This window comes from Loktanella sp. M215, assembly GCF_021735925.1.
GTDB lineage: Bacteria > Pseudomonadota > Alphaproteobacteria > Rhodobacterales > Rhodobacteraceae > Loktanella.
This window is the reverse complement of record NZ_WMEA01000001.1, coordinates 3,418,860-3,475,194: the sequence shown is the minus strand read 5'-3', so window position 1 is coordinate 3,475,194 and position 56,335 is coordinate 3,418,860. Positions and strand designations below refer to the sequence as shown.

At 63.8% G+C, this 56,335-nt stretch carries 53 protein-coding genes and 2 tRNA genes (2 of these 55 only partly in view); 26 read left to right on the top strand and 29 right to left on the bottom strand.

Annotated elements, in window-relative coordinates:
* Together GLR48_RS17065 and GLR48_RS17060 are read left to right on the top strand one after the other, a co-directional pair.
* On the top strand, positions 1-770 hold the 3' portion of the coding sequence (locus tag GLR48_RS17065) for a TrkH family potassium uptake protein (RefSeq protein WP_237063173.1). 679 nt of this gene lie to the left of the window's left edge; the window shows 770 of its 1,449 coding nt (coding positions 680-1,449); the start codon falls outside the window, past its left edge; its stop codon occupies positions 768-770.
* Positions 771-992: 222 nt separating this feature from the next.
* A complete protein-coding gene (locus GLR48_RS17060; protein ID WP_237063171.1) occupies positions 993-1,232 on the top strand; it encodes a hypothetical protein in 240 nt (79 codons plus the stop codon).
* Positions 1,233-1,439: 207 nt separating this feature from the next.
* Here the strand turns inward: GLR48_RS17060 and GLR48_RS17055 are convergent, their stop codons facing one another.
* Positions 1,440-3,200 (bottom strand): trypsin-like peptidase domain-containing protein, encoded by a 1,761-nt coding sequence (locus GLR48_RS17055; protein ID WP_237063170.1) that lies wholly within the window; start codon positions 3,198-3,200, stop codon positions 1,440-1,442.
* A gap of 169 nt (positions 3,201-3,369) precedes the next feature.
* On the opposite strand from GLR48_RS17055, the gene GLR48_RS17050 reads away from it, so the two are divergent.
* The 8 genes from GLR48_RS17050 (at position 3,370) to glmM (ending at position 13,807) form a co-directional block, all read left to right on the top strand.
* Positions 3,370-4,290 (top strand): glycine--tRNA ligase subunit alpha, encoded by a 921-nt coding sequence (locus GLR48_RS17050; RefSeq protein ID WP_237063169.1) that lies wholly within the window; start codon positions 3,370-3,372, stop codon positions 4,288-4,290.
* Entirely contained in the window at positions 4,290-4,814 is a 525-nt protein-coding gene (locus GLR48_RS17045) for a DUF6446 family protein (protein WP_442915846.1), read from the top strand. The genes GLR48_RS17050 and GLR48_RS17045 overlap by 1 nt, the downstream gene beginning before the upstream one ends.
* Positions 4,814-6,916: a glycine--tRNA ligase subunit beta gene (glyS, locus tag GLR48_RS17040; RefSeq protein ID WP_237063168.1), complete on the top strand. Its 2,103-nt coding sequence runs from the start codon at positions 4,814-4,816 to the stop codon at positions 6,914-6,916. The genes GLR48_RS17045 and glyS overlap by 1 nt, the downstream gene beginning before the upstream one ends.
* Before the next feature lie 88 nt (positions 6,917-7,004).
* Positions 7,005-9,587: a putative PEP-binding protein gene (locus tag GLR48_RS17035; protein ID WP_237063167.1), complete on the top strand. Its 2,583-nt coding sequence runs from the start codon at positions 7,005-7,007 to the stop codon at positions 9,585-9,587.
* A 144-nt stretch (positions 9,588-9,731) separates the two neighbouring features.
* On the top strand, positions 9,732-10,406 hold the full coding sequence (locus tag GLR48_RS17030) for a cell wall hydrolase (RefSeq protein WP_237063166.1): 675 nt from the start codon (positions 9,732-9,734) through the stop codon (positions 10,404-10,406).
* A gap of 132 nt (positions 10,407-10,538) precedes the next feature.
* The gene (locus GLR48_RS17025) at positions 10,539-11,459 is read left to right on the top strand and encodes a dihydroneopterin aldolase (protein ID WP_237063165.1); all 921 of its coding nucleotides are present in this window, start codon (positions 10,539-10,541) and stop codon (positions 11,457-11,459) included.
* Positions 11,456-12,460: a dihydropteroate synthase gene (gene folP / locus GLR48_RS17020; protein ID WP_237063164.1), complete on the top strand. Its 1,005-nt coding sequence runs from the start codon at positions 11,456-11,458 to the stop codon at positions 12,458-12,460. Before GLR48_RS17025 ends, folP begins: the two co-directional genes overlap by 4 nt.
* Positions 12,461-12,466: 6 nt before the next feature.
* Positions 12,467-13,807 (top strand): phosphoglucosamine mutase, encoded by a 1,341-nt coding sequence (gene glmM, locus GLR48_RS17015; protein WP_237063163.1) that lies wholly within the window; start codon positions 12,467-12,469, stop codon positions 13,805-13,807.
* Between the two features lie 74 nt (positions 13,808-13,881).
* Here glmM and GLR48_RS17010 read toward each other — a convergent pair whose 3' ends face one another.
* Positions 13,882-14,808 (bottom strand): DMT family transporter, encoded by a 927-nt coding sequence (locus tag GLR48_RS17010; RefSeq protein WP_237063162.1) that lies wholly within the window; start codon positions 14,806-14,808, stop codon positions 13,882-13,884.
* Positions 14,809-14,861: 53 nt separating this feature from the next.
* On the opposite strand from GLR48_RS17010, the gene GLR48_RS17005 reads away from it, so the two are divergent.
* Positions 14,862-15,026, top strand: coding sequence for a hypothetical protein (locus tag GLR48_RS17005; protein WP_237063161.1), 165 nt, complete (start codon positions 14,862-14,864; stop codon positions 15,024-15,026).
* Between the two features lie 48 nt (positions 15,027-15,074).
* Positions 15,075-16,472: an aldehyde dehydrogenase family protein gene (locus tag GLR48_RS17000; RefSeq protein ID WP_237063160.1), complete on the top strand. Its 1,398-nt coding sequence runs from the start codon at positions 15,075-15,077 to the stop codon at positions 16,470-16,472.
* A 40-nt stretch (positions 16,473-16,512) separates the two neighbouring features.
* Here the strand turns inward: GLR48_RS17000 and ilvC are convergent, their stop codons facing one another.
* Positions 16,513-17,535, bottom strand: a complete 1,023-nt coding sequence (gene ilvC, locus GLR48_RS16995) for a ketol-acid reductoisomerase (RefSeq protein WP_237063159.1) — start codon at positions 17,533-17,535, stop codon at positions 16,513-16,515.
* Positions 17,536-17,668: 133 nt separating this feature from the next.
* Here ilvC and GLR48_RS16990 point away from each other — a divergent pair, with 133 nt between their 5' ends.
* The 3 genes from GLR48_RS16990 (at position 17,669) to GLR48_RS16980 (ending at position 19,781) form a co-directional block, all read left to right on the top strand.
* A complete protein-coding gene (locus GLR48_RS16990; RefSeq protein ID WP_237063157.1) occupies positions 17,669-18,124 on the top strand; it encodes an Lrp/AsnC family transcriptional regulator in 456 nt (151 codons plus the stop codon).
* On the top strand, positions 18,121-18,573 hold the full coding sequence (locus tag GLR48_RS16985; RefSeq protein ID WP_237063155.1) for an Lrp/AsnC family transcriptional regulator: 453 nt from the start codon (positions 18,121-18,123) through the stop codon (positions 18,571-18,573). The genes GLR48_RS16990 and GLR48_RS16985 overlap by 4 nt, the downstream gene beginning before the upstream one ends.
* An 86-nt stretch (positions 18,574-18,659) precedes the next feature.
* Positions 18,660-19,781 carry an aminotransferase class V-fold PLP-dependent enzyme gene (locus GLR48_RS16980; RefSeq protein ID WP_237063153.1) on the top strand — a complete coding sequence of 374 codons (1,122 nt, stop codon included), beginning with the start codon at positions 18,660-18,662 and terminating at the stop codon, positions 19,779-19,781.
* Here the strand turns inward: GLR48_RS16980 and GLR48_RS16975 are convergent.
* Positions 19,778-20,986 carry an FAD-dependent monooxygenase gene (locus tag GLR48_RS16975; RefSeq protein ID WP_237063151.1) on the bottom strand — a complete coding sequence of 403 codons (1,209 nt, stop codon included), beginning with the start codon at positions 20,984-20,986 and terminating at the stop codon, positions 19,778-19,780. The two genes, GLR48_RS16980 and GLR48_RS16975, sit on opposite strands and share 4 nt — an antisense overlap.
* A gap of 90 nt (positions 20,987-21,076) precedes the next feature.
* On the opposite strand from GLR48_RS16975, the gene GLR48_RS16970 reads away from it, so the two are divergent.
* On the top strand, positions 21,077-21,730 hold the full coding sequence (locus tag GLR48_RS16970; RefSeq protein WP_237063149.1) for a GntR family transcriptional regulator: 654 nt from the start codon (positions 21,077-21,079) through the stop codon (positions 21,728-21,730).
* Here the strand turns inward: GLR48_RS16970 and GLR48_RS16965 are convergent.
* On the bottom strand, positions 21,684-23,591 hold the full coding sequence (locus GLR48_RS16965; protein ID WP_237063148.1) for a glycosyltransferase family 2 protein: 1,908 nt from the start codon (positions 23,589-23,591) through the stop codon (positions 21,684-21,686). The two genes, GLR48_RS16970 and GLR48_RS16965, sit on opposite strands and share 47 nt — an antisense overlap.
* Before the next feature lie 67 nt (positions 23,592-23,658).
* On the bottom strand, positions 23,659-24,822 hold the full coding sequence (gene carA / locus GLR48_RS16960; RefSeq protein ID WP_237063147.1) for a glutamine-hydrolyzing carbamoyl-phosphate synthase small subunit: 1,164 nt from the start codon (positions 24,820-24,822) through the stop codon (positions 23,659-23,661).
* 184 nt (positions 24,823-25,006) lie between these two features.
* On the opposite strand from carA, the gene GLR48_RS16955 reads away from it, so the two are divergent.
* Positions 25,007-25,471, top strand: coding sequence for a GatB/YqeY domain-containing protein (locus tag GLR48_RS16955; protein ID WP_237063146.1), 465 nt, complete (start codon positions 25,007-25,009; stop codon positions 25,469-25,471).
* Between the two features lie 171 nt (positions 25,472-25,642).
* On the opposite strand, the gene GLR48_RS16950 is transcribed toward GLR48_RS16955, so the two are convergent.
* Positions 25,643-26,131, bottom strand: coding sequence for a DUF2244 domain-containing protein (locus GLR48_RS16950; protein WP_237063145.1), 489 nt, complete (start codon positions 26,129-26,131; stop codon positions 25,643-25,645).
* A 160-nt stretch (positions 26,132-26,291) separates the two neighbouring features.
* Between GLR48_RS16950 and GLR48_RS16945 the strand changes: the two genes are divergently transcribed.
* The gene (locus GLR48_RS16945) at positions 26,292-26,738 is read left to right on the top strand and encodes a GNAT family N-acetyltransferase (protein WP_237063144.1); all 447 of its coding nucleotides are present in this window, start codon (positions 26,292-26,294) and stop codon (positions 26,736-26,738) included.
* Between the two features lie 181 nt (positions 26,739-26,919).
* On the opposite strand, the gene ctaD is transcribed toward GLR48_RS16945, so the two are convergent.
* The 4 genes from ctaD to GLR48_RS16925 all read right to left on the bottom strand — a co-directional run bounded on the left by ctaD (position 26,920) and on the right by GLR48_RS16925 (position 31,194).
* Positions 26,920-28,593 carry a cytochrome c oxidase subunit I gene (gene ctaD, locus GLR48_RS16940; protein ID WP_237063143.1) on the bottom strand — a complete coding sequence of 558 codons (1,674 nt, stop codon included), beginning with the start codon at positions 28,591-28,593 and terminating at the stop codon, positions 26,920-26,922.
* A 298-nt stretch (positions 28,594-28,891) separates the two neighbouring features.
* Positions 28,892-30,085 carry a GAF domain-containing sensor histidine kinase gene (locus GLR48_RS16935; protein ID WP_237063141.1) on the bottom strand — a complete coding sequence of 398 codons (1,194 nt, stop codon included), beginning with the start codon at positions 30,083-30,085 and terminating at the stop codon, positions 28,892-28,894.
* A gap of 207 nt (positions 30,086-30,292) precedes the next feature.
* Positions 30,293-30,985: a lipoyl(octanoyl) transferase LipB gene (gene lipB, locus GLR48_RS16930; protein ID WP_237063139.1), complete on the bottom strand. Its 693-nt coding sequence runs from the start codon at positions 30,983-30,985 to the stop codon at positions 30,293-30,295.
* Between the two features lie 5 nt (positions 30,986-30,990).
* Entirely contained in the window at positions 30,991-31,194 is a 204-nt protein-coding gene (locus GLR48_RS16925) for a hypothetical protein (RefSeq protein ID WP_237063137.1), read from the bottom strand.
* A gap of 311 nt (positions 31,195-31,505) precedes the next feature.
* Between GLR48_RS16925 and GLR48_RS16920 the strand changes: the two genes are divergently transcribed.
* From GLR48_RS16920 to GLR48_RS16895, 6 genes are all read left to right on the top strand, one after another.
* Positions 31,506-31,592: transfer RNA gene (locus GLR48_RS16920), tRNA-Leu, on the top strand.
* A 631-nt stretch (positions 31,593-32,223) separates the two neighbouring features.
* Positions 32,224-33,324 carry an ABC transporter ATP-binding protein gene (locus GLR48_RS16915; protein WP_442915845.1) on the top strand — a complete coding sequence of 367 codons (1,101 nt, stop codon included), beginning with the start codon at positions 32,224-32,226 and terminating at the stop codon, positions 33,322-33,324.
* Positions 33,325-33,400: 76 nt separating this feature from the next.
* The gene (locus GLR48_RS16910) at positions 33,401-34,516 is read left to right on the top strand and encodes an extracellular solute-binding protein (protein ID WP_237063133.1); all 1,116 of its coding nucleotides are present in this window, start codon (positions 33,401-33,403) and stop codon (positions 34,514-34,516) included.
* A gap of 79 nt (positions 34,517-34,595) precedes the next feature.
* Positions 34,596-34,883 (top strand): DUF1330 domain-containing protein, encoded by a 288-nt coding sequence (locus tag GLR48_RS16905; RefSeq protein ID WP_237063131.1) that lies wholly within the window; start codon positions 34,596-34,598, stop codon positions 34,881-34,883.
* A 1-nt stretch (position 34,884) separates the two neighbouring features.
* A complete protein-coding gene (locus GLR48_RS16900; RefSeq protein ID WP_237063129.1) occupies positions 34,885-36,576 on the top strand; it encodes an ABC transporter permease in 1,692 nt (563 codons plus the stop codon).
* 4 nt (positions 36,577-36,580) lie between these two features.
* The gene (locus GLR48_RS16895) at positions 36,581-37,810 is read left to right on the top strand and encodes an ABC transporter permease (RefSeq protein ID WP_237063127.1); all 1,230 of its coding nucleotides are present in this window, start codon (positions 36,581-36,583) and stop codon (positions 37,808-37,810) included.
* Positions 37,811-37,828: 18 nt separating this feature from the next.
* On the opposite strand, the gene GLR48_RS16890 is transcribed toward GLR48_RS16895, so the two are convergent.
* The 7 genes from GLR48_RS16890 to GLR48_RS16860 form a co-directional block, all read right to left on the bottom strand.
* On the bottom strand, positions 37,829-38,758 hold the full coding sequence (locus GLR48_RS16890) for an AEC family transporter (protein WP_237063125.1): 930 nt from the start codon (positions 38,756-38,758) through the stop codon (positions 37,829-37,831).
* A gap of 62 nt (positions 38,759-38,820) precedes the next feature.
* The gene (locus GLR48_RS16885) at positions 38,821-39,615 is read right to left on the bottom strand and encodes an MBL fold metallo-hydrolase (RefSeq protein ID WP_237063124.1); all 795 of its coding nucleotides are present in this window, start codon (positions 39,613-39,615) and stop codon (positions 38,821-38,823) included.
* Complete coding sequence (locus tag GLR48_RS16880; RefSeq protein WP_237063123.1) at positions 39,612-40,397, bottom strand: TatD family hydrolase; 786 nt, start codon at positions 40,395-40,397, stop codon at positions 39,612-39,614. Before GLR48_RS16880 ends, GLR48_RS16885 begins: the two co-directional genes overlap by 4 nt.
* Positions 40,398-40,406: 9 nt before the next feature.
* Positions 40,407-41,519 carry a DNA polymerase III subunit delta' gene (locus tag GLR48_RS16875; protein ID WP_237063122.1) on the bottom strand — a complete coding sequence of 371 codons (1,113 nt, stop codon included), beginning with the start codon at positions 41,517-41,519 and terminating at the stop codon, positions 40,407-40,409.
* A complete protein-coding gene (gene tmk / locus GLR48_RS16870; RefSeq protein WP_237063121.1) occupies positions 41,516-42,127 on the bottom strand; it encodes a dTMP kinase in 612 nt (203 codons plus the stop codon). The genes GLR48_RS16875 and tmk overlap by 4 nt, the downstream gene beginning before the upstream one ends.
* On the bottom strand, positions 42,124-43,335 hold the full coding sequence (locus GLR48_RS16865; protein ID WP_442915813.1) for a D-alanyl-D-alanine carboxypeptidase family protein: 1,212 nt from the start codon (positions 43,333-43,335) through the stop codon (positions 42,124-42,126). Before GLR48_RS16865 ends, tmk begins: the two co-directional genes overlap by 4 nt.
* 24 nt (positions 43,336-43,359) lie before the next feature.
* Positions 43,360-44,262, bottom strand: a complete 903-nt coding sequence (locus GLR48_RS16860) for an SPOR domain-containing protein (RefSeq protein WP_442915812.1) — start codon at positions 44,260-44,262, stop codon at positions 43,360-43,362.
* A gap of 219 nt (positions 44,263-44,481) precedes the next feature.
* On the opposite strand from GLR48_RS16860, the gene GLR48_RS16855 reads away from it, so the two are divergent.
* Positions 44,482-44,571 (top strand) — tRNA-Ser (locus tag GLR48_RS16855).
* Between the two features lie 460 nt (positions 44,572-45,031).
* Here GLR48_RS16855 and GLR48_RS16850 read toward each other — a convergent pair.
* The 9 genes from GLR48_RS16850 to GLR48_RS16810 form a co-directional block, all read right to left on the bottom strand.
* Complete coding sequence (locus GLR48_RS16850; protein WP_237063120.1) at positions 45,032-45,826, bottom strand: hypothetical protein; 795 nt, start codon at positions 45,824-45,826, stop codon at positions 45,032-45,034.
* Complete coding sequence (locus tag GLR48_RS16845; RefSeq protein WP_237063119.1) at positions 45,823-46,878, bottom strand: GSCFA domain-containing protein; 1,056 nt, start codon at positions 46,876-46,878, stop codon at positions 45,823-45,825. Before GLR48_RS16845 ends, GLR48_RS16850 begins: the two co-directional genes overlap by 4 nt.
* A gap of 662 nt (positions 46,879-47,540) precedes the next feature.
* Positions 47,541-48,062, bottom strand: coding sequence for a hypothetical protein (locus GLR48_RS16840; RefSeq protein WP_237063117.1), 522 nt, complete (start codon positions 48,060-48,062; stop codon positions 47,541-47,543).
* Positions 48,063-48,380: 318 nt separating this feature from the next.
* Entirely contained in the window at positions 48,381-49,877 is a 1,497-nt protein-coding gene (locus tag GLR48_RS16835) for a YfjI family protein (RefSeq protein ID WP_272911425.1), read from the bottom strand.
* Positions 49,874-50,755 (bottom strand): DUF7146 domain-containing protein, encoded by an 882-nt coding sequence (locus tag GLR48_RS16830; RefSeq protein ID WP_237063113.1) that lies wholly within the window; start codon positions 50,753-50,755, stop codon positions 49,874-49,876. Before GLR48_RS16830 ends, GLR48_RS16835 begins: the two co-directional genes overlap by 4 nt.
* Before the next feature lie 94 nt (positions 50,756-50,849).
* Entirely contained in the window at positions 50,850-51,245 is a 396-nt protein-coding gene (locus tag GLR48_RS16825) for a winged helix domain-containing protein (RefSeq protein WP_237063111.1), read from the bottom strand.
* Between the two features lies 1 nt (position 51,246).
* A complete protein-coding gene (locus GLR48_RS16820) occupies positions 51,247-51,432 on the bottom strand; it encodes a helix-turn-helix transcriptional regulator (protein WP_237063109.1) in 186 nt (61 codons plus the stop codon).
* A gap of 107 nt (positions 51,433-51,539) precedes the next feature.
* Positions 51,540-52,094: a hypothetical protein gene (locus GLR48_RS16815; RefSeq protein ID WP_237063107.1), complete on the bottom strand. Its 555-nt coding sequence runs from the start codon at positions 52,092-52,094 to the stop codon at positions 51,540-51,542.
* Positions 52,094-53,419 carry a tyrosine-type recombinase/integrase gene (locus GLR48_RS16810; protein WP_237063105.1) on the bottom strand — a complete coding sequence of 442 codons (1,326 nt, stop codon included), beginning with the start codon at positions 53,417-53,419 and terminating at the stop codon, positions 52,094-52,096. Before GLR48_RS16810 ends, GLR48_RS16815 begins: the two co-directional genes overlap by 1 nt.
* Positions 53,420-54,389: 970 nt before the next feature.
* Here GLR48_RS16810 and GLR48_RS16805 point away from each other — a divergent pair.
* Complete coding sequence (locus GLR48_RS16805) at positions 54,390-54,761, top strand: hypothetical protein (protein WP_237063103.1); 372 nt, start codon at positions 54,390-54,392, stop codon at positions 54,759-54,761.
* Between the two features lie 470 nt (positions 54,762-55,231).
* Here GLR48_RS16805 and GLR48_RS16800 read toward each other — a convergent pair whose 3' ends face one another.
* Complete coding sequence (locus GLR48_RS16800) at positions 55,232-55,621, bottom strand: hypothetical protein (RefSeq protein WP_237063101.1); 390 nt, start codon at positions 55,619-55,621, stop codon at positions 55,232-55,234.
* A 182-nt stretch (positions 55,622-55,803) separates the two neighbouring features.
* Positions 55,804-56,335: the 3' portion of a ParA family protein gene (locus GLR48_RS16795; RefSeq protein WP_237063099.1), read on the bottom strand. 110 nt of this gene lie beyond the right edge of the window; 532 of the gene's 642 nt are visible here — the last part of the coding sequence; its start codon lies beyond the right edge, outside the window; it ends in the stop codon at positions 55,804-55,806.

The following is a 56,335-nucleotide window of genomic DNA, read 5'->3' as shown; positions in this document are numbered from 1 at the left end:
CGTCCTTCGGCATCTATGGCGCTGGCATCCATTATGTCGGGGCATTCTTCATGTTCAGCGCGGCGCTGCCGTTCGTCCGCTACGTTCAGATGCTGAACGGGACCGCCAGACCGTTCCTGCAGGACAGCCAGATCGGAACGTTCTTCGGCATCATCCTGTTCTGCGTTCTGATGATCACGGTCTGGGTCTGGGGCCGCGAAGGCGCCGTGACCGAGGTCGCGTTCCGCGAATCGCTGTTCAACGTGGTGTCGATCATCTCGGGCACCGGCTATGCGAGTGCAAACTACATGGCCTGGGGCACGTTCCCGGTCGTGATGTTCTTCTTCATCGGGCTGATCGGCGGCTGCGCCGGATCGACCGCCTGTTCGCTGAAGGTCTTCCGCTACCAGTTGCTTTTTGCCTCGCTCAAGGCGCAGATCCGCACGATCCATTCGCCGCACGGCATCTTCATCCCGCGCTTTGACGGGCGGCCCGTCGGGCAGGACGTGATGAACTCGGTCATGGCAATTTTTGTCGCCTTCATCCTGCTGCTGGGGCTGTTTTCGGTGCTGCTGGGGCTGACGGGGCTGGATTTCATCACCTCCGTCAGCGGGGCGGCCACGGCGATGGCCAACGTCGGTCCCGGCCTTGGCAACGTGATCGGACCTGCGGGGAATTTCGAGCCGATCAACGACACCGCCAAGTGGCTGCTGGCCGCCGCCATGTGGATCGGCCGGCTGGAGATCATGGTCGTGCTGGTCATCCTGACGCCCCGGTTCTGGCGGGAGTAGGCGGTCCGGTCGGGTCCGATGATATGGACAGTTTGAAATGTTCTAGAAATGGTAGTTTTTGCAGCCGGGTGCTGACATTTTACACTTCAGATTGACGGTTGCGAGTTATAACTTGAGTTGGCAATAAAAATGGATCATGCGGTGGGGTTTATAATCTGCTCTACTCTTGCGTTGGGAACCTTATACGGTGTTGAACGGCTATTGTTTCGAAAAAGGTTCGGTATGCTCGCCGCCTTCTTTTGGATTTTTATCTTACAAACGCTAATTTTATTCGCTGGAGAAATTGCTTTACGAAAGCAGTGGCTGCCGACGAATTTTGCCCCGCTTGATAATTTTGTACAAGCGGTTACCGCAGTCGCCTACTTGGCGCTGGGGTTAACGCCAATAGCTGCAATCCTATTTGTTATTATAGGCGGTCTAATCTTCGGAATAAAATACGTGAGATATAATCGTGAAAGCTAATCCATCGATTCATTTTTAGTAATTTTATATGACGTTATTTTGAGGCACGGAGGCCGGTAATGCACTCCTCCGCATGTACCAAAAACTCGTTTTGAACGGCTTCTTTCCTAGCCGATTTCCCGTGCCACAAACCCCGTCCCAAACCGGACCGGTTGATGCATGTTTTTGACTGCTGTCGCAGCACGCACGGTCGCAGCGGTCAAAGCCTTACCAGCAACTCACTAGCACCGTGCTTTCCGCCGCGCGCAGGGTCAGGGTTTCGGGGGGCATGAAGGCGAGGGTGTCGGTCGTCTCGGTCGCGATCCCGGCGGCAGAGAGGGCGGTGACGATCGTGCCGGCGTCCAGCAGGAAGCTGACGTCGGGCGGCAGGACCTGACCGCCGCGCGGCGTGTTGGGCAGCAGCATGCCCAGCACCGCGCCGCCGTTGTCGAACACGGGCCCGCCCGCGTCGCCGGCCTGTGCCGTCAGTGTCAGGCGTTTGATCGTGTCCTCTCCGTTCAGCCCGCGGATGTCGGCGAGGCGGCCGAAGGTTAGTGTAGGTGTCACCAGCACGCCGCCATAGGGGAAGCCTGCGACGGCGATTTCGGTCTGGATGCGCGGCACCTGCGTCTGGAAGGCGGCGACGGATTGCGGCGACAGGCGGTCGTCGGGGGTCAGCACGGCGATGCCGAGGGCCTCGTCCACCAGCGTCGCGGTCGCGGTGTGGCTGCCGTCGATCATGATCTCGTCGCAGGAGGCGAGGGCAGCGGCATCGGTCAGCACGCGGCCGCCGTCGTCGATATAGAACCCGGTGCGGGAGGCCTTGGGCTTACGGATCTGCAGGCCCGCGACAAGGTCGATGGCCTGATCCTCGTCGGGGCGCGCGATGGCGGGGTCCAGCACGCCCTCGGTCACGGCAAAGCTTGCCTGCATTTCCGCGCGCAACCGGTCGAAGCGGGCGCTGTCGCCGGCGGGCCAGACGAGGGCGAAGCCCTTGATCTGACCGTCTGCCAGTTGGGCGGTGACGTAGGACTGCACTTCGGCATTGGTGCCCGCGATCTCGAAGCTCGCGTCCTTGCGGGTGCGTTCGCCATCGGGTGGGAAGATCTTGAGCGTCTGCAGGATTTCGTACAGGCCGAAGAGGCGGTTCTGGTCACCCTCCTGACTGATCAGCAGCACTTGGGCGGGCACGTCGCCCTTGGCACCATAGCGCGCGAAGGGTGGCTCGTAGCCGGTAAAGCTGACGGCGCCGGTGGGGATCATCACCTCGATCCCGGCGGCGGTGTCGCGGACCAGTTGCAGGTTCATGCCGTCCAGCACGGCATTGTAGGCGCCGACCAGTTGCGCGCGCTGCGCCGTCGTCAGGACACCGGTGGGCGTGAAGCCCTGAGCGAGTTGCCACGCCTCCATCGCGCTGCGGGTGCCGCGGCCAAAGGCGCCGTCGACCGCTGCGTCATAAAAGCCAGCCCAGCCCAGGGCGGTCTGCAACTGTTCCTTTTGCGCCTGCGACAAGGCCTGTTCCGACACGCGGGCGTCCTGCAGGCTTTCCTCGGGGATCTGGGGTGCGGTCTGGGGGGCGCTTGCGTCGGGCGTCGTGATGGTCACGACCCGCGGACTTTGCGGGGCAGTCTCGGGCGCTGATGCGGCCGGGGTGGCACCTGCGACGGGCCAGAACTGGTCGCCGAACCGCTCTCCATTCGTCAGAAAGGCATCGCCGGGGGCCAGACCGGCCTGCCGCAGATCGCGCAGCGCATCGGTCGCCGCCGCCCGGTCGGGGTAGGGGCCGGCCACGATAGCGTACCAGCTGCGACCCAGGGCGAAGCCCGCCACATCCTCGGACCGCTGGGCATAGACGCGGACGCGGGTGTCGGCAGCGGTCTGGGTCGGCTGCGCCTCGAGCTGGATCCAGGTGCCGCTGACCTGTGCCACGGCGCCCTGTGCCGCAAGGGTCAGGGCGAGGGCGCTTACCCAGATCGCGGAACGTGTCATCAGCCTGAAACCCTTGAAATTGGAACTGTCCTATCGCGCGCGTTTTTAGCAGGACCATTCCGCACCGCAGCACAAATCGGCGTGTGTCCGCCCAAATTAAGCGGCTGTGGCACGATTGACCCTTTCCGCCGCCCGGCCTATGCAACGCTCACGTTTGACAGGGGGCGACATGGCCGACCAACCGCGCAGTTTTCAAGAGATCATCCTGCGGCTTGCATCCTATTGGGCCGGGCAGGGCTGTGCCGTGCTGCAACCCTACGACATGGAGGTCGGTGCCGGCACGTTCCACCCGGCGACCACCCTGCGCGCGTTGGGGTCAAAGCCCTGGGCCGCGGCCTATGTCCAGCCGTCGCGGCGCCCGACCGACGGGCGCTATGGCGAGAACCCGAACCGGCTGCAGCATTATTATCAGTATCAGGTCATCATCAAACCCTCGCCGCCGGACCTGCAGGACCTCTATCTGGGGTCGCTCAGGGCCATCGGCATCGACGCGTCCCTGCATGACATCCGTTTCGTCGAGGATGATTGGGAATCCCCGACGCTGGGCGCCTGGGGTCTGGGGTGGGAGGTCTGGTGCGACGGCATGGAAGTGTCGCAGTTCACCTATTTCCAGCAGGTCGGCGGCCACGATTGTTCGCCCGTGTCAGGCGAGCTGACCTACGGGCTGGAGCGTCTGGCGATGTATGTGCTGGGCGTCGATCACGTCATGGACATGCCGTTCAACGCCCCCGACGCACCGATCCCGCTGACCTACGGCGACATCTTTTTGCAGACCGAGCAGGAATACGCGCGCTGGAACTTCGACGTGGCGGATACGGACACGCTGCTGCAGCACTTCAAGGATGCGGAAGCGGAATGCGCCCGTATCTTGGCCTGCGATGCGGTCGATCCCAAGACGGGGAAGACGATCCGCATGGCGCATCCGGCCTACGATCAGGCGATCAAGGCCAGCCACCTGTTCAACCTGCTGGACGCGCGCGGCGTGATTTCCGTGACCGAGCGGCAGGCCTACATCGGGCGGGTGCGGACATTGGCCAAGGCCTGCGCCGATGCCTTCGTGCAGACCCCCGCCGGGGGCGCTGCGGCGTGATCGCGAAACTCTGGATAAGTGCCATCATGATCATCGCCCTGATTGCCGGCGTCGCCCTCTATTACCTGCAGGTCTATGCCTATTACGTAGAGGTGCCCGCCGATCAGGCCGTCGTCGACATGGTGTCCCTGACCAGCGGAGAGGCCGAGCCCATCGCTTTTGACAATTTCCGCGGCATCGACAGTGACAGCAGCCCGCTGCGCTATCGCGCCTGTTACGACATGCCCGCGAGCCTTGCCATGCTGACCGAGACCTACCAGATCGCCGACGACGCGGAACCGCGCGTGGCCCCTGGGTGGTTCGACTGTTTCGACGCCAAACAGATCGGGGCCGATCTGCAGGACGGCGTTGCCGTCGGCTTTCTGGGCCAGAAAGACGTGAAATACGGCATCGACCGGATCGTCGCCGTCTACCCCGATGGCCGGGCCTTTGCCTGGCACCAGATCAACGCCTGCGGCGAGGTCGTCTTTGACGGCAACCCCGCCCCCGAAGGCTGTCCCACCCCACCGGAAAGCACGCGCTGATGCCTGACCTGCTGATCGAACTCTTCTCGGAAGAAATCCCCGCACGGATGCAGGCGCAGGCCAGCGCCGATCTGAAAAAGCTGGTGACCGACGGTCTGGTGGAGGCGGGGCTGACCTATGCCGCCGCCGCCGCCTTTGCCACGCCGCGCCGTCTGGTGCTGTCTGTCGAGGATCTGACGGCCGAGAGCCGGGCCGTGCGCGAAGAGCGCAAGGGGCCGAAGGTCGGCGCGCCGGAAAAGGCACTGGAGGGGTTTCTGCGCGGTGTCGGTCTGACTGTTGACCAGCTGGAAACGCGCGAGGACAAGAAGGGTGCCTTCTATGTCGCGATGATCGACAAGCCGGGGCGCAGTGCGGCCGAGATCGTGGCTGAGGTGCTGGACCGCACGATCCGCAATTTCCCCTGGCCCAAGTCGATGCGCTGGGGCAACGGGACCCTGCGCTGGGTCCGCCCGCTGCATACGATCCTGTGCATCCTCGTCGGTGACGACGGGGCAGAGGTCGTGCCGCTGGACGTGGACGGCATCGTGTCGGGCAACACGACGCGCGGTCACCGGTTCATGGGGCCGGAGGTGTTTTCCGTCACCTCTTTCGAGGATTACGAGGCGAAGCTGAAGCGCGCCCGCGTGATGCTGCGCCCCGAAGAGCGCGCCGATGCGATCTGGCAGGAGGCGACATCGCAGGCCTTTGCCACTGGGCTGGAGGTTGTGGAGGATCGCGGCCTGTTGGCCGAAGTCGCGGGGCTGGTCGAATGGCCGGTCGTGCTGATGGGGCGGATCGACGACCGCTTCCTTGATTTGCCGCCTGAGGTGCTGCAGACCAGCATGCGCGAACATCAGAAGTTCTTTTCCGTCCGCAATCCCAAGACGGGGCGGATTGAACGCTTCGTCACTGTTGCCAATATCGAAACGGCGGACGACGGCGCGACGATCCTGAACGGCAACCAGCGGGTGCTGTCGGCGCGGCTGTCGGATGCGAAGTTCTTTTGGGACAACGATTTGCGCGTGGCGAAGGCGGGGATGGACCCGTGGCTGGACGGTCTGGCAAACGTCACCTTCCATAATAAACTGGGATCGCAGCGCGACCGGATCGAGCGGATCGCGGCCTTGGCGCGCGAGATCGCGCCGGTGGTCGGCGCCGACCCGGATCAGGCGTTCGAGGCAGCCCAGATCGCCAAGGCCGACCTGCGCTCTGAAATGGTCGGGGAATTCCCCGAACTTCAAGGGCTTATGGGCCGTTATTACGCCGCCGCCGCGGGCCGCGACGCCGCCGTCGCCGCCGCGTCGGAAGAGCACTGGAAGCCGATGGGCCCCTCCGACGCCGTGCCGACCGCACCGGTCTCCGTCGCCGTGGCGCTGGCCGACAAGCTGGATACGCTGACCGGCTTCTGGGCGATCGACGAGAAGCCGACAGGGTCCAAGGATCCCTTCGCGTTGCGCCGTGCGGCGCTGGGGGTGATCCGGCTGGTGCTGGAGAATGATATTCAGACAAACCTACTGTCCAGCAACGGACCGGTTTCCTCGGCTAGAGATCTTATCGGCGTGAGAAAACGGGAAGAAGGTGATGCCTACGCTGACGTCAATTCCCTCCTTTCTTTCTTCCACGACCGCCTCAAAGTCTACCTCAAGGATCAGGGTATCCGGCACGACGTCATCGATGCCTGCATCGCCATGCCCGGCAACGACGACCTGACCCTGCTGGTCAAGCGAGCCCGCGCGCTGCAGGCGACGCTGGAGACGGACGATGGCGAGAACCTGATTCAGGGCTTCAAGCGCGCCAACAACATCCTGACGCAGGCCGAGGAGAAGGACGGCGTCGAGTATTCCTACGGTGCAGAGTTCAAGTTTGCCGAGGATCAGGCGGAAAAGGATCTCTTTGCCGCCCTCGATACCGCCGAGGCCCGGATCGCCCCCGCGATGCAGGACGAGGAGTTCGGGGCCGCGATGACCGCCATGGCGTCGCTGCGCCAGCCGATCGATGCGTTTTTCACGGATGTGCAGGTCAATGCCGAAAGCCAGATCCTGCGGCGGAACCGGCTTAACCTGCTGTCACGCATCCGCACGATCTGTCTGTCCGTGGCCGACCTGACCCGGATCGAGGGCTGACACTGCGACTAAAGGCTAAGACTGTCACCTTTCCTTTACACGCGCCTGTCCCACATCCTATGCTGCAGGTGAACAAGGGAATGCCGCAGTGCAGCAAAAGTCGATCTACCCCGATGTGACCTTGATCACGCCCACGGCGCAGATGTCGCCGTCGATGCACGGCGGGCGGGCGAAATGCCTGCAACGCCTGATCCGGCTGGACATGCCGGTGCCCACCACGCTGGCCCTGTCATTCCCCGCCGTACTGCGCTGTGCCAAGGGCCAGTTGCCGCCGGTCGAGACCTTGTTGGACCCGTTCGGCGAGATGCCCCTGCTGTCCGTGCGCCCGTCGTCGCAGGACCCCGACTGGGGCGGGCCGGGGGCGATCCTGAATATCGGCATGAACGCCGTGACCTACCGCCGCCTGATGAAACGCGTGGGCGAGCCGGCGGCGACCGCACTGTACCTGCGATTCGTGCAGTCCTACGCCGTGCATGTCGCGCGCCTTGACCCCGACGCCTTCGACTTTCCGAACCTGACCGGCGCCCACGCCCTGAATGCCGCCCTCGATACCTTCGAGGTGGAGGCGGACGAGCCGTTCCCGCAGGACGTCGGCGTGCAACTGTGCGAAGTGTTGCGGTCGATGGCGCGGGCGTGGGACGGCACCTCTGCCCGGTTGCTGCGCGAGGCGAAGGGTGCGCCCGTGGATGCGGGCCTTGGCCTTGTCGTGCAGGCGATGGCCTTGGGCGTCGGTGACGGAGAGAGCGGGTCCGGCGTCATTCAATACGTCAACGCCGTGACCGGCCAGCCGCAGGTCGTGGGCCGGTACCTGAGCCAGAGTCAGGGGCGCGATGCGCTGAACGACAAGGCGGGCGCGATCTATCTGACCAGCGACAAGCGCGGAAAGGCCTTGGAGGACATATGCCCCGATGTCTTCGCGCAATTGCTGGCCTATGGCTGGACCGCGCGCAGCCGCCTGCGCGAGGAGATGCAGATCGAATTCACGCTGGAAGACGGCGTGTTGCACATCCTTGATGCGGTGCGTGTGCAGCGGTCGAGCCGTGCGCAGGTGCAGATCGCCGTGGACCTTGCCAGCGACGGGATCATCCCGCGTGAAGAGGCCGTGATGCGCGTGCCGTCCAACGCGCTGTCGGAAATGCTGCACCGTCAGGTCGATCCCGAGGCGGTCCGCGACGTCATCGTGCGCGGCATTGCCGCCAGTCCCGGCGCCGCGACGGGCCGGATCGTGCTGACGGCGGCCGAGGCGCAGGCGAGTGCCGCGCGTGGCGAGGCCTGCGTGCTGGTCCGCCGCGAGACGACGCCGGAGGATATCCGCGGCATGCATGCGGCGCAGGCCGTGCTGACCATGCGCGGCGGCATCACCAGCCACGCCGCCGTCATCGGTCGGGGTCTTGGCGTGCCTTGCGTCGTGGGCGCCTCTGACCTGACCATCGACCGCAAGCGCGGCCAGATCGTGGCCCCCGGCGGGCGCCGGTTCGCGGTGGGCGAGACGATTACCGTGGACGGCACCTCTGGCACCGTGCTGGCGGGCAGCCCGCAGATGCTGGAGGCGACGCTGGACGCGTCGTTCCAGACACTGCTGTCCTGGGCCGACGATTTTCGCGACATCGGCGTGCGGGCCAACGCCGACACGCCGGCGGATGCGCAGACCGCCAGCAACTTTGCCGCCGAAGGCATCGGTTTGTGCCGGACAGAGCACATGTTCTTTGAAGGCGACCGTCTGGGCGTCATGCGAGAGATGATCTTTGCCGAGACCGCCGACGACCGGCGCGCCGTGCTGGACCGTTTGCTGCCGATGCAGCGCGACGATTTCGCGGCGCTGTTCAGCATCATGGACGGCCGTCCCGTCTGCATCCGTCTGTTCGACATGCCGCTGCACGAGTTCCTGCCTTACGACAAGGCGGGCCAGCGCGATCTGGCAGAGCAGCTGGCGATGCCGCTTGCGGCGGTGACGGACCGGGTGCAGGCGCTGAGCGAATACAACCCGATGCTGGGCATGCGCGGCGTGCGGCAGGGGATCGCGATTCCCGAGATCTATGAAATGCAGGCCCGCGCGATTTTCGAGGCGGTGGCGGAGGTCACACGGCAGGGGCTGCGCGTGCAGCCCGAAATCATGATCCCGTTGATCAGCGCGATGCGCGAAGTCGAACTGATCAAGGCCCGTGTCGATGCGGTGGCGAGTGCGGTGCAAAGCGAGATGGGTGTCACCTTTGCCTTCAAGCTGGGGGTGATGGTAGAAACCCCGCGCGCCGCGCTGCGGGCGCAGGACATCGTCAAATACGCGTCGTTCCTGTCCTTCGGCACGAACGACCTGACCCAGATGACCTATGGCTTGTCGCGCGACGACGCGGGCCGGTTCATGTCGACCTACGTTCAGCAGGGGGTCTATCAGGAGGATCCGTTCCACACCCTTGACCTTGAAGGCGTGGGCGAGCTGCTGGCCATCGGGGCCGCACGGGGCCGGGCGGGGCGTCCCGACGTCGTCGTTTCGATCTGCGGCGAGCATGGCGGCACGCGGGCGGCCATCGGATTCTGCCGGGCGCAGGGGTTCAACTACGTGTCCTGCTCGCCGTTCCGGGTGCCCCTTGCGCGGCTTTCCGCCGCTCAGCTCGCTTTGGAAGAACGGTTGACAGGGGTGGACGCGCAGCGCTCACCCGCGCCATCGCACTAGAAACAAGCTGCGAATCGGGCGAATCGGGCCGCGGATTTCACGTGGCGGGATTCGGCCAGTCCGCCAGGTGGACCTGCCGGCCAACTTTCGTTAGGAGGACGCTGCCTGCACGGGGCTGACCGTGCGGAACGAGAGACCCGTCCGATGACCATTGCCCTGCGCCGTACGCTGACCGCCTGCATGACATTCGCCGTTCTGACCTGCGCCCAGACGGCCACGGCAGAGGAGGTACTCGCAGCCCGGCTTGGTGCGGTTCTGGGTCAGGAACGTCAGGCGCTGGCCATTGTTCCCGATAACCGTCTGTCCGCGCTGACCGCGGTCCCGGACAGTGCGCGCCGCACGGCGACCCCGACCGGCGGCGACGCGGTGATGACGGACGCCTATCTGTCCACCATGACGGCCCCCAAGGGCAACAGCGAGTGGGAGTGTCTTGCGGACGCGCTGTACTTCGAGGCGCGGGGCGAGGGCGTGCAGGGCATCTTTGCCGTGGGCGAGGTCATCATGAACCGCGTCGACAGTGCGGCCTATCCCAATACGGTCTGCGGTGTCGTGCATCAGGGGTCTGGCAAGAAGTTCGCTTGCCAGTTCAGCTGGACCTGCGACAACAACTCTGACGCCATCGGCAACAAGACCGCCTTTGCCCGCGTCGGCAAGGTCGCCAAGCTGCTGATGGACGGCGTGCCGCGCCGCCTGACGCAGGGCGCCACGCATTACCACACCAAGGCCGTGCATCCCTCTTGGGCCAGCCGTTTCCCCAAGACGGCCACCATCGGCGCGCATTACTTCTATCGCCAGCCGACGCGCAGCGCCTCGAATTAAGTACGCCGATAGGGCGGCCAGCGCCCGGGTCGCGAGACGTCCCTGCCGCCGGTGTGATCCATTTAGCTGGCTTGCGGCCATCTGGGCCTGTCGCTATGCCTGCGGCACGCTTCTGACCGCCGGGGTTCATCCATGACCGACGACATTCGACTGGCCTTTGCGCATCCGTCAGAGCGGGCGGCGGCCATTGGTGATCTGCCTTACGACCGGATTTCCCTGCGCGACTATGTCGTCGAGGTCGAGATCGGTGCCTTTCAACAGGAACGCGGCCATCTGCAGCGGGTCCGCTTCAACGTCGTAGTCGAGGTGCTGCCGCAGACCGGCCCCATCGACGACGATGTGGACCGCATCCTGTCCTATGACCGCGTGACCGAGGCGATCGGCGCGGAGTTGCGCGCCGAACGCATCAACCTGCTGGAAACCCTCGCCGCCCGCGTGGCCGAACGCATCCTTGCAGAACCGCAGGCCGAACGCGTCTTCGTGCGGATCGAGAAGCTGGACAGGGGTCCGTTCTCGCTTGGCGTCGAGATCGTGCGCGCCCGCGACGGCCACAAGCCCGCGGGGCAGGACCATACGGCGGCACCGCATCCGCGGGTGCTGTTCTTGTCGGCTGCGGCGCTGGAATCCGACCGGCTGACCGGCTGGCTGGATCAGGCGATTGCGATGTCCGCGCCGCTGATCGTCTGCGTCGGGCCTGCGGCGACGGCCGCACCGCGTGCGGGTCATGCGCTGGCGCAGCGCCGGATCGACCTGCTGGCGATCGAGCAGAACGCCTGGGTGCTGGCGGCGCGCGATCCGCGCCTGATCGTGGTCGGCAGCCGGACCGAACTGGACTGGGCGATGAAGAACGGCCAGACCTGCATCTGGGCGCCGTCCAAGATCGTGCTGGACGCGGTCGATGGCCCTGCGGCGGGCCCGGCAGAGTCCGTGGCGCTGGTCGCGTGGTTCGCAGCGCAGGTCGAGGCCGCAGAGCTGCTGGTGATCGGGGCCGCAGCCCCCGAGACTCAGGTGCCGACCCGCGCCCTGCCGGTCAGTGCTGTCGATCTGGCATGACCCTGTATTATCGGCCCATTTTGCAGACCGATCCCGCGCGCACCGCGGAGGCGCTGACCCTCGCGGGCGGCTGGTGCTGGTTCGACCGTGTGGAGGTTCTGGCGCGCGGTGCGGCGTCCCGCGTCATCGCCGCGACCGATCTGCCGGACGACGCGGCTTTGGCGCTGACGGCGCGGCGGCCTGCGATTGCGGGCCTCGACATGCTGCGGCCACGGCTCATGGGCATCCTGAACGTGACGCCGGACAGTTTTTCTGACGGGGGACAGTTCGACAGCCCTGCGGCTGCCATTGCGCAGGCGCTGGCGATGCAGGCGCAGGGTGCAGACATCATCGACGTGGGTGGCGAAAGCACCCGGCCCGGTGCCGAGACCGTGCCTGACGCAGAGGAGGTCGCCCGCACGGCCCCGATCATCGCGGCCCTGCGGACGCAAAGCGACGTGGCGATTTCCATCGATACGCGCAAGGCGGCGGTGGCGGAGGCGGCGGTGGCTGCGGGGGCGACGCTGATCAACGATGTCTCGGCCCTGCGCTGGGACGCGGGCATGGCGCAGGTCGTGGCGGACAGCGGGCAGCCCGTCTGCCTGATGCACAGCGTTGGCGATCCTGCGACGATGCAGCAGGACCCGCGTTATGACGACGTTCTGCTGGATGTCTACGATCATCTGCAAAGCCGGATCGCAGCGGCCGTCGCTGCGGGAATCGCCTTGGACAGGATCGTGGTCGATCCCGGAATCGGCTTCGGCAAGACGCTGGATCACAATCTGGCGCTGCTGCGCCGGCTGTCGCTGTTTCACAGCCTTGGCTGCCCGGTGCTGCTCGGCGCCTCGCGCAAGCGGTTCATCGGCACGATCACCGACCGGGCGGTCGCGGCGGACCGGGTGGCGGGGTCGCTGGCGGTCACGCTGGTGGGGATCGCGCAGGGGGTGCAAATCCACCGCGTCCACGATACCAGCGATACGAAAGCCGCCTGTGCGATGGCGCTGGCGATGAACGGAAGGTAAGGCGCGATGGACAGGATTTTCGGAACCGACGGGATCAGGGGCACCGCCAACATCTATCCGATGACCGCCGACATGGCCCTGCGGATCGGGGCTGCCGCCGGGCGCTATTTCCGCAACGACGGGTCGAACGGCCATCGCGTCGTGATCGGCAAGGACACGCGGCTGTCGGGCTACATGTTCGAGAGTGCCTTGACGGCGGGCCTGACCAGCACCGGCATGAACGTGCTGCTGCTGGGGCCTGTGCCGACGCCGGCGGTGGGGATGCTGACGACGTCCATGCGGGCGGACGTGGGCATCATGATCTCGGCCAGTCACAACCCGCACCATGACAACGGCATCAAGTTCTTTGGCCCCGACGGGTTCAAGCTGTCGGATGACGCCGAGGACGAGATCACGCGTCTGGTGTCGGATGGCGTGGAGCCGGTGCAGGCCGGCAATATCGGGCGTGCCAAGCGCATCGACGACGGGCGGTTCCGCTATGCGGAGCGGCTCAAGGCGTCTTTCCCGCACGGGATGCGTCTGGACGGTCTGAAGGTCGTGATCGACTGCGCCCATGGCGCCGCACACCGGGTGGCCCCGGAGGTGCTGTGGGAACTGGGCGCCACGGTGATCGGCATCGGCACCGCACCGGACGGGTTCAACATCAACGCAGGCTGCGGGTCCACGGATACAGCACTCGCCGCGCGGACAATTTTGGAACATGGCGCGGACGTGGGCATCTGTCTGGACGGCGACGCGGACCGGGTGATGATTCTGGACGAGACCGGGCGCGTGGCGGACGGCGACCAGATCATGGCGCTGATGGCCGCCCGCTGGGCGCGGGCGGGTACACTGGCGAACGGCACGCTGGTGGCCACGGTCATGTCCAATCTTGGGCTGGAGCGGTTCCTGCAGGCGCAGGGCCTGTCGCTGGAACGCACCGCCGTCGGTGACCGCCATGTCGTGACCGCGATGCGCGCGGGCGGGCACAATCTGGGTGGCGAGCAGTCGGGCCATATCGTGATGACCGATTACGCGACTACCGGCGACGGGCTGCTGGCGGGCCTGCATTTCCTGGCGGCGATGATCGAGACGGGCCAGCCAGCCAGTGCGCTGACGCAAAGTTTCGAGACAGTGCCGCAACTGCTGAAGAACGTGCGTTACGCGGCGGGGACCGATCCGCTGGCGGCTGCGGCGGTGCAGGGGGTGATCCGCGACGCAGAGGCGCGGCTGGCGGGACAGGGGCGTCTGCTGATCCGCAAGTCGGGGACGGAGCCGCTGGTGCGGGTCATGGCGGAATGCGAGGATCCGGACCTGCTGGTGCAGGTGGTGGACGAGATCGTGGCGGCGGTCGCGCGCGCGGCGTGAGGGCGGCGCCTGAGGCCTTGGGGCGCTGCCCCAAACCCCGAAGTATTTTTGACCAGAAGAAGGGGGGCGGCCCCTCAGGCGGGGGCGCGGGACCAGAGGCGCGTCAGGCTGGCCCATTGGCTGATCGCGAGGCCGCAGAGGATCAGGGCGAGGGCCGCGAAGAAGCGCAGGGGCAGAGTCTCTGACAGGATCAGCGCACCGCAGAGGACCGACCAGAGCGGCACCTGATAATTCACCAGCGTCATGAAGACCGATCCCGCCGAGCGGATCACCGTGACGCGCAGAAGGGCGGCGAGGGCGGTGGGGAAGAGGCCGAGGAAGACGATGGCGCCCATCTGCAAGGGGGCGGCGCGGCCGGGGATGCCTTCGACCAGCAGCATCGCCGGGATCAGCACGGCGCTGCCCACCGCGAGCGTCAAGGCCGCGAGCACGATCGGGTCGATCGGCGGGCAGCGGCGGGTCATGATGCTGGCGATGGCGTAGGACACGGCGGCGGCGAGGCAGGCGAGCTGCCCCAGCGGTTCCCACCCCGATCCGATGTGCAGGACGCCGGGGCCGATCAGCACCAGCGCGCCGGTGAAGCCCACGATGACGCCGATCAGGCGGCGGGTGGAGAGCGCCTCGTCACTGAAGACATGGGCGAGGGGCAGCACAAAGAGCGGTAGCGCCGCCATCGAGATGCCCGCGAAGGCCGAGGGGACGTATTGCTGGCCCCATGACAGCAGGGCGAAGGGCAGGGCGGTGTTCAGCACGCCGATCAGCGCGAGGTATTTCAGAAGGCGCGGCGTCAGGGCTGGCCAGGGCCGCTGGAGTGCGGCGCGCAGGCCCAGAAGGGCCAGTGCGCCCAGCGTGGTGCGCGCGCAGGCGACCGTCAGCGGGCCGTAGCCGCGCAGGGCGACGGCGACCACCATGAAGGTGCCGCCCCAGATCAGCCCCAGGACGCCGATCGACGCCCAGTTGCCGGCGGTGGGGGCTGGGGAACTTGTGGTTGAGTTCTGCATTGGGTCCAAACGCCGTGCCACACCACGCCCCCTTATTCCTTCGGAGACCTGTCATGGATTTCAATTTTCTGTTGCCGCTGCTGGCGATGTTCACACTTCTCGCCGCACTGGTCTTTTCCCTCTATAGCAAGGCTGTGACCGAGAAAAAGCGGAAAGACCCCAATGCACCCAAATCGTCGCTGGCCAAGGATGGACCCGGACCGCAGCCTCTGCGCTGAGCCTGCCCAAGCGGTAGCACTCCGCCCCTTGCAGGGGCCGGGCCTGTGATGGATGGCCGGATTGAGGACGTCTTTGCCGCGCAGCAGGCGCGGGTCGCCCAGCGGCGTGTGACGCAGGGTCTGGCGGCGCGACGCGCGGCGCTGGACGATCTGCGGCGCGCCATCCTTGCGCGGCAGGATGACATCGTCGCCGCCCTGGCTGCGGATTTCGGCAAGCACGAGGTCGAAGTCCGGCTGACGGAAATCCTGCCTGTCCTGCAGGAGATCAGCCACAGCCGCCGTCATCTGCGCCGCTGGATGCGGCCGCGGCGCGTCATGCCGCGCCTGTTGATGATCGGCACATCGGCGCGTGTCGTCCCGCAGGCCCGCGGCGTCGCGATGATCATCGCGCCTTGGAATTTCCCGTTCCAGCTTGCCATGGGGCCGCTGGTGTCTGCCCTTGCGGCGGGCTGTGCGGCGATCGTCAAGCCGTCGGAGATGACGCCCGCAACCTCTGCCCTGGTGGCGGAGATTGTCGCACAGACCTTTGCCCCCGATCTGGTCAGTGTGGTTCAGGGTGGGGCGGATGTCGCGACCGCATTGCTGGCGCTGCCGTTCGACCATATCTTCTTTACCGGCAGCCCGGCGGTGGGGCGGATCGTCATGGCGGCGGCGGCACAGACGCTGGCGTCGGTCACGCTGGAACTGGGGGGCAAGTCGCCGGTGATCGTGGGGCCGGACGCGGACGTGGGCCGGGCGGCAAAATGGATCGCCTGGGGGCGGTTCATGAACGCGGGGCAGACCTGCGTCGCGCCGGACCACGTCTTTGTGCACGACAGCAAGCGCGACGCGCTGGTGCGCGCTTTGCAGGACCGGATCACGGCGATGTACGGCAGCGATCCTGTCGCCTCGCCCGCGCTGGCGCGGATCGTCGATCAGCGCAATCTGGACCGTCTGACCGGTCTGCTGCAGGACGCGCAGTCGGCTGGTGCGACGCTTCTGGGGGGCGGCACGGGGCAAGCCGCCGCAGGCAAGCTGGCACCGGTTCTGGTGACCGGGACGACCGCAGAGATGACGATCAGCGGGACCGAGATCTTTGGTCCTATCCTGCCGTTGATCCCTTATGACGACCTTGATCAGGTGCTGGCGCGGATCAACGCCGCACCGCATCCACTGGCGCTATACGTCTTCGGGGGACCGGTGCTGGCGGACCGGGTCATGCGGACCACGACATCTGGCAGCGTTGGCGTGAACCTGACGGTGATGCCCTTCATCCACGCGGGCCTGCCGTTCGGCGGCGTCGGCACCTCCGGCATGGGGGCGGCGCACGGGCATGCGGGGTTCAAAGCCTTCAGTCACATGCGGCCCGTGTTGCGGAACCGCTTTCTGGTGATGCCGCTGTTGTTTCCGCCCTATACCGACCGGGTCAGGCGTTTGGCGACATGGGTGCAGCGTCTGGTCACATGAAAAAGGCCCGCCACGGGGGCGGGCCTTTGCGGCGTGTGGATCAGTTCTTGGCCTTGTCCACCATGCGGCCTGCGCCAATCCAGGGCATCATCTCGCGCAGCTTGGCGCCGACGACTTCGATCTGGTGTTCGTCATTGGCGCGGCGGGACGCCTTCAACGTCGGCTGGCCCACGGTGTTTTCCAGCATGAAGTCGCGCACGAACTTGCCGGTCTGGATGTCGGAGAGGACGTCCTTCATCCGCTTTTTCGTCTCTTCATACGGCAGGATGCGCGGGCCGGACACGTACTGGCCGTATTCGGCCGTGTTCGAGATTGAGTAATCCATGTTGGCGATGCCGCCTTCGTAGATCAGGTCGACGATCAGCTTCACCTCGTGCAGACACTCGAAATAGGCCATCTCGGGCTCGTAACCGGCCTCGACCAGCGTCTCGAATCCCATGCGGATCAGTTCGACCAGACCACCACACAGCACGGCCTGTTCGCCGAAGAGGTCGGTTTCGCATTCCTGGCGGAAGTTCGTCTCGATGATGCCGGAGCGACCGCCGCCGATGGCGGAGCAATAGGACAGGCCGATTTCCATCGCCTTGCCGGATGCGTCCTGGTGGACGGCCACGAGGCAGGGCACGCCGCCGCCCTTGGTGTATTCGCCGCGGACCGTGTGGCCGGGGCCCTTGGGCGCCATCATGATGATGTCGACGCCGGGCTTGGGCTCGATCAGGCCGAAGTGGATGTTCAGGCCGTGGGCGAAGGCCATGGCGGAACCTTCGCGCAGGTTGTCATGGACGTACTTGCGGTAGGTCTCGGCCTGCAGTTCGTCGGGCATGGTGAACATGATCAGATCGCACCAAGCCGCAGCCTCGGCGATGCCCATGACCTTGAGGCCTTCGGCTTCGGCCTTCTTGGCAGAGGGCGAGCCTTCGCGCAGGGCGACGACGAGGTTTTTCGCGCCGCTGTCGCGCAGGTTCAGCGCATGGGCGTGGCCTTGGCTGCCGTAGCCGAGGATCGCGACCTTCTTGTCCTTAATCAGGTTCACGTCGCAATCGCGGTCGTAATAAACGCGCATGGGGGTTATCCCTTGGTTGGTTGCATTGGGGCGCAACATACGGAGTTTGCTGTGGGTTGCGAGGGTCGTTTTTTGAGTATTTTGGAAAAAGCGAGGACTATCATTCGCCAGATGGGTAAAGTATGTGATTTTCATGCTGGATGACAAGGACAGGGCGCTGTTGCGCCGTTTGCAGGCGGACCCGAGCCTGACGGTTCCGGAAGTGGCGGCGCTGGCTGGCCTCACGGCGGGGCAGGCGGCGCGGCGGCTGGACCGCATGGCCGCTGACGGTGTGATCCGGGGGCAGACGGCGGTGATCGACTGGGCCGCCCTTGGGTATCCGTTGCAGGTCAGCCTGCGGGTGACACTGGACAAGACCGTGCCGGGGGCCTTCGATGCCTTCCTTGCGGCGGCGCGCGAGGTGGCGGAGGTGCTGGAGATCCAGACCTTTCTGGGCCGCGTCGACGTGCGGCTGGCCCTCGTCGCGCGGGATCTGGCGCATTACCAAGCTCTTTACCGGACCCGCATCCTGTCGCTGCCCCATATCGCGGATATCGAGGCGCTGATGGACGTGGCAGCCGTCAAATCCGATGAAAGCCTGCCGCTGTGACGCTGGACGATCTGGACCGCGCCCTGCTGCGGCTACTGGTCGCGGATGCAGCGCAGCCGGCTTCTGCGCTGGGGCGGCAACTGGGGTTGAGCCAGCCCGCGACATGGCGGCGGATCAGGCGGTTGCAGGAGGGCGGCATCCTGACGGGCCGTCGCCTGTTGCTGGATGCAGAGCGGCTGGGCTTTGGGGTCACGGTCTTTCTGGGGATCAAGCTGGCCACCAAGGGGCGCGTGAGCCTTGAGGATTTCGAGCGCGCGGTCGGCGCGATCCCGGAGGTGCAGGTGGTGACGCATGTGCTGGGACTTTACGATTACCGCCTGCGGGTCGTGGCCCGCGACCTTGCGGATTTCGAGCGGGTGCTGCGGCGGCGGATCATGACGCTGCCGGGGGTCGGCACGGTCGAGGCCAACGTGATGCTGAGCGAGGAGCGCAGGCCGGGGCCGCTGTGAGCGTCACGCAAAGATAGACTTTGCCAGACGCGTGGTTTCGGCCTACCTCAGAGGTCAAAGCGATGGAGGACGCAATGGACGGACAGATGACGCATGCCCCGGTCGACCCGGACGGGTTGATGGAATTTTCGGTGGTCTTCACGGACCGGTCGCTCAATTCCATGAGCAAGGTGTTCCAGCAGGTCATGCGCGACTGCTCTGCCCTGCTGAAAGAGGTCTATGCCGCCGATGCGGTGGCGATCGTCCCCGGCGGCGGCACTTTCGGCATGGAGGCGGTGGCGCGGCAGTTCGGGACGAACGCGCATTGTTTCATCGTCCGCAACGGCTGGTTTTCCTACCGCTGGAGCCAGATCTTCGACGCCGGCGGTTTTGCTGCCGAGACGACCGTGAAGATGGCGCATCAGACCGGCAACGACAGCCGCGCGCCCTTTGCGCCCGCGCCGATCGAGGATGTGGTGCAGGCGATCCGCGCTGCCAAGCCGGATGTGGTCTTTGCCCCCCATGTGGAAACCAGCGCGGGCCTGATCCTGCCCGATGATTACCTGAAAGCCATGGCCGATGCGGCGCATGAAGTGGGGGCGATCATGGTGCTCGATTGCATCGCGTCGGGCTGCATCTGGGTCGACATGAAGGCGACCGGCGTCGACGTGCTGATCTCTGCCCCGCAAAAGGGCTGGTCGGCGACACCCTGTGCGGGCCTTGTGATGATGTCGGACCGCGCGGCGGAACGGCTGGAGGCGACGACCTCGAACAGTTTTGCCGGTGATCTGAAGAAGTGGCGCCAGATCATGAAGGCCTACGAGGATGGCGGTCACGCGTACCATGCCACGATGCCGACGGACGGGCTGCGCGCCTTCCGCGACACGATGGAGGAGACGCGGGATTACGGCTTTGATAAATTGAAGGCCGCCCAGTGGGAGTTGGGCAATGCGGTGCGGAAACATCTGACGGGCATGGGCGTCGCGTCGGTCGCGGCAGAGGGCTTTCAGGCGCCCGGCGTCGTGGTCAGCTACACCGACAATCCGGAGGTGAAATCCGGTGCGGCCTTCGTAAAAGAAGGCATGCAGATTGCTGCAGGCGTGCCGTTGCAGGTGGGCGAGCCTGCCGATTTCATGACCTTCCGGCTGGGGCTCTTCGGGCTCGACAAGCTTTATAACGTGCAGGGCACGCTGGACCGGTTGCTGCCGGTGCTTACCCGCGTGCTCTAGGCGGCACCCAGCCCCAGCTTCATCAGGCGGCGGCGGACCGGGCTTGCGTCGTGCAAGGCCCGGACGCCGAGGGCGCGCAGGTCGTGGATCAGCGGACTTTGCGCCATCGACGTGCGATTCAGCGCGTCGATGCCGGTGACGCGCAGACGCATCTCGCCGTGGCGGGCGCGGGCATAGGCCGCGAGCATTGCGGGCGATCCCAGCGCGTCAGGGTTCGCGACCGTAAGGTCCAGCAGGCAGGCAATATCGGCCAGCGACATGTTCAGGCCCTGCGCGCCGATGGGCGGCATGACGTGGGCGGCCTCGGCCACCAGTGCCGTGCGCGGTGCGGTGATCCGGTCCGCGATCTGGCTGATGATCGGCCAGACCGACCGGCGGCCGACCAGTGTCAGCGGGCCATTCACACCGGCGCTGCGATCGTTCGCGGCGGCTGTGAAATCCGCGTCCGAGAGGGCTGCAAGGGTTGTGATCCGTGGGCCGGTATCCATCCACACGACGGAGGAGCAGGGCTGGCCGTCGTGGTCGGGCAGGGGCACCAGCGTGAACGGGCCGCCCGCGCGATGCACCTCGGTCGAGACGCCGTTGTGCGGGCCGGGGTGGGTCACGGCAAAGGTCACGGCCTTTTGGCCGTAGCGCGTCGTCGCAACACCGATGCTTGCGGCCTCTCGCACCGGAGATCCGCGGCCGTCGGCGCCGATCACCAGCCGGGCCGCGATCTGTGTGCCGTCGGTCAGCCGCACCAGCGCCTGATCCGTGCGCGCGACCATTGCGGCAAAGCCGGTGCCGGTGCGCAGGGTCACGTTGTCCATCGCCCCGATGCGGTCGACCATCACGCGGCGCAGCAGCCAGTTCGGCAGGTTCCACCCGAAGGGCCTGTCAGAGATGTCGGAGGCGGCGAAGTCGCGGCTGACGGGCGTCTCCTTTGCGGCGTCCACGATCCGCATGATCGCGAGCGGCGTGGCGTGACCTGACAGTGCCTGCCACACCCCGGCACGGTCCAGAACCCCTTGGGCCGGTTGCAGAAAGGCGGTGGTGCGCAGGTCAGCGCCGGGGTCTGCGGCATCGGTGACGGGCGGGGCCGGGTCCACCACGACGACGTCGAAACCCGCAGCACCGAAGGCTACCGCTGCCGCGAGGCCCGCCACGCCGCCGCCGCTGATCAGAAGATCTGTCTGTATTTTGTCCATGCCCGGGATATAGGGCATCGCAGGGCGCCCGGAAAGGTCGCGGGCTGCGACATCCTTGCCTGTGCCGTCCAGCCCCCGCTATGCTGCTGCCAGACCGAGGGGGACACCATGCAAGATCGCGCAACACCGCAGAAGGATGCCTATGCGCTGATCCTCGAAGCGATCGACAGCCACATCTACAAGCCCGGCGACCGGCTGGTGGAAAGCGAGCTGGCCGACCGGCTGGGCGTCAGCCGGACCCCGGTGCGCGAGGCGCTGCAGCGGCTGGAGACGCAAAGCCTGCTGACCCGCGACGGGCGGTCGCTGATCGTGGCCTCCCTCGACCACACGCAGATGGCAGAGCTTTACGTCGTGCGCGGCACGCTGGAGGGGCTGGCCGCCCGGCTGGCGGCCCGTCATGCCACGCCAGAGGAAGTCGCCGTGCTGCGCGATATGCTGGCCGCCGACGAAGCGCTGAAGGACGACCCCGAGGCGCTGAGCCGCGCGAACCGGCGGTTCCACAAGCAGATCCACCTTGCGTCGCACAACCGGTTTCTGGTGCAGCAGCTGGATCTGGTGCACCGGTCGATGGCCCTGCTGGCCACGACCTCGATTTCCGCCAAGGGGCGGGGCGGCGATACGCTGAGGGAGCACGAGCGAATCGTCGAGGCCATCGCTGCGGGTGACGGCGATGCGGCGGATACGGCGCTGCGGGCGCATATCTCTGAGGCCTTCGTCACGCGTCTGAAACTGGATGCGGCAAAGGTCGAGGCGGCGCAGTAGCGGGCGCATGCTTTGGCAACAGGATGCCGTGCGCGGTCTTGTGCCAGTAGAACGGCTTCCACGTGAGTTCTAGCAGCCCTTTGTAGCAGGCGACGGCCCCTAGCGGGAAATAAAGCTGCAGGGTCAGTGCCCAGGGAATCAGCCAGCCCTTGCCCGCGCGTCGCACGGCAAGGGCGGCGATGGCGAAATTCGCGAGTTCGCAGGTGATGAAGAGGCCCACCATGGCCCAGAAGACCGGGCGCGGCAGCAGGTCCGCCGCCGGGTGGTGCACCCCGAAGGGGACCAGCCAGAACGACCAGACCAGCGGTGCCAGCAGGAATTGCGACAGCGTGCCCGCAAACAGCACCTGCACGCCAAAGAACCGCCACGGCCCCAGATCGCGCCAGAGTGCGCGCGGTTCGCGCATGTGGACGCACCACGTGACGCCGTACCCCTTGAGCCAGCGTGACCGCTGCTTGACCCAAGGCCAGAAGCGGCCGTTCGCCTCTTCCTCGGTGACGGAGGGGATGAAGGCGGTCCGGTAGCCCGCGCGCGCCAGCCGCAGGCCAAGATCCGCATCCTCTGTCACGTTATGGGCGTCCCAGCCGCCCAGCCGTTCCAGGATGTCGCGGCGAAAGAACAGCGTGGTGCCGCCCAGCGGCACGACAAGGCCCATGCGGGCATAGCCCGGCAGCACGACGCGGAACCAGCTGGCGTATTCCAGCGTGAAGCAGCGGGTCAGCCAGTTGGCGCTGCTGTTGTAATAGTCGAGCACGCCCTGCAGGCAGGCCACCTGCGGATCGGCGCCGGCAAAGGTCGCGGCGACGATGCGCAGCTGGTCGGTGGCGGGCGCATCCTCTGCATCGTAGACGCCCACGATGCTGCCGCGCGCGAAGTCGAGCGCGTAGTTCAGCGCGCGTGGCTTGGTCCGCAGCGTGCCTTCGGGCACGGTGATGGACCGCATCCACGTCAACAGGCGGGTGCGGCCCAACGCCTCTTTCGTGGTGGTGTCGTTGTCTTCGAGCACGAGGCAGACGTCGAGGCGTTCGCGGGGGTAATCCAGTGCTTCCAGCCGAGTCAGCAGGTGGTCGGCGATGGCCCGTTCGCGGTAGAGCGGCACCAGCAGGGTGATGATTGGCAGGGGCCCGTCGGGTGAAGCAACGGACGGTGCCGCGTCGGTCCGCAGGCCGGACAGCGCTGCGGCGACCTTGATCCCGCCGGTCAAAACCAGAAGCACCACCGCGAGCGCCGAAAAGGCGGTGATGACAGCGACCGGGGCGGCCACGGTTGCAGCCACCAGCGCGAACGCAGCGACCACAACCCATCCCATCGCGCGCCCGGCCCGCCAGTCGCGGCAACTGTCTGCAGCGGGCAACCGCGTTTCGGCCCGCCTGACAAGGTCCGCGCCAAAGTCGCGTGCCAGCGCACCCGTGATCTGGTCAGGCATGCTGACGCCCATGCGGACGGGTCCGAGTGCGGCGGTCAGCGCCGGTTGCTGACGCAGGAAACGGGCATAATCGGGCGACAGGATCAGCGTGCAGTCGCCCATCCTGCGCCACGGCAGGACGCCGCCGGCCATCGCCTGCGCCGCGCCAAAGGTCTGCACGAGGGCGCGGTCCGGTGCGTCGATCATGGGATCGATCATGCGGGCAGACAATGTGGCGTTCTGCACCAGCGCCAGACTGCGCTGGGACAAGCTGAACCGGGTCTGCAGCACACCCAGCACGGTCAGGTTTTCACGCGCGGCGATCTCTTGTGCCGCCTGTGCCTGCGCCGCAGTGACGTAGCCGTCCTGCACGAGCCTTTGCAGCAGACCCGCCGGATCCTCCGGCAGGGGGGCATCCAGATCCGCCATGGAAAAGCCTGGCGCAAAAATCGTCATGGGTCCGCCTGTGTTGCGGTCCCATAAGGGCAGACGGTGGTTAAGAAGTCGTTAAGGCGGTCCCGGCTCAGTTCATCTTGCGGGCTTGCATGGCGTCGGCAAAGCGTTCGAACAGGTAGTAGCTGTCCTGCGGGCCGGGGCTTGCCTCGGGGTGATACTGGACCGAGAAGACCGGCCGGTCCGCGAGTGCGATCCCGCAGTTCGACCCGTCGAAGAGGCTTACGTGGGTTTCCGTGACCCCGGCCGGCAGGGTCTGGCTGTCGACGGTAAAGCCGTGGTTCATCGACGTGATCTCGACCTTGCCAGTGGTCATGTCCTTGACCGGATGGTTGGCGCCGTGGTGGCCGTGGTTCATCTTGATCGTCTGCGCGCCCAAGGCGAGGGCCAGCATCTGGTGACCGAGGCAGATGCCGAAGACCGGCAGATCGGCCCGTTCCAGCACACCCTTGATCATCGGCACGGCGTAAACGCCGGTGGCCGCAGGATCGCCGGGACCGTTGGACAGGAAGACGCCGTCGGGATTCAGGGCCAGCACATCCTCGGCCGTGGCCGATGCGGGCAGCACCGTCACATCGCAGCCGGCAGAGGCGAGGCAGCGCAGGATGTTGCGCTTGGCGCCGTAGTCGATGGCGACGACTTTGTGCTTGGGCGCGCCCTGGATCGGGTAGCCGTCGGGCCAGGCCCAGCGCATCTCGTTCCAGCGGTAGCTTTGAGCGCAGGTCACGTCCTTGGCCAGATCGAGACCGACGAGGCCCGCAAAGCCGCGCGCGGCGGCGACGAGGGCCGCGATGTCGAAGTTGCCGTCGGGATCGTGGGCGAGGGCCACGTGGGGTGCGCCCTGCTGGCGGATCGCGCGGGTCAGGCGACGGGTGTCGATGCCGCCCATGCCGATCCGGCCGCGGCGCGCGAGCCATGTCGTCAGCTCTTCGGTGGCGCGCCAGTTCGACGCCTCGGTCGGGTCCCATTTCACGATCATGCCCGCAGCGACGGGATCGGCGGTCTCGTCATCCTCGGCGTTGACGCCGGTGTTGCCGATGTGGGGGAAGGTGAAGGTGACGACCTGACCCGCGTAGGAGGGGTCGGTCATGATTTCCTGATAGCCGGTCATCGCGGTGTTGAAGCAGAGTTCCGCGGTGGTCTGGCCCGTGGCGCCGAAGCCACGGCCGTAGAACACGGTGCCGTCCGCAAGGGCGAGGCAGGCAGTGGGCTTCGCGGTATCGGTGATGGTCATCCGGGGTCCCCTTCGGCAGGCGCTGGCGGGCGGGCGCGGGCAGGCGCGGGCGCGCAAATTCGGCCTGTCCTACGCAGGCTGCGGGGCGGGGTCAAGGGGTGGGCCGTGACGCCGCGTCGGCAGCGCTTGTCAGGGCCGGACCGCAGCCCTATGTTGCGCCGATCTTAGGAATGGAACCACTGACATGGACGTGCGACAGCGACTTTCCGCAGCACTCAAGGATGCGATGAAGGCCCGCGAGGCGGATCGTCTGTCCACCCTGCGGCTGATCAACGCCGCGATCAAGGACCGTGACATCGCCCTGCGTGGCACCGGCGCCGAAGACGGGGCGGTGGTCGACAGTGCCGAAGTGCTGTCGATCCTGGGCCGCATGGTCAAGCAGCGGCAGGAAAGCGCGCGCGCCTACGAGGAGGGCGGCCGTCTGGAGTTGGCCGAAAAGGAGCTGTCGGAGATCAAGGTGGTCGAGGAGTTCCTGCCGCGCCAGCTGGACGCCGACGAAACTGCCGCCGCCGTCGATGCAGCGATCGCCGAGACCGGGGCCGACAGCATTCGTGACATGGGCCGCGTCATGGCCGTGCTGAAGGACAAATACACCGGGCAGATGGACTTTGGCCGGGTCGGGCCGATGGTCAAGGACCGTCTGGGCTGATTGTGACGGGGTGGACGGGCCCGCCCGCCCACCCCTTTTCGGGGCGCTGCCCCGGACCCCGAAGTATTTGCGACCAGAAGAAGGTCTGCAGGTTCGCGCGGGCTGGGACGGCCCGTCACTGGATCCGTCACAGGGCATCGCTGGCCTGATGTCGAAGGCTGTGTGTCACCGTCAGCCGCGCAGGGCGCGCTTGAGGTCGTCGTAGAGGGCGAGGCGTTCGGCGGCGTCGAGGAAGGCGCCGATCTCGACCTCGCGGTCGCCGCCCCGCAGGGTGATGTAGTTTTCGACAGGGCCGCCCTTGGGGTGCAGATGAACGCTGACCCAGTAGCGGTTCGCGCGCCAGTCCTGCCGTGGCCCCTTGGGATTGTGGCGCACCAGATAGGCGGTGTCAGCGGTGACGCGCAGCTCCTCCAGGACCTCGCCGCGCCGGTAGCTGACGTTCAGCGCGTACCAGAGACCGCCAAACATCGCGGCGAAGAACGGCAGCAGCGCCCAGAGCACGACCGAGCCCAGCACGGTCAGCAAGGGCAGCAGGATGATGGCCGCCGTAGCCCCCATGAACAGCACGAAATCGCGCCGCAGCAAGGACCGGTAGGGCCAGAGCGCGAGGCTCCAGTCCGGGTCGGCGTGTGGGGGTTCTGGGGACCATTCGTAGGGCATGAGGCTGTTTTAGCAGGACGGTTGCGGCTGGCAACTGTGCCGCTTGGTCGCGGTGGCGGTGCGGCTTTGCGAGGGTCAGGATGCCTCCGGTGGGATTTTTCTTGGTCAGGTGACGGCGGACGTGTCATGGATGCGATGTGCGCGTACAGGGAGGTTGGAAATGACGGTGACAATTCGGGCTGTGACGGCTGCCGACCGGGGGGTGTGGGACAAGCTTTATGCAGGCTATGCCGCCTTTTACCGCGTCGACCAGACGGCGGTGATGCGGGACAGGGTCTGGGGCTGGCTGATGGATGCGGGTCACGCAACCGAAGGGCTGGTGGCCTGTGCCGCGGATGGCACGGTGATCGGTCTGGCGCATTACCGCGCCTTTGCGCGGCCCCTGTCGGCCAGCACGGGCGGGTTTCTGGATGACCTCTTCGTTGACCCTGACGTGCGGGGTAGCGGGGCGGCGGATGAGCTGATCGCGGCGCTGCGCGGGATCGGCATGGCGCGGGGATGGACGGTGATCCGCTGGATCACGGCCGAGGATAACTACCGTGCGCGCGGGGTCTATGACCGGGTCGCGGCGCGGACGCATTGGGTGACCTACGACATCAAGCTGTGACCCTTATCCGCGGGGAAAACGGGCGATGCGGCAACGGGGTCTTCAGACTTTTGTGGTGCGTGGTGCGCCGAAGCTGAGGCGTCGGAGTGTCGGCGGGTGAAGCGCTGGCGCGATTACAACGCCGAAGCCATGAAAAAAGGCCCCGGATCGCTCCGGTGCCTTTTTCGTTGTGTGGCGGGATTTAGTGGGCGTGGCCCTTGTCCCAGTCGCTCCGCTTGGGAAGCTGCTCGAACGTATGCTCGGGCGGCGGGCAGGGCAGGGTCCATTCCAGTGTGTCGGCCCATTCGTTCCAGGGGTTGTTCACGGTGACTTTTGCACCACGGAACAGGGTCCAGAACAGCACGCCGATGAAGAACAGGAACGAGGCGAAGGACAGGAAGGCCCCCAGCGACGAGACGTAGTTCCAAGTGGCGAAGGCTTCCGGGTAGTCGATGTAGCGACGGGGCATGCCCTGACGACCAAGGAAGTGCTGCGGGAAGAAGGTGATGTTCGCGCCGATGAACATGGCCCAGAAGTGGACCTTGCCGGCCCATTCGGGATACATGCGGCCCGACATCTTGGGCAGGTAGAAGTAGATGCCTGCGAAGATCGCGAAGACGGCACCCAGGGACATCACGTAGTGGAAGTGCGCCACGACGTAGTAGGTGTCGTGATAGACGCGGTCGATGCCGGCTTGGCTGAGCACGATGCCGGTGACGCCACCGACGGTGAACAGAAACAAGAAGCCCATCGCCCAGAGCATCGGGGTCTTGAACTCTACCGAGCCACCCCACATCGTCGCGATCCAACTAAAGATTTTGACGCCCGTGGGGACCGCGATGACCATCGTCGCCATCATGAAGTAGGACTGCTGCGTCAGCGACAGACCGACCGTGTACATGTGGTGCGCCCAGACGACGAAGCCCAGAACACCGATCGCGACCATTGCATAGACCATCGGCAGGTAGCCGAAGATCGGCTTCTTGCTGAACGTCGCGATGACGTGGCTGATGATGCCGAAGCCGGGGATGATGATGATGTAGACCTCGGGGTGACCGAAGAACCACAGGATGTGCTGGTAGAGGATCGGGTCGCCGCCACCTTCGGGCTGGAAGAAGGTGGTGCCGAAGTTGCGGTCCATCAGCAGCATGGTGATGGCACCGGCCAGAACCGGCAGCGCCAGCAGGATCAGCCATGCGGTTACGAAGATCGACCAGGCGAAGAGCGGCACCTTGTGCATGGTCATGCCAGGCGCGCGCATGTTCAGGAAGGTCGTGATCATGTTGATCGCACCCAGGATCGAAGAGGCACCCGAGAGGTGGACGGCGAAGATCGCGAGGTCCATGGACATGCCGCCTTCGGACGTGGAGAGCGGCGGGTACATGACCCAGCCCACGCCGGAACCGGCCTGACCACCGCCACCGGGGGCGAGCATGGACGCGACGCCCAGCGCGGTGCCGGCCACATACATCCAGTAGGACAGGTTGTTCATCCGTGGGAACGCCATGTCCGGGGCGCCGATCTGCAGCGGCATGAAGTAGTTGCCGAAGCCGCCGAACAGGGCCGGGATGACCACGAAGAACATCATCAGGATGCCGTGGTAGGTGATCAGCACGTTCCAGAGGTGCCCGTTGGGCGTGCAGGGGGACGCTGCATCGGTGAAGATGCGCGCGCCTTCCATGCACATGTGCTGGACGCCGGGTTCCATCAGCTCGACCCGCATGAAGACGGTCAGGGCCACCGAGATGAAGCCGACAAGGCCTGCGGTGAACAGATACAGGACACCGATGTCCTTGTGGTTGGTGGACATGAACCAGCGGGTGAAAAATCCCCGCTCGTCGTGATGGTCATGGCCGTGGATGGCGGCGTCTGCCATGTGGCTCTCCCTCGGGTTTGGCTACGGACGAGCAGTGCGCGCGAGTCACTGTCCCGGCGTTCTGCATTCCGCTCGTTCTAGTGGGTCATCGGCCCCATCGCAACATTCAAAGGGCTTTATGGGCTGGGATAAATTGGCGCAGGGGATGCCTTGCGGTCCGTGCCGCGCCGGATCGCGCGGTGCGGGTGCAAAGGGCTGCGCGCCCCGTCGGACAGGCAGGGTGGATCAGATCGCAATCAACGGTGCCGGTGACGCCGCATTGTCACGTCAGACCCCGCCTGCGCCGGGATCGCCCGGTCTAGACCGGGGCTGCGACGTTCGGCATCTGGAAGGTAAAGACGGTTTGCACATCGCCAGAGTCGACGTCCAGCGTGCCGTCGTGGCCCTTTGCGATCTCTGACGCGATGAAAAGGCCCAGACCCAGCCCCTCGCGGCTGGGACGGTCGCCGCCCCGTTCGTAGGGCATGAAAAGGCCTTGCAACATCTCGTCTGCAATCCGGGTGCCGGCGTTGGCGACGGACAGGGTGAATGCCCCTGCCGCCGCGCGGGCCGTGACGTGGATCGGCGTATCCTGCGCGCCATGGGTGATGGCGTTCGCCAGCAGGTTCGAAAAGAGTTGCGAGACGCGGGGCGCGTCGCAGTAGACCGGGACTGCGAGGTCGATGTCGCACCTGATCTCCTGATCCGGAGACACCGCCTGAAGTTCGGCGACGATCTGGCTGAGGGCGGCGTTCAGATCGGGCGTCAGCGTCCGCTCGATCACGATGCCCTCTCCTCTTCGGTTGCGGGCCTGATCCAGCAGGTTCTCGATCAACAGGCCCATGCGATTGACGGAGCCGCGCATCAGGTCGACGAGGTGCTTGGCCCGGCTGTCGAGGTCGCCCCGTTCGATCATGCGCAGACCGGCGGTCAGGGCGCTGACCGGGTTGCGCAGGTCATGCGCCAGAATCGCGATGAACTGCTCTTGCACGCCGGCCAGCGTGCGTTCGTGCGTCACGTCCTGCTTGCTTTGCAACAATGCCTCTTCGGCATCGAGGCTTTCGCCGATCAGCTTGGCGAAGAGCCGGAACATCGCAAGGACGCGGTCGTCCTTGAGTTTGTGCGGTGCGGGGTCGATGGCGCAGAGCGTGCCGAAGAAGGACCCATCCGCACGACGGATCGGCACCGAGATATAGCTGCGGAAGCCGTAGCGCGACGGGCAGTGGTGATTGACGTAAAGCGGATCGTCCTGAACATCGTCGATGACGATTTCGCGGTCATATTGCCGGACTTCGTGGCACAGGGTGCTTTCCACATCCAGCTCGTCGCCGGGTGTGAGCCCAAAGGAAATGTGGTCGATGGCGCGGCAGGTGATCCAGCGCGAGGCTGTGACCCGTGCGACGGCGGCGAATCCCATCCCGGTTGCGAGGTTGACGGTTTCCAGCAGCGTCGGGACGGATTTGCACCGTCCGATCGCATCGATATCGTCCTGAAAGTCGTGCGACCTGTTCATTGTTACTCGTCTGTCTGGAAAATGCTGACTTGAAAAAGCGCTTTTGAATTTCGGAACGTCGTCAGTCATATGATGACCAACGTCTAACACAAATAATCCAGAGTGCTAACTGCATCGACCGGGCCCTGAAACAAGGGTGACGGCGTCGTGATCCTTTGCGTGGATCAGCGTGGCGTAAGGGGCCTGCGGGGGGTGGCCCTTGGCCGGTCAGGGCACGGTTTGGGCAGCGGCAGGGCCTGCGGTGCCGGGTGTGTCGGAAAAGATCGCGGCAAAGGTCTGGCGCAGGGCCACGTCCAGATCGTCCATCGTGACCGGCAGACCCAGATCGACGAGGCTGGTGACGCCGTGGTCGCGGATGCCGCAGGGGACGATCCCGTCGAAATGGGTCAGGTCGGGTTCCACATTGATCGACAGGCCATGAAAGCTGACCCACTTGTGCAGCCGGATGCCGAGGGCTGCGATCTTGTCCTCTTGCACGCTGCCGTCCGGGGCCAGCGGCTTGTCGGGGCGGGCGACCCAGACGCCGACGCGGCCGGGCCTGATCTCTCCGGTCACGTTGAAGCGGTCGAGGGCGGCGATGATCCAGTGTTCCAGATCCTGCACGAACCGGCGCACGTCGCGGCCGCGCTTGCCCACGTCGAGCATGACGTAGGCGATCCGCTGGCCGGGGCCATGATAGGTGTACTGCCCGCCACGGCGCGCGTCGAAGACCGGAAACCGGTCGGGATCGACCAGATCCTCGACCCGGGCCGAGGTGCCGGCGGTGTAAAGGGCTGGGTGTTCCAGCAGCCAGATCAGCTCCTCCGCCTCTCCCGCTGCGATACCTTTCGCGCGCGCTTCCATGAAGGCGAGCGCCTGCGGGTAGGGGACGGGGGCGTCAGAGGTGAGCCATGCGACCATTGGATTCACGCGGGCAGCAGCCCGGCCTTTCGGATGTCGGGGATGTTGCGGTGGCTGACGGGGATGTCGGTGCCGTGCGTCAATGTCGGGATCGCGCGGTGGCCGCTGCGGCGGGCGGTGGTCACGGCTGTCAACTGCGGGCAGTGAACCGGAAAGCCCGGTGTGTCGCCGGTCTTTTTGATCGCGTCGGGCAGGCGCAGCAGTCTCATTTCGTCCCCTTGGAAGTGCGGATGTCGACATAGTGATCCTTGGCCCAGATCGCCAGCGGGGGGCCGCGTCCGGCGACAGGACGGCGATCCAGCAGAGACGCGCCGCAGTCCAAGATCACCGGACTGGGGCGAGGCCTGCGCATGGGGCAGGGATAGGCAATTCCATGCGCCCTGCCAAGGCGAAGGATGACCCCCCTGACAGGTGCACCGCGTCTGACCGTCCCGCCGCGTGGCGCAAAGCGCAGGGCACGCACGATTGGGGCTTGATGCGGCTTTGCACTTTGGCTAGCAAGCGGCCCATGCCTTGGCTTGCGGTCGTGGCGGAATTGGTAGACGCGCAGCGTTGAGGTCGCTGTTCTTTAACCGGAGTGGGGGTTCGAGTCCCCCCGACCGCACCAGGCTTTTCCATGAATTCGCGTGCGTTTTGACGGTCAAATCCTTGGATTTGCCGCAAGAAATGCTGTTGAAGCACCTCTCTTCAAAGTCTGTGCATCCTTTCTGACAGGGGTCGGGACCGCTGACGCCCTTCCGCGATGACTGGCGGGAGCCGCCGGGTGCATCAGGATGCGCAACCCATGGTTCCCACATCTGGCCCGAATGCAGGGCGGTCGGGTGCGGGTGTTACCTGCATTCACCTGATATGCGAGGCCCCGCAGGCCATCTGGTCCAACGGTCGCCCGAGCGAGAGCTGTGATCTTGGGCGCCCGGCTTTGGCGCTGCTGCAGGTGCCGAAACTGCTGGACCTGTTTCGCGACCGGGCAAAGGGGGGCAGAGGCCGCCATCAGCACCCGCGCGCGTCTCGTCGCCGCCAAGAAAACGCTGCCGCGCCATCTGGGCGCGATCACGGCTGCGCCACTTTGACAGGCGGATATGCGGTCAGTTGACCCGCAAAAGCTGTCATATGCAGGACAATCCCCTGCAATCCCTTGGTTTTTGACGTTCCCCGGGAATCCGGTTGCATAATGGGCGGTCGGTTGCTTTATTTCGCACCTGAAGAGTGCGGGATAACCCGCCGGACACAACGGGGAGATTGGCGTGGCGCAAGGCGACGACGCTTTCGTGGAATTTGACCGCGTTCAGAAAAGCTATGACGGCGAAAATCTGGTCGTCAAGGATCTCAACCTGTCGATGCCGAAGGGCGAGTTCCTGACCATGCTCGGGCCATCGGGGTCCGGCAAGACGACCTGCCTGATGATGCTGGCCGGGTTCGAGACCGCGACCCACGGCGACATCCGCCTCAAGGGCAAACCGATCAACGATATCCCGCCGCACAAGCGGGGCATCGGCATGGTGTTCCAGAACTACGCGCTGTTTCCGCACATGACCGTGGCCGAAAACCTCGCGTTTCCGCTGCAGGTCCGCAAGATGTCCAAGGACGTACAGCAGCAGAAGGTGAAGCGCGCCCTCGACATGGTGCAGATGGGCAGTTTCGCGGGCCGTCGTCCGTCGCAACTGTCGGGCGGTCAGCAACAGCGGATCGCACTGGCCCGCGCGCTGGTGTTCGAGCCGGAACTGGTTTTGATGGACGAACCGCTGGGCGCGCTGGACAAGCAGCTGCGCGAGACGCTGCAGTTCGAGATCACGGATCTGGCGCACAAGCTGGGGATCACCGTCGTTTACGTGACCCACGACCAGACCGAAGCGCTGACGATGTCCGACCGCGTCGCCGTCTTCGAGAATGGCCGCATTCAGCAGTTGGCCACGCCAAGCCAGTTGTACGAAGAGCCGCAGAACAGCTTCGTTGCGCAATTCATCGGTGAAAACAACACGTTGGAAGGCGTTGTTGCGGAAATCAAGGGTGACGCCTGCGTCGTGAAACTGGACAGCGGAGAGACGATCGACGCGGTGCCGGTGAACGTGACGAAGGTGGGCGAGCGCACCAAGGTCAGCATCCGGCCGGAACGGGTCGAGGTGGACACGAGCAAGCTGGGCCCCAATGCCCACACGCTGAAGGCCGAAGTGCTGGAGTTCATCTACATGGGCGACATTTTCCGCACGCGGCTGCGGGTCGCCGGCATCGACAACTTCATCATCAAGACACGCAATTCGCCCGATCAGGTGAAACTGACACCGGGCTCTACCATCGACATCGGCTGGCTGCCGCGGGATTGCCGCGCGCTGGACGCCTGATGCGAGACAGGGCAGGCCGCGCCCGGCGGCCTTGCCCGATAATATTAAGACCGGGTAACCTAACGGGAGTTTTAGAATGACTTTGAAGACAACACTTGCTGCGACGACGGCCCTGACGCTGGCCGCCACCGGTGTGTTCGCCGAAGCCCACACCACGATGTCCAACGACATGACCATCGTGTCCTGGGGCGGCGCCTACCAGAACAGTCAGCTGAAGGCCTATGTCGAGCCCTACGTGGCGATGCACCCCGAAGTGAACGTGGTCTGGGACGAATCCTCGGCTGAGGCCGTGGCCAAGCTGCGCGCCATGAACGAAGCCAACAACATCACCTGGGACCTGGTCGACGTCGAAGCCGCTGACGGCATCCGTCTGTGCGACGAAGGTCTGGCGATGGAGATCGACGTGGACGAGGCGCTCGCCCCCGGCGACGATGGCGCGACCCCGACGGACGACTTCGGCGACAGCCTCGTATCCGACTGCTTCATCCCGCAGATCGTTTTCTCGACCACCGTGGGTTACCGCACGGACATGGTCGGCGACACGCCGCCCTCTGATATCTGCGCGATCTTCGACGAAGAGAAGTATCCCGGCAAGCGGTCGCTGAACCGTCGCCCGCTGGCGAACATGGAATGGGCGCTGCTGTGTGACGGCGTGCCGAAGGACGAGATCTACGACGTGCTGGCGACCGACGAAGGTCAGGCGCAGGCGTTTGCCAAGCTGGACACCATCAAGAAAGATGTCGTCTGGTGGACCGCCGGCGCGGAAACCCCGCAGCTGCTGGCCGATGGCGAAGTCGTCATGGGGTCGACCTACAACGGTCGTCTGTTCAGCGCGATCGCCGAACAGGACCAGCCGATCGGCATGCTCTGGGATGCGGAAATGCTGGACTTTGACGGTTGGGTCGTTCCCGATGGTCTGCCCGAGGACCGTCTGGCCCGCGTCATGGACTTCCTGAAGTTCGCGACCGACACCCAGCGTCTGGCCGATCAGGCGGCCTACATCGCCTACGGTCCGGCCCGTGCGTCCTCTGCACCGCTGGTCAGCACCCATGCCGAGCTGGGTATTCCCATGGCAGAGCACATGCCGACCGATCCGGCCAACGCCAAGAACGTCTTCGTGACGAACTACGGCTTCTGGTCCGACTACCGCGACGATCTGGACGCCAAGTTCCAGGCGTGGCTGGCGCAGTAATCGCCTGATCTGAGACTGGGGCGGGCCATCACGGCCCGCCCCGCACATAAGAAACGACGACAGGGACGGGATACGCGCGATGCCAAAAGGTTATATCATCGGCCATATCAAGGTGACGGACCCGGAGGGATATCCGGAATACATCCGCCGCGACACGCCGATCCTGCAATCCCACGGCGCCAATTTCATCGTGCGCGGTGGCGCGTCAGAGACGCCGGAAGGCGAGGACATGGGCCGCCATGTCATCATCGAATTCGAAAGCTACGAGGCCGCGAAAGCCGCCTACAACGACCCTGCCTATCAGGAGGTCGCCGAGATCCGCCGCCGCTGTGCGATCAGCACCATGATCCTTGTCGAAGGAGTGTGAGATGAGCGATGCCACCCACGGACCCGACAACCTGACCGGCGTGACGCCGGATACCGGACTGAAGATCGGCAATTCCGAACAGGATGGTCCGATGCTGGCCGCCGACGGGACGCCGCTGAAGACATCGCTGAACCGCGCCCTGCGCCGGCAGAAGCGTCGTGCGCTGATGCTGATCGCACCGCTGCTGCTGTTCATCGTCGTGACCTTCATCTACCCCATCGGCGAAATGCTGTTCCGGTCCGTCGAGAACCAAATCGTCGGCGACACGCTGCCGCGGACGGTCCGCGTGCTGGCCGACTGGAACGCGGACGAAACCGACGTGCCGGGCCCTGCGGTCTTTTCCGCGCTGACCAAGGACATGATGGTCGCGGTCGAGGAAAAGAACCACACGCGGCTTGGATCGCGCCTGAATTACGAAGTCTCCGGCATCTCGTCCCTGTTCCGCAAGAGCGGGCGCGGCGTGGATGACATCGGCGAAGGCTACACCGATCAGTTCGTGGCACTGGACCCCGCATGGGAAGACCCGCAGACCTTCATCGACATCTTCGCCGGTCCCCGCTGGGTCGAGGCAAACGCGGAATACGACGGCGAAGGCCGCCGCCCGACGTTCCGCCTGAAGGACGGATCGGGCGAGGCTCTGCCGCAGACTGCGAGCATTTACAGGGACTTCGCGCGCGTAGTTCAGGTAGAGGATGATGACAACCCGGCGGAAGAGCAGCCGTGGAACAGCGTCTACCTTGCCCTGTACGAAGACCTGCGCGACGGCGCGCAGATCCCGGCGGATTTTCCGCAGGCCGCACTTCTGACCGCCGCACAGGCTGCGGTGCCGAATTTCCAGACGACCGACCTGCAGGCGGCCTTTGTCGACATGGACAAGGACTGGGCGGACCGCGAGGTCTGGCGCACGATCCAGACCTATTCCGCGCCCTACACCACTGGCTATTTCCTGAATGCCGCCGATCTGCAACTGACACCCGATGGCGTTGCATGGCGGCCAGAGAACGAGCGGGTCTATATCACGCTGTTCGTGCGCACGCTAATCATGTCGACGGCGATCACCGTGGCCTGCATCCTGCTGGGTTATCCGATCGGCTGGCTGTTGGCGAACCTGCCCAGCCGTCAGGCGAACCTGCTGATGATCCTCGTGCTGCTTCCGTTCTGGACCTCGTTGCTTGTGCGGACCTCCGCCTGGAAGGTGCTGCTGCAGGATCAGGGGGTGATCAACGACCTGCTGGTCTGGATCGGCTTTGTCTCTGACGGGAACCGGCTGGCGCTGATCAACAACGCGACCGGCACGGTCATCGCCATGACCCACATCCTGCTGCCGTTCATGATCCTGCCGCTGTATTCGGTGATGAAGACGATCCCGCCCAGTTATCTGCGCGCGGCAAAGTCGCTGGGTGCGACGAACTGGACAGCGTTCTGGCGGGTCTATTTTCCGCAAAGCGTGCCGGGCATCGGCGCGGGGTCGATCCTCGTGTTCATCCTTGCCATCGGCTATTACATCACCCCGGAAATCGTGGGTGGCACCAAGGGTGTCTTCATCTCGAACCGGATCGCCTATCACATCTCGACCTCGCTGAACTGGGGCCTGGCGGCCGCATTGGGCGCGATCCTGCTGGTCATCGTCATGGCGTTCTACTGGGCCTACGACCGCATCGTCGGTATCGATAACGTCAAGCTGGGAGGCTGAAGCCATGTCATCCGTTGCCTTCAACCCCGAAAAGGGCAAGCCCCTGCACCCCTTCATCACCTTTACCCTGCCGCTGGTCGCCATCTTCGGCGCCCTACTGGGGTTCATCGGTGGGCAGGCCGCGGGCCTTGGTCCTCTGGAAGGGGCAATCTTCGGCGCGGTCATCGCTGCGGTGCTGGCCTTTGTGCTGACGCGGTTCCTGCCGCGCAAGACCGGGCGCTGGGTCGCGATTGCGGTCTGCGTGGCGCTGGGGTTCTTTGCCGGCGGATTTCCCGGCGCTTTGGGCGGTCTGATCCTGGGCGCCCTGCTGGGCTGGTCGATCTACTGGCTGGACACGGGCGACTACCGGCGCGGCGTGCCGCCCTATGCCTCGACCGGGCAGGTGCTGTGGCACAACAGCTTCAAGTTTATCTGCGGTGCGATCTTTTTCTTCCTCATCGCCCCGATCATCACGATCATCCCGCTGTCGTTTAACGCGCAGAACTTCTTTACCTTCACGCCGGAGATGCTGGCGCTGGACCCGGCCGGATACAGCCTAAAGCATTACGCCGATTTCTTTACCAACGATGCCTGGCTGCAACCGCTGAAAAATTCGCTGATCATTGCGCCCTTTGCCACGTTCATCTCGGTGTCGCTCGGCACGCTGGCGGCGATCGGACTGTCGCAGTCCCATGTGCCCGGACGGCGCGCGATCATGGCGGTGCTGATCTCTCCGATGATCGTGCCGCTGATCATTTCGGCGACGGGCATGTTCTTTTTCTACAGCCAGCTGGGCCTGTTCATGGAGAACTACCTCGGCATCTCGAAATCGCTGAGCGGGTATATCAAGGTCATTCTGGCCCACGCGGCGCTGGGTGTGCCATTCGTCATCATCACCGTGACGGCAACGCTGGTCAGCTTTGACCAGTCGCTGACGCGGGCGGCGGCGAACATGGGTGCAAACCCGGTGACGACCTTCTTCAAGGTGCAGATGCCGCTGATCCTGCCGGGGGTCATTTCTGGCGGCCTCTTCGCCTTCATCACGTCCTTTGACGAGGTTGTCGTGGTGCTGTTCGTCGGGGCGGCTGCCCAGAAGACGCTGCCTTGGCAGATGTTCACTGGTCTGCGCGAGCAGATCAGCCCGACGATCCTTGCGGTGGCGACGATCCTTGTCGTTGTGTCCATCGCGCTGCTGACGGTCGTGGAACTGCTGCGCCGCCGGTCAGAGCGGCTGCGGGGCATGTCGCCGGGCTGACCGTCTGGTTTGGGCCCGTCAGGGCAGCACGGCAAGCCAGCCCCAGACCGTCAGGATCGAGACCCCCGTGGCGATCAGCACTGCGCTGGCCGCCACGCGGCGGGCCCGGCCGTACATGTTGGCGAAGACATAGGCGTTCACCCCCGGTGCCATGGCCGAGGTCAGAATGGCGGACCGCAGTTCAGGCACGCTGAGGCCTGCGACGCCCGACATCACCCAGACGATGGCAGGATGCAGCACGAGGCTGATGGCCACGACGAAGAGGATCGCCCGCATGTCGCCCGCGGGGCGGTAGCGGAACAGCACTCCGCCCAATCCGAAGAGGGCGGCGGGCAGGGCGGCGCGCACCATCAGGTCGATGGCGTCGGTGAAGACGCCGGGCAGGGGCAGGCCGGTCAGGTTGACGATCAGGCCCAGCGTGATGCCGATGATCAGCCCGTTCTGAAACATCGCCTTCAGCACCTTGGCGGGCAAGGCGCGGGCGGAATTGCCGGTGTTGCGTGCAATCTCCATCGCCGTAATCCCCAGCAGGTAGCCGAAGGGCGAGTGGATCGCGATGATCGCGTAGTTGTAGCGCAGCGCATCGGTGCCGTAGGCACGTTCCGTGATCGGTAGGCCCAGCAGCAGCGTGTTGGAAAAGAGCGCGCAGAAGCCGATGGCGACGCTGTCCTGCCAGTCGCGCTTGAACAGCACCCGCGCGCCGATCATGCCGACGAAAAAGCAGATTGTGGCACCGGTGTAGAAGGTGGCGAGCAGCGCCAGATCGAAGTTCTGTCCCAGATCGAGGCCGCTGATGGCGCGGAACAGCAGGCAGGGGATCGCAAAGGTCTGGGTGAAGCGCATCAGCCCGTCGACGCCGCTGTCGGTGAAAAGCCCCTTCCAGACCGCGACATAGCCGAAGCCGATCACGAGGAAGACCGGCAGGATGACGTCGATCAGATTGCCCATGGCAGGTTCCTTGGGAGGGGCCGGGATGCCTCCGGCGGGCGTTTAACTTGCCAAATGAAGGATCAGGCGGAGCGCGTCAGGGTCAGACCGTCGTAGGCGGGAATGACGCTGTCGGGGAGTTCGTTGCACAAGGTCGCGTAGTCGAGGTCGATGTGCATGTTCGTCAACACGGCCTGACGGGGGGCTGCGCGGGCGATCCATTCAAGGGTCTGGGACAGGTGGCTGTGGCTGGGGTGGGGTGTGCGGCGCAGGGCATCGACGATCCAGATGTCGAGGTCGTGGAGGTGGGTCCAGGATGCCGCCGGGATGTCGGAGACGTCCGGAAGGTAGGCCACGTCGGCGATGCGAAAGCCCAAGGCCGGGATGGTGCCGTGGACGACCTCGAACGGGGTCAGGACGATCTGGCCGCCGGGGCCGTTCACGATGACGTCGCCGCGAATCGGCCGCAGGTCGCAGATCGGCGGGTAGGCCGAGCCGGGGGGCGTCTCGAAGGCATAGGCAAAGCGGTCGCGGAGCGCCTCGGCCGTGGGGGCGTCGGCCCAGATGTCGAGGCGTTTGCGCATGTTGAAGACGATCATGCGCAGGTCGTCGATGCCGTGGACGTGGTCCGCGTGTGGGTGGGTGTAGACGACCGCATCGAGGGTGCCGATGTTCGCGTCGAGCAGTTGCGCGCGCAGATCAGGCGATGTGTCGATCAGCACGCGGGTCGTGCCGTCGGGGCCGTCGCGTTCGACCAGCAGGGAACAGCGGCGGCGGGCGTTCTTGGGGTTCGCTGGGTCGCAGTCGCCCCACTGGCCGCCGAGGCGCGGCACACCGCCGGACGATCCGCAGCCGAGGATGGTAAAGCGATGCGTCATGCGGCCCGCCAGAACAGGCGGTCGAAATTGGCGGAGGTGGCTTTTGCGAAATCGTCGAGGGACAACCCGAAGGTGTCGGCGCCGACCTGCGCTGTGTGGGCGGTGAAGGCAGGTTCGTTGCGCCGGCCCCGGTGAGGGGGCGGTGCGAGGTAGGGGCTGTCGGTTTCCACGAGGATCCGGTCGAGGGGGGCGTCGGCGAAGATGGCGCGCAGGTCGGTAGACTTTGGAAAGGCAGAGATGCCGGACATGGAAAGGTAGAAGTCGAGCGCCAAGGCGGCCTCTGCCAGGGCGCGGGAGGAGGAGAAGCAGTGCATCATGCAGGTGTAGGGGCCTGCGGCATGCTCTTCTGTCAGGATGCGGGCCATGTCGTCATCGGCGTCGCGGGCGTGGATGATCAGCGGCAGTTTGGTCTGGCGACACGCCTCGATATGCAGGCGCAGGCTGTCCTGCTGCTGCGTCTTCGTCTCGGCGGTGTAGTGGTAGTCGAGGCCGGTTTCACCGATGCCCACGAATTTCGGATGTTGTGCCAGCGTGACGAGGTCCTCGACCGTGACGGGGGCGTGGTCACCCACGCTCATCGGGTGGACACCGGCAGCCCAGAAGACGCCGTCGTGGGCGTCGGCGATGGCGGCGACGCGGGGCGCGTTGGGCAGTTTCGTGCAGATCGTGACCATGCGGGTGACGCCGGCGGCGCGGGCACGGTCGATGACCGCGTCGCGTTCGTCGTCGAAATCCGGGAAATCCAGATGGCAGTGGGCGTCGACAAGGGCGGGAGGGGTCATGGATAAGCCTTAGGCAGTGGCGAGCGCCGTCTGTTCGATGCTGAGTACCATATCGAGGATCAGCGCCGCAGGGTCAAGGTTGACCGCCCGTCCGTGCCGCGCCCGCGCCGAGGCGCGCTGTTGCAGATCGGCCCAGGCGCGGGCGGCCTGGTCGTGGGGCGAGATGCGCGATAGCAGGCGCGCCTCGCCCGTGGCGCCTTGCGATGTCGGTTCGCCCAACAGGCCAGCGCGGGCGGTGCGGGCGAGGAAGCGGTCGATCAGGTCAAGGACCAGCGCGAAACGGGTGTCGTTGGCGCGGCCGGCACAGCTTTCGGCCAGCTTGATCGTGGCGTTGCGGTCCAGATGCGGCAGGGTCGTCATCAGGCCGATCAGTTGCGCGTAAAGCTGCAAGCCGTCCTGCGTCAGCAGGCGCACCGCGTCGCCGGCGGACCCGTCCGAGAGGGTGGCGAGGGCTTCGGTCGCCTCCGTTTCCAGCCCCGCCTGCGTCAGGGCGGCGCCGAGGTCCGCGGCAGAGAGGGGCGCGCAGCGCAGCACGCGACAGCGCGAGCGGATCGTCGGCAGCAGGCGCGAGGGCTGGTGGGCGATCAGGAGCAGGGAGGTGCGGGCGGGGGGTTCTTCCAGTTCCTTGAGGATCGCGTTGGCGGCGGAGCGGTTCAATTCATCGGCGGCATCGACGATCACGACGCGGCGTCCGCCGTCGGTCGCGCTCATGTGGAAGAAATCGCGCATGCCGCGCACGGCGTCGACGGTGATTTCGGATTTCAGCACGCCGGTCTTGTCGTCGGTGGGCCTGCGCACGACGTAAAGACGCGGGTGGGCGCCGGACTGGATCAGGCGGGCGTCGGGGTTTTCCGCATCGATGGTCAGGGACGTGACCGGGGGCGGGTCGCCGAACAATCCACCCTCGGCCGGGCGGTCGGCCAGCAGGAAGGTGGCGATCTTCCACGCCAGCGTCGCCTTGCCGACGCCGCGCGGGCCGGTGATCAGCCAGCCGGAGTGCATGCGGCCTGCGTTCCATGCGTCGAGGAAATCGGTGACGGCGGCGTCCTGACCGTAAAGCTGCGCCGTATCGCGCGGGTGCGGCGCGCCGGCGATACGGTCGGGTTCGGCCACCTCGGTCACAGGTGCGCCCGGATTTCAGAGGCGACGGCGGCGGCGTCGCGGTTGCCGTCGATCACGATGCAGCGGTCTGTGTTGTCGCGCGCGAGGGTCAGGAAGCCATGGCGCAGGGTTTCCTGAAACTGCAGGCCCATCTCCTCGAACCGGTCCTCTCCGCTGCTGCGCGCGAGGCCGCGGCGCAGGGCCAAGGCGGGGTCCATGTCGATGATGAAAGTGAGGTCGGGTTCACGCCCGATCATCAGCGCATGCAACTGGTCGACGGCGTGGCGCAGATCGCCGCGGGTGGCACCCTGATAGACGCGGGTGCTGTCGGCAAAGCGGTCAGAGATCACCGTCTGTCCGGCGTCGAGGGCCGGTTGCACGGTCTTTTCGAGGTGATCGCGGCGGGCAGCGGTGAACAGCAGGATCTCGGTCTGCGCGCTCCACCGGTCGGTGTCGCCGGTCAGCAGCAGGGCACGAATCTCTTCGGCACCGGGGCTGCCGCCGGGTTCGCGGGTCAGAACGACCCGTTCGCCGCTGCCGCGCAGATGGTCTGCCAGCAGACGCGCCTGAGTCGATTTGCCGGACCCGTCGATCCCCTCGAACGAGATGAACCGCGCAGGCTGCGTCATGCGGGCGGTGCTGCCGCGTCGGTGTCGGCCTCGGCGGGGGTGGCATCGTCTGCAGTCGCATCGGTGATCTTGCCCATGATCACCTGTGCGGCGGTCCGCATCCGGGGCATGAAGCCACCGCGCGGCACGTCGCGGTCGGCGACCAGCGGCACGCGCTTTTCGGGCATCCCGTCGAGGCTGATGACCAGCTCTCCCAACTGCTCTCCGGCGGTGATCGGGGCCTGAATCGGGCTGTCGTAGACGATATTGGCGGGAATGTTGTCCTGTTGCAGGACCGGGATCAGCAGCGACAGGTCGCTGCCCACAGTCAGGCCGACCTGCGGTTTGTCGCCCATCCAGACCGGCGCATCCGCGATGCGGGTGCCGGCCTTGGCCACGTCCTTTTGCGCGAACTGGCGGAAGGCCCAGTTAACGATCTTTTCGGCCTCTTCACGCCGCTCTGCGGTGCTGTCCATGCCGGACAGCACGAAGATGATGCGCCGCCCGTCCTGCTTGGCAGAGCCGACGAGGCCGTATCCCGCCTCTGCGGTATGGCCGGTTTTCAACCCGTCGGCGCCGATGCCAAGGCTGAGGATCGGGTTGCGGTTCTGGGTGTTAGACGGCACGCGCCCGTCGAACAGGAATTCCTGTTCCGAGAAGATCGGGTAGAAGGTCGGGAAATCGGTGATCAGGTGATCGGCCAGCGTGCCCAGATCGCGCATCGACATCACGTGACCGGGTGCGGGCCAGCCGTTCGCGTTGAGGAACGTGGAATTGTTCATGCCCATCTGCTTGGCCCGGTCGGTCATCATCCGTGCAAAGCCGGCCTCTGTGCCGTCGGGCGACAGCGCCTCTGCCAGCACGACGGCGGCGTCGTTGCCGGACAGCACGATGACGCCGCGCAGCAGATCCTCGACCTTGACCCGGTCGGTGGTATCCAGAAACATGCTGGACCCGTCATAGCTCGCCGCATGGGCCGAGACGGGCAGTTCTTCATCGATGCGCAGGCGGCCGTCGGCGATCGCCTCGAAGGCCATGTAGATCGTCATCAGCTTTGACATGGAGGCGGGCGGCAGCGGCTGGTCTGCATTCTTGTCCAGCAGCACGGTGCCGGTCGTCTCGTCCAGCACATAGGCGGCGCGCGCCTTGGTGTTGAAGGCCTGCGCCCCCGCTGTGCCGGCAGTCAGGCACAGCAGCAGGGCCAGAAGGGGGCGGATCATGACACGCATGGCAAAAGCTCCGGGGCAGGGGTCCTAGTTCGTGACGGCGTAGGCATCGGGAAAGCCCAGCGCCTTGATCTTGTCCAGCACAGCCGTGCGGTCGGCGGCGGTCGGCGCAGGGCCGACGACGACCCGCCAGAAGGATTTGCCCTGGCTGTTCTGCGCCAGCACGCTGGCCGAGAGCCCATCGGCGCGCAGGCGGTCGGCAGTCTCATTGGCGTTCGCCTCGATGCTGAAGATGCCGATCTGGATGAATGGCTTTTCCAGGCCGGAGGTCGGGGCCGGTGCAGGGGCCGCTGGTGCGGCGGCGGGCAGGGCGGTGGCGACCGGTGCCACCTCTGGCATGGTCGTATCGGTTGCGGCAAGGTCGGTCGGGGCGGGGTCGAGCGGTGTGGCCGCGATGACCTCTGGCGCGTTAAAGTCGGTGATCGCGGTAGCGTCGGAGGCCGGCGCCTCTTCGCGCCGCAGGGCGATCACGCTCAGTGTCGCGGGCGATCCGGCCAGAACGCCCAACGCTTCTGCCGCGTCAGAGGAGATCTGCAGCGCGGGGCCGGGGTTATCCAGCTCGCGCCGGAACAGCGCGCCGATGACGAATTTGCCGTTGGCGGTATTGCGGATGATGACCCGTTCGGGGTCGGTCACGGTGGGGTGCGCGACCCAGACGCCGCCCAGCGACGGGCGACCGTCCCACAGACCCGCTTCGGTCAGGGAGAAGACTTCCGGCGCTTCGACATCACGCTCGGCCAGGGCCATGCCGTCGGCGGACACGGCATCCGCAGCGCCGCTGCCGCCCATCTTCGGCATCTTGTCGCAGCCGGCCAGGGCAGCCAGCGACAGCACCGCGACGGCACAGGTCGCACGCCGCCAGCCGAGGCGCACGGACGGCCCCCCGTGCCGGGTGATCTGGTGAAAAGCCTGCTCCAATCCGTCTGCCATCGCTCGCCCTCGTCCATTCTGGGTCTCGCGCCACCGTTTGACACGGTCCTTGCTGTGCGACACCGTGCTACACGGCCAGGCCACCGGCCTGCCGCCTTTCGCGGGACACTAGCGCCTGAGTGCCGCATTTGAAAGACCGCCCCGGCCACAGCGGACTGTTTTCGCCAAAGCGTGAAGCCGCTTTACGCGCCGCCACGACCGCAGTATCAGGCGCGGGTCGGAGGCTTGGCAGAGTGGTCGATTGCACCGGTCTTGAAAACCGGCGAGGGTGTGAGCCCTCCCAGGGTTCGAATCCCTGAGCCTCCGCCATGACCTACTGGGAACGCATTGATATTGTTTGATTTAATATCAAATCCTAAAATCTCTTCCCCCATTTCTTCCCCCGCAAATTTGCGGAAGGTGATGGAAGCTCACGGTCTCGGCTTGCGAAAGTAGTTAAGCCACGGTGTCAGAGTACGCTGGCACAGGCCTTTCAGTTTGTCTTCAATGATGCGCAAAGGAAGATGTTTTCGCACTGCAGCGCACTGCAGAGAGCTCATGCGCACGCCGCTCAGGCCAAACAGGCCTCGTGGCCTCTATCCATAATTCCAGGCTTTTGCTGCAAAAACCTTCAGAATCTGAAGTTACGAAACAGCTGGAAGTGCCCTTCTCACTACAAAATAAATGTGCTGGATGGATCAGGCCTTACTTAAGACCGACGCAGCACTCGCCTCATAACAAGAACTCACGCGGCTCTGCTAAGATTGGTATGAAAAATTGCGTGAAGGGCTCATTTTCCGTGGGCAAAGTTCGCGGCAGCTGGTGAAGATAATGGCTTGTCTATAATTGAAAGTAATGATCGAACAATGCTTTCTCCATACGCGACGTTCCCGTGAGTTAAATCACCATAATCAGGATCCTCCGGCTTGCGCTCTGTGCGACCGTCAAAACGCAGACCAGCCCGCACCATTTCAAGCCTAGTGTGCATACCGTCATCACTCAAAACATCTTTGGGAGGCAGTAGGGTTTTAAAGCTTTTCTCCCCATTTGAAAGTTGCACAAAGCTGCGAATTTCCTGAGATAAAACGTTAAGATATTCTTTCTCACAGCCCTTTACCCCTCCGTTTAAGAATGGTGATTGTTGCTCACAAAGTGGAGGTGCCCCGACAAAGATTAACTCTCTTTCATCACAGCATGCGAGAATCTTTGAAAAAAGTATGACGCTAGATGGCACGCTGCGAACAATGTCACTAATTAACTCATACGACAGATTATTTAGCCATTTTCCACAAATAAAGTTTCGGGGGTCCAGTACTGACTTTCCAGAAGCAAAGATAATTACGTCAAAATCAAGAATATTTGGCCCCGGCGCAGCGCCCCAACTAAACCAAATATGGTTAGAAACTTCTTCGGGAAAGGTCAATAATGAGCCAGAAATATCCAGTTTCCCAAAATTAGGCCCAGCACACGCTAAGTACTTTACGCACAGTCTATCGGCTTTATGTTCATTGGAGAGAACTCTCTCAAACCCTGCTTTGATTGCGCCCACGTTAGAGTCGCCAACCACCAAAACATTTGTCTTCATTTCGCAAAGGCCTCCAGTAGCGCCTCTTCACACACAACTTCAGTCATTTTTTCCGCACCATTTAGTTCTGACGTTACATTTGCTAGATTAACATGCAAAGGTAAGTGCTGAGAGAAAAAGTGGTTCATCACAACATTTACAATCTCTGGGCGCACGTCTCTCATGTTTTCACGGAATGCGACCGAATTAAACTTGGGATTCAATACAATTTCGTACGACGGGAAATAGTCCACAAAGTCAAACGTATCATACAGGCGCCCAGCAGCTGCCCGCAGAACAGATTTGGAATATACTGTGGATTGAAGCACGTGCCTTTCCTCGGCAGTTGCAGCCAGAGGTACAGGAGAGACCGTTAGGATTACCTTGAAAGGGCGTTGCTCCCTAATTCGATTAAGTACTTCGCAAAAATCTCTGAAATCAGAAACTATTTCCTCGAAGCTATAGTTTACAAATCTATAACTATCTTCCTCGTAACTACCTGCAATGGTACCAGGTGCAGTTGGGTAAACGATGCCGCTTCTTTTGTGCTCCCAAGCTTCGGTCAGACCCATTGTGAATACGAAAACATCCATTGTTTCAAAAAGAATTTTTACCTTTTCAAGATGTTCCTTTCTGTGAAGCAAAACTGTTTCGGCCGAGGAAAGCCCTTTCGGTTCAACATTTGGTCGAAGAGCGTCAACATAGCCACTAGGACCAGACCAAACGCGCTGTCCGGAATCGCCGCTTTCATTCTCCACCTCGCTTGCCAGCTGTTTTAGCTGTCTCATGGTGTAGATGTTCCCGTATCTGGCGCTATACACTCCAAAACCGTATCTCTGGTGTTTTTCCGCTGCTAGACCGTTCGGTGCGGGCTCAACATCTAATACATTGTAGCCATTTTTCTTTAGATGTGTGGATATATGTTGAGCGAAACAAGATCCTGCGGTCGCAATTTTCTCTTTCGGTTCTAAAGCGAACTTTTTCTCGTAAATATCGTTAATGAAAAAAGGGTTTTCTTCAGCGACACCAGTTCGCCAAAACCGAGAGGGTGGGAGATCAGAGTAAGGGTGCATTGGCGTTTTCCAAGTGACTACAGTTTTGATGACAGACAGGCTTTTCAGGTACCCGGTTATAAGTGAGCGCTCAAAACTTCAATGCAAATTGAATTGAGCTTCCCCCAGCCGCAGGCCGTTCGGCATCATGGTCGCTCAGGCATCACCAGAAGGCAAGCTGTTCGAAGTGAGCTGTTATCCACGAAAGTCTAACCGCGTGCGAGAGGCTGAACCAACCCGCTCTGCCCACTGCAAGCCCGCATCATATGGGTGAACTATGAAACATGTCTCTCGAAGCCATCAACGCCATGTTTTATAAGGTAGATAATGCGGTCATGATAGCAAAATCAGATAACCACTTGGGGAACGTGGGGTTAAAGCTGTACCGGGTCAATAGAAGGGGCAGCACTGGGCGGGTCAATCAATCATTCGACAGCATGTCACGAACGAGACGGCGGAAACCACCGGCTTGATTCCGCAACCTCTCAATATCGTTCGTGCGTCCGCCGTGCCTGTACTGACCGTTTTCAACCCCTGTCGGCGCACCGCCCCCAGCACCGTGCATCCTACAAACCTTCCAGCCTCGCACAGCCGGGGCTTTGCATTGCTTGCCGCTACGCTTTGAATGCGCACTGCAACGCGGTGCATTTTGCAGCCTTTCCACCGGGTGCATGGGGTTAGCGTTACTTTTCATCCGTAGGCCCCCCGTGATGCGTCACGTCGCCGACGATAGCCTGACCACCTTCGCGCACGTCCACGCGCTCCACCCTGACAATCTGTTGCGCCTTGGCACGGTATTTCTTGAGCGCTTCAACCTGCGTCGTGAACGTCCGTGCCAGCTTGTTGGCGATGCGGTCAAACGCTTCGACACGTTGCAGGTGATGGGCGTCCACCATCTGTTGCATCGCCCATGACAACGCTGCGTTTGTCGCTGTCATCTGACTGACCAATAGCGCTTCCACAGCGTCTTTCGGTTCCATCTCAATAGCCATATTGGTCAGCATATTGTGGTATTCGCCGCCGCGATTTCCAAGGCTTCCCATGCCAGTCAGCAGGACACCATTTGCTGCTGCCCGCGTTTTCATGCCGAACAAATTTTTCAGCATATCATCGTCAATCACGCCTACTTGCAACACGCCGTTGTCATCTTTGGAAATGACTGGTGCTATCCTGCGCGTGTTGCTGGTCTTTGCGATTTTGTTCATTTTGGCTGTTCCCATGATTTTGTGATGCCGTTCCAGTGCTGCCCGTTTGGTCCGTGTCGTTCCCATTCTGTCAGGTCGCGCCACGCGGCCAACGATACGATGCGGCCCGTCCATGTGACCGGTTTGCCCGCGATGCTTTCGCCATAGGGGCTTGGCTTCGGCGGTTCGCCTGCGCTCGTCGTTGGCTTGTCGACTGGTGACTGAGGGCGTGCGACACGTGCGACTTGTGCGACTTGTGAGGGGTTTTCGGGTGCAGGCGTTGGAAGGCGCACCGGGTCAAATGCGCCACCTTCGATAACGGCCAGCGCCTGTAGCGCGTCAAACCACATCGCTAGCCCCCCGCACGATGCGCCAAGCTTCTTTGCGTGCCGCACCCCGCACCACTGTTCCGGGGTCCAGCGGCACGAGCCAACCGTTCCGTTCAAGCATTGTTAGCGCTGCTTTCGCCTTTGGGTTTTCACGTAGTGCACGGATCGGTGCCCTCTGCATCACATCGCGCAACAGCACCTCGCGTTCGGCCCAGCCTTCCAACAGCCACTTGCGGAGCGCCTCGGCCCTATCGATTTCTGCCGAAACGGTTGAGGCGTCGGCCAAGCGCACGGCCTCTGCCAGATAGTATTGCGCCAAGGTGATAGCGTCGGCCATATCGCGGGCGGTGACGGCGGGTGCGGTCAGGTCGCGCCACAAGGTCAGCACACCAGCGATGCGTGCCGCTTGCTCCGCCGCCTTGGACGCGGTGCCGGTGACGCTTTCCAAGTCGCCGCCGGGTGCCTGTTGCACCTCGATAGCATCCGCAAACCGAATCAACAGCGCTCGCGCCTCCGGTGCCAGTGGCAAGTGCCGGGGTTCCAGTGCGCGGGTGTCAGGTTCTATCGGCAGAGGGCTTTCAAGTATGGCCCGCATCCGGTCGGAAAAAGCCGCCAAGGCGTCATCGTTGCGCCTTGCGTTGGCGTGCAAGCGCAGGCCGATGGTGCTGGCAGGTTCGCACAGCAGGAAGCGGGGCAGAAACCCGGTGTCAGCCGCCATCGGGTCGGACATGAACGCACGTGCCACGCCGGGTTGCACCATCAAGTGCGCTGCCAGCCGTCGACCGTAGAGCGTGAAAGAGCCTTCGCCTTGCCGGGTGCGTCGGATCGGGTTGCCTTGCCAAAGGTCATTCAGCGCGGCCAGCGTCTTTTGCTTGTTTTCACTGTTCATGGCGTGCCCGCCCAGAAACTGCCCCGCTTCATCTGAAAAGATGCCCAGCGACGGGTGCCCCTCGGCAAACTTGCGTGTCAGCCCTTCATAGGTCGGTTCGTTCACCGTGCGATCAGGCGACGGAGGCGGTGCAGGTTCTTTGCCCAGCGCTTCCAGATCGGCCCGCGCCGCCGTGCGTTTGTCCGGTTTCTTAGCGTCGGCCAAGATCCGGTCACGGTCGCCCTTCCACAGTGCGTGCGCGTTCTGCCAGCTTTCCATTTCGTCGCGCTGGGCGTGCGCCTGTTCCTTTTCATGGTCGCGCAGTGCCGCCAGAAACGGATCATAGCAGCACGACTTGCGTTCACCGGATCTGGCGACGGTCAGGCAATAGAGCGACAAGGGGCGCACGCCGCCCAATGTCTCCACATCTGCAAAGCCCTGCACCGCCAATGACGCCGCCGCCAAGGCCGATTGCGCCGGGATTGCAGCCGGTGCCAGTGTCGTGCCCTGCACCGCCTCCACAGCCGCCTGTAGCGGCCCCAGTGCTGTCAGCGGATAGGGTGCGCCTGCTTTGATTTCACGCAACAGCGGTTGCGGCCCTTCGGGAGCGTAGGGGATTTCTTGAGCGTGCGCGTTCATGCTGCCACCGCCTTTCCTGTCAAAATGTCATTCCAGTCGCGGCCATCGGGGGCAGGTAGCAGTGACACTTGCCACCCCAGCCCGTGCGCCCGGTCGGCCAGCGCGTGCGCGGCCTGCCGCCCCGCGTCATCGCCGTCCGGGGCGATTGTCAGCCGTCCCGGTTGTGGGGGCAGGTGCAGCCCTCGGATGCCCGATGTTGAAAGCGCAGCCCATATCGTTGCAGTGGTGCGCAGCAGGCCAGACGCCAGCGACAAGGCGGTCTCAATGCCCTCGGCCACCACCAGCGGCCCTTCGCCCTGTGTCAGCCGCACAGCGCCGCCACCAACGCGCCCCAGCATCGCCTTGGACGGCTCCACCTCGGCTTTGCCGCTGCCGTCATCGCGCAGGTAGGTGCGGTGCACTGCAAAGGCTTCGCTGCCCTCGGCCATCGCCACCAGCGCGGGAAAGCGCCGTGCCGTTGCGTGCCAGCAGGACGGCACAAAGCGCAGCGTGTCGGGAAGGGGGCAGGTGATGCCCCGCCCCCTCAGATAAGTTTCGGCCAGGGTGCCTTCTATCGGCGCAGCTTCCAGCCAAAGGCGCAAGGCTTGCGCGGCCCGCTTGTCGGTCTCGGCCCGTTCCTCGGCCATACGCCTTGCAATCAAGGCGGGGTCAGGCGCGTGATAGGTGCCGTGGGCAATGCCCGCCGCCGCCGTGATTTCGCGGAAGGCGCAGCCTCCTTTGAAACAACGCGCCAGTAAGATGCCGCCCGTGCCATTGGACAGTGAAAGCCCGCGCTGGTCTTTTCGTCCTTGGGGCTGGCAGACGGGACATGGTGCCACGCCATAGCTTCCATGCCACTTGCCGCGCAGTGCCGCCGTCAATTCCTTTGCATCTGTCATCGGTGACACTCCCCATAATGAAGCGCGGCCACCACAGCCGCTTGTGCGTAGGTCAGGCCAAATCGGACGCGCAGACGCGCTATCTGTTGTTCCCTCATGGCTTGGCCCTCCGCACGTCGCATCGCAGCACGTAGCGGCCATGCGTGCCCGGATATGGCCCGTGGTGTTGTTCGTGCAGCGTCTCGATGTCCAGACCGGCTTCGCGCAGATCAAAGATGTATGCGCTCCATCGGGGTGCCGGTTCTGTCATCGGGGTGCATCCGGTCGCGCCAGCCTCGCACAGCCGTTCCAATGCCCAGCGCACGCGGCCCTTGGCAAAGAATGCAAACGGCTCCCCTGCGCTGGGCGTGACACGGTAGAGCGTGCCGCCGTTGTGGCGTTGGCCTTTGGGGTGTGCTATGTTTTGGGTGTCCGCCGCAGTCGCATAGCGGTTATCCAGCCCCGGTTGCGCCTGACCTCGCACCGGGGTTTCGTTTTGTCCGCCGCCCATATTAAGCGGCCTTCGTTTCGCGGGCTTCGAGCCAAGCGGTCACGTCGCTTTCGCGCCACGCCACCAGCCTCGCGCCCAGCTTCACCGGCTGGGGAAAGTCGCCCCGCTTCATCCAGTCGTAAATAGTGCTGCGGGAAAGCCCGGTGCGCGCTTCTACGCTGGGGCGTCTGAGTAAATTGTCGGCCATCGCCGTTCCTTTCGGTTGCAGTAGTTGCAACACGGAAGGTGGCGGAATTGGGGATTTAAAGGACCGGTAAAAAATTGACTTAATATCGGCATATTGTGCCGGACGTTTTAGCGCTTGATTGCACCGCGTTTAAGCTTGCGAACATACCAATCTAACAATGAAACGTAAGCGGCATGCTCTGGCAAGCGGCCATGCTCATGAAGCCACCTGTGGTAACGCTGGACCGCATCCGAGGGCTCCTTTTTGGCTTTTCCCCTCCGCACCCGGCTAGGCTTATTCGCATGGTCGTAATGGTCAAGAATCGCGTCGACAGTAAGGTTATCTCGCTCCGCGATGTACTCTGCGACCTTTGAGCGATAACCATGCTTTGACGCACCAGCAGCCACAATCTGCCTCATCATGTATCGATAGAGATGCACGGCGTTATCAAGGTCACGTCGACGAAAATCGGCCTCAGTATTCCCGAGGTACGGCAACCGTTTAATTTTCCGGCTTGGCTGTACTAGTTCGCCGCATATCAGCGCTGCGAGTGCTTCGCGCTCTAAATCAAAAATCTCAACGCCACTTCGAATGCGCTGGGCTAAAGGCTCTGGGTTGCCGCAAGCGGCCTCATACACCTCGTCCGGCTCTCTAAGGGTAAGTCCGAGATAGGCAAGGTCCATCAAACGCCTCCCAGCTTCACCACATTATTCGCCGGGTTTGAATCGCCACTCAGAAACGATACCCAGCTTGCCAACATCGCCCGCCGTCGCTCCACGTAGTCAGTGCGCCGGTATGCCCGCTCCACTTCTGTCCCGACGTTGTGCGCTAATGCCATTTCAGCCATGTCGCGTTCATATCCCCGCTCCGCTGCCCAGTCACGAAAGGTAGAGCGTAGCCCGTGCGGCACGGCTGGACGCTTGGACCGACTATCAAGCCATCCCGCGCCGCCCGCCTTCACCTCGGCTTCATTCATGCGCCGCATGACTGCGGATATGGTCATGTCAGACATTGCGCCGCCACGGGGCGCGGGAAAAACGAGTTCGTCGTCGCCGGGTTTTTGCCAGTCGTCGCCATCGCCAGTCCCGCCGATAGAAAGCAACAGCGCCACGGCCCCCGGTGTCAGGGGCACGCGGTGTTCACGCTCGGCCTTCATGCGGTCAGCCGGGATTGTCCATGTCGCACTTGTCGCACGTGTCGCACCGTGACCACCGCCCAAATCCACTTCGCCCCATGTCATCCCGCGCACCTCGCCAGAGCGTGCCGCGCACATAGTCAGAAACTCCAAGGCCCGCGCTGCCATGCCTTCACGCTTGGACAGTTCCTGCCACCAGCGGGGCACGTCGCCCAGCGCCAAGGCGGGATGATTGCCGCCCTTCGTCACCTTGGAAGGCTTCGGCAACAGTTCTGCCAGATTGCCGCCCCAGCGTGCCGGGTTATCGCCCGTCCGGTGTCCCGCCACCGTCGCCCATGACAGGACGGCTTCAATCCGTCCGCGCAGGCGGGAAGCCGTTTCAGTTTTCGTTGTCCAGATCGGTTCCAACACGCGCAGCACGTCGCGAACTTCGATAGCCTCAACCTGCATCTTGCCGATTTTGGGTGCCGCGTAGGTGTTGAGGGTGGCCCGCCATTGTTTGCGGTGCTTGTCATTGCGAAACTCTGCCAGCTTGCCTTCCAGATAGCGTTCCACGGCTTCGGCAAACGTCAGGGTGCCACGTGCCGCCCGCTTTTCGGCCAAGGGGTCGCCACCAGCCCGCGCAAGTCGCTTGTTATCGGTCGCCTTATCCCGCGCCTCGGCCAGCGTGACCAGCGGGGGGCTTCCCAATCCCAATTCGCGTCGTTTGCCCCGTATCGTGACGCGCTGCACCCAAAACCGGGAACCGTTTGGATCAACGCGCAAGAAAAGGCCGGTGCCACCGCCGTCGTGATACTTGCCCGGTTCCTGCACCGTGCGCACCATTGCCGCCGACAAAGCGTTGCTCGCCCTCCGTGTCGTCGCATCTGCCATGTCGCTTCCCCCAATCCTTCCCCCTAAAAGTGGGGGAAGCGAGCGGACATTGCAAGACGCTCTCGGACGCTAAGCGCTAAATATATAACGCAGGAAAAGGCTTGACGGACATTGCGGGACGTGGTCGGAATCTATGGTGGCGGACTGAGCCTCCGCCAAGTGGCTTTGATTTTGCTGATTAATCTGGCGATATTGTGCTGATGCCCAACATCCTACCCCACATAAAAGAAACGCTTGATTTGGTTGCAGAGCCAGAATCGCGCCACAAAGCATCGGCAGAAACGACAAGTTTTGTAGAGCGCGCAGTGCCGAAGGACCGCAAGCGACTTTCTTCTTTAACTCATGTTGCTTGCCCAAATTTAGCTTTCGTCAGGTCAGCAGGGGACCAAGCGCATATTTCCAAAACTGTGGATGCGCGCTTTTCGTGTATGGTACGACACCCTTTCCAGCGCCACTCAATTGGTCGGCTTGCAGGTTAGAGACATTGCGCCAGCTGCAGCCAGCAGGGGCGTGGCATTAATCGCCAGATCAAAGACAGACCAGAACGGCGCTGGCATGTATCGACTTTTGACTCCCGACACGCTGGTCCGCGTCCGGGCTTGGATCGCGGCGGCGCGACTCGATGCTGAAAGCCCGCTGTTCGTCCGACTGGGCAATCGCGCTACAAAAGACGCCCTGTCCCCCGACGAGGTGTCTCGGATCTACAATCGGCGGGTCGGTGTCGGGTTCTCGGCTCACTCAACCCGCGTGGGCAATGCTGTCGAGCAAAACGAAAGCGGGGTTCCCATGCCCCAGATTATGCAATCGAGCGGATGGAAAAGACCCGGCATGAGCGGGCGCTATACAAAGGAAACGGGCGCCACACGCTGCGGGTCGGCTGCGTTGGGCCGATTGCAGGGACGCGCCTAAGCCCGTTGCCACAGCACCTCCGGCCCGTCATGGTTGAGCGTATCAAATTAAGGATTCTGATATGCTGAAAGCCATTTTCGCCGCGATGTTTCTGACCGGCCTTGCGAGCCCTGCGCTGGCAGTCTGCCCCTATGATTACAACTGCCTGGACAACCCCTATGGCGCAGGTAGCCCCTACAAATCAGATGGCTTGATGAACCCTAACAGTTCGCAGGGAAGCCAATACAGCAACAACTCTTGGACAAACCCCAATGCGACCAACGCGCCCTCGATCTATGATCAGAGCGGAAATTATCAGGGCCGTCTAAGTGCCAACCCTTATGCTGCCGATTCCACCAGCAACCCATACGGGCGCTATGGCAGTCAGTATTCCCCGGACAGCATCAACAACCCTTACAACACCGGCACCTTTTATGTGGTCCCCAGCCAATAGCCTCCCGCGCGTACTGCGCAGCAAAATCCCAGATCAGGGATTTCGCTGCATTGAGTGAAACGCGCCCGTGCTACATGATCGGGCATGACGCAGCTAACCGACATAGCGGGCCAGTTTCTAAGCCTTTAATGCTCCTGCGGTCACGCGGCGATGCTGTCTGTAGATCACCTGTTGAATCAGGGACGCGGGCAATCGACCTTTGCGCAGATCGTGGCCGGTGCGCGTTGCCGGTCCTGCGGCTGCAAGGGACAAGTGATCTTTCCGCGCATCGTCTATGCCAACCCGGCGCATGTTGCGGTGATCGCGGCCTTAGAGGTTAGCCCCATAGGCCATGATCGCCAGCATCGCGCAAAACACTAAAGCAAAAACGAGCCAAGGCTTTTCCGCCTTTCGCGCTAGTAGCCAGCCGATTAACGCAGCGGGCGCTGCAAGCCCCGCGTAAGAGATGAGATTTAGGGCAGCGCCTTCCATTATTTCAGATCCTCAATCTCGGCCTCGATCGCGGCCCGGTGCGCCTCTAGGGCTTCCCTGATAACCGCGCTGGCAGATCGGCGGGCAGGTGCTGGTGGTTCGGCTGGAACGGCCTGCCCCGCCTTCAATGCGGCCTTGCGCCTTTTGACAATTTCCCGGCGTTCCACCCGGTCACGCTTCACCCGCGCCTCTGCCAGATCGCGGCACAGTTCGACCAGTTCCAAGGGCAGAAAGTAGCTGACGGTTTCCATGTCGCTGCCATCGTCCAGGGGGGCAGCTGGGGCGGCTTTGCGGGTTAGCGCCCCGGCCACCTTTGCGGCCTCTGTCGCGGCGGCGGTGTGGTCTGTGGGCTTTGCCACGTTTCCCGAAAGTGATGGTCGCTTTACCATCAGTCAGATTCCTTAACTAGCGCTTGAGAATAAGTGATTGTGTTGTCCGCAGGAGAAATGCCCCCGGGGGAATGTAAAGTTGAAATGCCCCCCCTGCAATTTCCATCCGGCGTCAAGATATCCTTCGACCATTTCCACAAGTTCGTTTGCATTTTGGGTGGTGATTAATTGATAGTTCATTATCAGATCTTCCCTGCCAGTCGTTTGATGACACTTGCCAGCGCCTTAATCTCGGCATGACCAGCGCTGCCCTTGGCGTAGTCGCCAATCCATTGCCCCGCGCTAAAGGCGTCTGCATGGGCGATGCGCTGTGATATGCCGGGGCCAACGGGTTCGCCGTAGTCGTGCAAGATCGCCTCAATCTCGGCCCCTGCGGCGGTGCGACGGTCTACTTTGGACGGCACCAGCAGAGCGTAGGGCTTGCCTGTGCCGCGCTGGGCGCGGGCTTGGCCTATCAGGTCAACCGCGCGGTTCGTGGCCCTTAGATCGGCCCCGGATGGGCTGACAGGCACCACGGCCAAGTCACAGATTGCCAGCGCAGCGGCTGTTGCGTCCCCCAGCATCGGCGGCAAGTCGATCACAAGAAACTTGCGCCCTTCGGCCTCTGCCAGAGCGGCGGCAATCCACGCTTTCACATTGTCGCCTGTCAGCGGGCTTTCGATCACGGGAAAGGGCAGGTTACCCGCCTCGGCCCATGCGGTTGCAGTCGCTTGC

Excerpts from the sequence above, each read along its gene's own strand:
- GLR48_RS16945 (WP_237063144.1), top strand. The coding sequence starts at position 26,292 with ATGACGGTGACAATTCGGGCTGTGACGGCTGCCGACCGGGGGGTGTGG.
- GLR48_RS16825 (WP_237063111.1), bottom strand. The coding sequence starts at position 51,245 with ATGGGCGGCGGACAAAACGAAACCCCGGTGCGAGGTCAGGCGCAACCG.
- GLR48_RS17000 (WP_237063160.1), top strand. The coding sequence starts at position 15,075 with ATGGATGGCCGGATTGAGGACGTCTTTGCCGCGCAGCAGGCGCGGGTC.
- GLR48_RS16815 (WP_237063107.1), bottom strand. The coding sequence starts at position 52,094 with ATGGACCTTGCCTATCTCGGACTTACCCTTAGAGAGCCGGACGAGGTG.
- GLR48_RS16880 (WP_237063123.1), bottom strand. The coding sequence starts at position 40,397 with ATGACCCCTCCCGCCCTTGTCGACGCCCACTGCCATCTGGATTTCCCG.
- GLR48_RS16900 (WP_237063129.1), top strand. The coding sequence starts at position 34,885 with ATGAGCGATGCCACCCACGGACCCGACAACCTGACCGGCGTGACGCCG.
- glmM (WP_237063163.1), top strand. The coding sequence starts at position 12,467 with ATGGACAGGATTTTCGGAACCGACGGGATCAGGGGCACCGCCAACATC.
- GLR48_RS16840 (WP_237063117.1), bottom strand. The coding sequence starts at position 48,062 with ATGAACAAAATCGCAAAGACCAGCAACACGCGCAGGATAGCACCAGTC.
- GLR48_RS16970 (WP_237063149.1), top strand. The coding sequence starts at position 21,077 with ATGCAAGATCGCGCAACACCGCAGAAGGATGCCTATGCGCTGATCCTC.
- carA (WP_237063147.1), bottom strand. The coding sequence starts at position 24,822 with ATGACCATCACCGATACCGCGAAGCCCACTGCCTGCCTCGCCCTTGCG.
- GLR48_RS16895 (WP_237063127.1), top strand. The coding sequence starts at position 36,581 with ATGTCATCCGTTGCCTTCAACCCCGAAAAGGGCAAGCCCCTGCACCCC.
- glyS (WP_237063168.1), top strand. The coding sequence starts at position 4,814 with ATGCCTGACCTGCTGATCGAACTCTTCTCGGAAGAAATCCCCGCACGG.
- GLR48_RS16890 (WP_237063125.1), bottom strand. The coding sequence starts at position 38,758 with ATGGGCAATCTGATCGACGTCATCCTGCCGGTCTTCCTCGTGATCGGC.
- lipB (WP_237063139.1), bottom strand. The coding sequence starts at position 30,985 with ATGGTCGCATGGCTCACCTCTGACGCCCCCGTCCCCTACCCGCAGGCG.
- GLR48_RS16950 (WP_237063145.1), bottom strand. The coding sequence starts at position 26,131 with ATGCCCTACGAATGGTCCCCAGAACCCCCACACGCCGACCCGGACTGG.
- GLR48_RS16820 (WP_237063109.1), bottom strand. The coding sequence starts at position 51,432 with ATGGCCGACAATTTACTCAGACGCCCCAGCGTAGAAGCGCGCACCGGG.
- GLR48_RS16905 (WP_237063131.1), top strand. The coding sequence starts at position 34,596 with ATGCCAAAAGGTTATATCATCGGCCATATCAAGGTGACGGACCCGGAG.
- folP (WP_237063164.1), top strand. The coding sequence starts at position 11,456 with ATGACCCTGTATTATCGGCCCATTTTGCAGACCGATCCCGCGCGCACC.
- GLR48_RS16805 (WP_237063103.1), top strand. The coding sequence starts at position 54,390 with ATGCTGAAAGCCATTTTCGCCGCGATGTTTCTGACCGGCCTTGCGAGC.
- GLR48_RS16990 (WP_237063157.1), top strand. The coding sequence starts at position 17,669 with ATGCTGGATGACAAGGACAGGGCGCTGTTGCGCCGTTTGCAGGCGGAC.
- GLR48_RS16965 (WP_237063148.1), bottom strand. The coding sequence starts at position 23,591 with ATGACGATTTTTGCGCCAGGCTTTTCCATGGCGGATCTGGATGCCCCC.
- GLR48_RS16955 (WP_237063146.1), top strand. The coding sequence starts at position 25,007 with ATGGACGTGCGACAGCGACTTTCCGCAGCACTCAAGGATGCGATGAAG.
- GLR48_RS16810 (WP_237063105.1), bottom strand. The coding sequence starts at position 53,419 with ATGGCAGATGCGACGACACGGAGGGCGAGCAACGCTTTGTCGGCGGCA.
- GLR48_RS16975 (WP_237063151.1), bottom strand. The coding sequence starts at position 20,986 with ATGCCCTATATCCCGGGCATGGACAAAATACAGACAGATCTTCTGATC.
- GLR48_RS16885 (WP_237063124.1), bottom strand. The coding sequence starts at position 39,615 with ATGACGCATCGCTTTACCATCCTCGGCTGCGGATCGTCCGGCGGTGTG.
- GLR48_RS16850 (WP_237063120.1), bottom strand. The coding sequence starts at position 45,826 with ATGAAGACAAATGTTTTGGTGGTTGGCGACTCTAACGTGGGCGCAATC.
- GLR48_RS17005 (WP_237063161.1), top strand. The coding sequence starts at position 14,862 with ATGGATTTCAATTTTCTGTTGCCGCTGCTGGCGATGTTCACACTTCTC.
- GLR48_RS16860 (WP_442915812.1), bottom strand. The coding sequence starts at position 44,262 with ATGGCAGACGGATTGGAGCAGGCTTTTCACCAGATCACCCGGCACGGG.
- GLR48_RS16935 (WP_237063141.1), bottom strand. The coding sequence starts at position 30,085 with ATGAACAGGTCGCACGACTTTCAGGACGATATCGATGCGATCGGACGG.
- GLR48_RS17055 (WP_237063170.1), bottom strand. The coding sequence starts at position 3,200 with ATGACACGTTCCGCGATCTGGGTAAGCGCCCTCGCCCTGACCCTTGCG.
- GLR48_RS17030 (WP_237063166.1), top strand. The coding sequence starts at position 9,732 with ATGACCATTGCCCTGCGCCGTACGCTGACCGCCTGCATGACATTCGCC.
- GLR48_RS17050 (WP_237063169.1), top strand. The coding sequence starts at position 3,370 with ATGGCCGACCAACCGCGCAGTTTTCAAGAGATCATCCTGCGGCTTGCA.
- ctaD (WP_237063143.1), bottom strand. The coding sequence starts at position 28,593 with ATGGCAGACGCCGCCATCCACGGCCATGACCATCACGACGAGCGGGGA.
- GLR48_RS17025 (WP_237063165.1), top strand. The coding sequence starts at position 10,539 with ATGACCGACGACATTCGACTGGCCTTTGCGCATCCGTCAGAGCGGGCG.
- ilvC (WP_237063159.1), bottom strand. The coding sequence starts at position 17,535 with ATGCGCGTTTATTACGACCGCGATTGCGACGTGAACCTGATTAAGGAC.
- GLR48_RS16800 (WP_237063101.1), bottom strand. The coding sequence starts at position 55,621 with ATGGTAAAGCGACCATCACTTTCGGGAAACGTGGCAAAGCCCACAGAC.
- GLR48_RS16980 (WP_237063153.1), top strand. The coding sequence starts at position 18,660 with ATGACGCATGCCCCGGTCGACCCGGACGGGTTGATGGAATTTTCGGTG.
- GLR48_RS16830 (WP_237063113.1), bottom strand. The coding sequence starts at position 50,755 with ATGACAGATGCAAAGGAATTGACGGCGGCACTGCGCGGCAAGTGGCAT.
- GLR48_RS16845 (WP_237063119.1), bottom strand. The coding sequence starts at position 46,878 with ATGCACCCTTACTCTGATCTCCCACCCTCTCGGTTTTGGCGAACTGGT.
- GLR48_RS17010 (WP_237063162.1), bottom strand. The coding sequence starts at position 14,808 with ATGCAGAACTCAACCACAAGTTCCCCAGCCCCCACCGCCGGCAACTGG.
- GLR48_RS16910 (WP_237063133.1), top strand. The coding sequence starts at position 33,401 with ATGACTTTGAAGACAACACTTGCTGCGACGACGGCCCTGACGCTGGCC.
- GLR48_RS16865 (WP_442915813.1), bottom strand. The coding sequence starts at position 43,335 with ATGCGTGTCATGATCCGCCCCCTTCTGGCCCTGCTGCTGTGCCTGACT.
- GLR48_RS17060 (WP_237063171.1), top strand. The coding sequence starts at position 993 with ATGCTCGCCGCCTTCTTTTGGATTTTTATCTTACAAACGCTAATTTTA.
- GLR48_RS16925 (WP_237063137.1), bottom strand. The coding sequence starts at position 31,194 with ATGAGACTGCTGCGCCTGCCCGACGCGATCAAAAAGACCGGCGACACA.
- GLR48_RS16835 (WP_272911425.1), bottom strand. The coding sequence starts at position 49,877 with ATGAACGCGCACGCTCAAGAAATCCCCTACGCTCCCGAAGGGCCGCAA.
- tmk (WP_237063121.1), bottom strand. The coding sequence starts at position 42,127 with ATGACGCAGCCTGCGCGGTTCATCTCGTTCGAGGGGATCGACGGGTCC.